57 protein-coding genes, 2 pseudogenes and 2 riboswitches are annotated in these 57,671 nt (G+C 36.1%); of the genes and pseudogenes, 48 read left to right on the top strand and 11 right to left on the bottom strand.

From position 1 onward, the window contains the following. Window positions 1-146 precede the first annotated feature (146 nt). The 9 genes from AC3WSK_RS14490 to AC3WSK_RS14450 all read left to right on the top strand — a co-directional run bounded on the left by AC3WSK_RS14490 (window position 147) and on the right by AC3WSK_RS14450 (window position 7,483). A complete protein-coding gene (locus tag AC3WSK_RS14490; RefSeq protein WP_427484459.1) occupies window positions 147-299 on the top strand; it encodes an RNA polymerase sigma factor in 153 nt (50 codons plus the stop codon). Continuing rightward, complete coding sequence (locus AC3WSK_RS14485; protein ID WP_492414161.1) at window positions 292-969, top strand: hypothetical protein; 678 nt, start codon at window positions 292-294, stop codon at window positions 967-969. Before AC3WSK_RS14490 ends, AC3WSK_RS14485 begins: the two co-directional genes overlap by 8 nt. After that, window positions 966-1,190: a hypothetical protein gene (locus AC3WSK_RS14480; protein WP_492414160.1), complete on the top strand. Its 225-nt coding sequence runs from the start codon at window positions 966-968 to the stop codon at window positions 1,188-1,190. The genes AC3WSK_RS14485 and AC3WSK_RS14480 overlap by 4 nt, the downstream gene beginning before the upstream one ends. A gap of 172 nt (window positions 1,191-1,362) precedes the next feature. Next, entirely contained in the window at window positions 1,363-1,899 is a 537-nt protein-coding gene (locus AC3WSK_RS14475) for a DUF1572 family protein (RefSeq protein ID WP_079560135.1), read from the top strand. Window positions 1,900-2,042: 143 nt separating this feature from the next. Then, window positions 2,043-2,237, top strand: a riboswitch (cobalamin riboswitch). 202 nt (window positions 2,238-2,439) lie between these two features. Beyond that, window positions 2,440-4,047, top strand: a complete 1,608-nt coding sequence (gene nikA, locus AC3WSK_RS14470; protein WP_492414159.1) for a nickel ABC transporter substrate-binding protein — start codon at window positions 2,440-2,442, stop codon at window positions 4,045-4,047. Window positions 4,048-4,095: 48 nt separating this feature from the next. Then, window positions 4,096-5,079: a nickel ABC transporter permease gene (gene nikB, locus AC3WSK_RS14465; protein WP_492414189.1), complete on the top strand. Its 984-nt coding sequence runs from the start codon at window positions 4,096-4,098 to the stop codon at window positions 5,077-5,079. After that, window positions 5,076-5,885 carry an ABC transporter permease subunit gene (locus AC3WSK_RS14460; protein WP_240518195.1) on the top strand — a complete coding sequence of 270 codons (810 nt, stop codon included), beginning with the start codon at window positions 5,076-5,078 and terminating at the stop codon, window positions 5,883-5,885. The genes nikB and AC3WSK_RS14460 overlap by 4 nt, the downstream gene beginning before the upstream one ends. Before the next feature lie 11 nt (window positions 5,886-5,896). Further along, window positions 5,897-6,673, top strand: coding sequence for an ABC transporter ATP-binding protein (locus AC3WSK_RS14455; protein WP_079560137.1), 777 nt, complete (start codon window positions 5,897-5,899; stop codon window positions 6,671-6,673). A 12-nt stretch (window positions 6,674-6,685) separates the two neighbouring features. Next, window positions 6,686-7,483, top strand: coding sequence for an ABC transporter ATP-binding protein (locus tag AC3WSK_RS14450; RefSeq protein WP_079560138.1), 798 nt, complete (start codon window positions 6,686-6,688; stop codon window positions 7,481-7,483). Between the two features lie 67 nt (window positions 7,484-7,550). Here the strand turns inward: AC3WSK_RS14450 and AC3WSK_RS14445 are convergent. Beyond that, window positions 7,551-8,105: pseudogene (locus tag AC3WSK_RS14445) on the bottom strand (delta-aminolevulinic acid dehydratase). Window positions 8,106-8,418: 313 nt separating this feature from the next. Between AC3WSK_RS14445 and AC3WSK_RS14440 the strand changes: the two are divergent. Beyond that, window positions 8,419-10,098 carry a methyl-accepting chemotaxis protein gene (locus AC3WSK_RS14440; RefSeq protein WP_427484467.1) on the top strand — a complete coding sequence of 560 codons (1,680 nt, stop codon included), beginning with the start codon at window positions 8,419-8,421 and terminating at the stop codon, window positions 10,096-10,098. 277 nt (window positions 10,099-10,375) lie between these two features. Further along, window positions 10,376-12,334, top strand: a complete 1,959-nt coding sequence (locus AC3WSK_RS14435; RefSeq protein ID WP_492414158.1) for a methyl-accepting chemotaxis protein — start codon at window positions 10,376-10,378, stop codon at window positions 12,332-12,334. 427 nt (window positions 12,335-12,761) lie between these two features. On the opposite strand, the pseudogene AC3WSK_RS14430 reads toward AC3WSK_RS14435, so the two are convergent. Then, window positions 12,762-12,956 (bottom strand): annotated as a pseudogene (locus AC3WSK_RS14430) (transposase); the annotation flags it as partial. Window positions 12,957-13,258: 302 nt separating this feature from the next. Here AC3WSK_RS14430 and AC3WSK_RS14425 point away from each other — a divergent pair. Next, window positions 13,259-15,220: a methyl-accepting chemotaxis protein gene (locus AC3WSK_RS14425; protein ID WP_079560141.1), complete on the top strand. Its 1,962-nt coding sequence runs from the start codon at window positions 13,259-13,261 to the stop codon at window positions 15,218-15,220. A 54-nt stretch (window positions 15,221-15,274) separates the two neighbouring features. On the opposite strand, the gene AC3WSK_RS14420 is transcribed toward AC3WSK_RS14425, so the two are convergent. After that, on the bottom strand, window positions 15,275-16,669 hold the full coding sequence (locus tag AC3WSK_RS14420; RefSeq protein WP_492414157.1) for an alanine/glycine:cation symporter family protein: 1,395 nt from the start codon (window positions 16,667-16,669) through the stop codon (window positions 15,275-15,277). A gap of 704 nt (window positions 16,670-17,373) precedes the next feature. Between AC3WSK_RS14420 and AC3WSK_RS14415 the strand changes: the two genes are divergently transcribed. The 15 genes from AC3WSK_RS14415 to AC3WSK_RS14345 all read left to right on the top strand — a co-directional run bounded on the left by AC3WSK_RS14415 (window position 17,374) and on the right by AC3WSK_RS14345 (window position 32,318). Further along, the gene (locus AC3WSK_RS14415; RefSeq protein WP_492414156.1) at window positions 17,374-18,072 is read left to right on the top strand and encodes an aspartate/glutamate racemase family protein; all 699 of its coding nucleotides are present in this window, start codon (window positions 17,374-17,376) and stop codon (window positions 18,070-18,072) included. A gap of 1 nt (window position 18,073) precedes the next feature. Then, window positions 18,074-19,111 (top strand): DmpA family aminopeptidase, encoded by a 1,038-nt coding sequence (locus tag AC3WSK_RS14410; RefSeq protein WP_427484471.1) that lies wholly within the window; start codon window positions 18,074-18,076, stop codon window positions 19,109-19,111. Continuing rightward, a complete protein-coding gene (locus tag AC3WSK_RS14405; protein ID WP_079560145.1) occupies window positions 19,092-20,057 on the top strand; it encodes a hypothetical protein in 966 nt (321 codons plus the stop codon). The genes AC3WSK_RS14410 and AC3WSK_RS14405 overlap by 20 nt, the downstream gene beginning before the upstream one ends. A gap of 512 nt (window positions 20,058-20,569) precedes the next feature. Beyond that, complete coding sequence (locus AC3WSK_RS14400; protein ID WP_427484473.1) at window positions 20,570-21,262, top strand: M15 family metallopeptidase; 693 nt, start codon at window positions 20,570-20,572, stop codon at window positions 21,260-21,262. Further along, window positions 21,259-22,053, top strand: a complete 795-nt coding sequence (locus tag AC3WSK_RS14395; RefSeq protein WP_079560146.1) for a M55 family metallopeptidase — start codon at window positions 21,259-21,261, stop codon at window positions 22,051-22,053. Before AC3WSK_RS14400 ends, AC3WSK_RS14395 begins: the two co-directional genes overlap by 4 nt. Before the next feature lie 23 nt (window positions 22,054-22,076). Further along, window positions 22,077-23,144 (top strand): dipeptide epimerase, encoded by a 1,068-nt coding sequence (locus tag AC3WSK_RS14390; RefSeq protein ID WP_492414155.1) that lies wholly within the window; start codon window positions 22,077-22,079, stop codon window positions 23,142-23,144. Between the two features lie 179 nt (window positions 23,145-23,323). Beyond that, a complete protein-coding gene (locus tag AC3WSK_RS14385) occupies window positions 23,324-25,147 on the top strand; it encodes a peptide ABC transporter substrate-binding protein (RefSeq protein ID WP_492414188.1) in 1,824 nt (607 codons plus the stop codon). A gap of 76 nt (window positions 25,148-25,223) precedes the next feature. Beyond that, window positions 25,224-26,294 carry an ABC transporter permease gene (locus tag AC3WSK_RS14380; RefSeq protein ID WP_427484475.1) on the top strand — a complete coding sequence of 357 codons (1,071 nt, stop codon included), beginning with the start codon at window positions 25,224-25,226 and terminating at the stop codon, window positions 26,292-26,294. Next, entirely contained in the window at window positions 26,294-27,268 is a 975-nt protein-coding gene (locus AC3WSK_RS14375) for an ABC transporter permease (protein WP_427484476.1), read from the top strand. Before AC3WSK_RS14380 ends, AC3WSK_RS14375 begins: the two co-directional genes overlap by 1 nt. Window positions 27,269-27,283: 15 nt before the next feature. Beyond that, window positions 27,284-28,339 (top strand): ABC transporter ATP-binding protein, encoded by a 1,056-nt coding sequence (locus AC3WSK_RS14370; protein WP_240518198.1) that lies wholly within the window; start codon window positions 27,284-27,286, stop codon window positions 28,337-28,339. Next, the gene (locus AC3WSK_RS14365) at window positions 28,329-29,276 is read left to right on the top strand and encodes an ATP-binding cassette domain-containing protein (RefSeq protein WP_427484477.1); all 948 of its coding nucleotides are present in this window, start codon (window positions 28,329-28,331) and stop codon (window positions 29,274-29,276) included. The genes AC3WSK_RS14370 and AC3WSK_RS14365 overlap by 11 nt, the downstream gene beginning before the upstream one ends. Then, window positions 29,273-30,205, top strand: coding sequence for a S66 peptidase family protein (locus AC3WSK_RS14360; RefSeq protein WP_492414154.1), 933 nt, complete (start codon window positions 29,273-29,275; stop codon window positions 30,203-30,205). The genes AC3WSK_RS14365 and AC3WSK_RS14360 overlap by 4 nt, the downstream gene beginning before the upstream one ends. Before the next feature lie 7 nt (window positions 30,206-30,212). Next, window positions 30,213-30,998 (top strand): serine hydrolase, encoded by a 786-nt coding sequence (locus AC3WSK_RS14355; protein WP_492414153.1) that lies wholly within the window; start codon window positions 30,213-30,215, stop codon window positions 30,996-30,998. Continuing rightward, window positions 30,995-31,810 (top strand): NlpC/P60 family protein, encoded by an 816-nt coding sequence (locus tag AC3WSK_RS14350; RefSeq protein WP_492414152.1) that lies wholly within the window; start codon window positions 30,995-30,997, stop codon window positions 31,808-31,810. Before AC3WSK_RS14355 ends, AC3WSK_RS14350 begins: the two co-directional genes overlap by 4 nt. Before the next feature lie 130 nt (window positions 31,811-31,940). Next, a complete protein-coding gene (locus AC3WSK_RS14345; RefSeq protein ID WP_079560155.1) occupies window positions 31,941-32,318 on the top strand; it encodes a hypothetical protein in 378 nt (125 codons plus the stop codon). Window positions 32,319-32,382: 64 nt separating this feature from the next. On the opposite strand, the gene AC3WSK_RS14340 is transcribed toward AC3WSK_RS14345, so the two are convergent. Next, on the bottom strand, window positions 32,383-33,108 hold the full coding sequence (locus AC3WSK_RS14340) for a glucosaminidase domain-containing protein (RefSeq protein ID WP_492414151.1): 726 nt from the start codon (window positions 33,106-33,108) through the stop codon (window positions 32,383-32,385). A gap of 711 nt (window positions 33,109-33,819) precedes the next feature. Between AC3WSK_RS14340 and AC3WSK_RS14335 the strand changes: the two genes are divergently transcribed. From AC3WSK_RS14335 to AC3WSK_RS14315, 5 genes are all read left to right on the top strand, one after another. After that, a complete protein-coding gene (locus AC3WSK_RS14335) occupies window positions 33,820-34,785 on the top strand; it encodes an ABC transporter ATP-binding protein (protein ID WP_492414150.1) in 966 nt (321 codons plus the stop codon). After that, complete coding sequence (gene opuFB / locus AC3WSK_RS14330) at window positions 34,778-36,292, top strand: osmoprotectant update ABC transporter permease/substrate-binding subunit OpuFB (RefSeq protein ID WP_492414149.1); 1,515 nt, start codon at window positions 34,778-34,780, stop codon at window positions 36,290-36,292. Before AC3WSK_RS14335 ends, opuFB begins: the two co-directional genes overlap by 8 nt. Before the next feature lie 283 nt (window positions 36,293-36,575). Further along, window positions 36,576-37,013: a hypothetical protein gene (locus tag AC3WSK_RS14325; RefSeq protein WP_427484482.1), complete on the top strand. Its 438-nt coding sequence runs from the start codon at window positions 36,576-36,578 to the stop codon at window positions 37,011-37,013. A 76-nt stretch (window positions 37,014-37,089) separates the two neighbouring features. Next, on the top strand, window positions 37,090-37,287 hold the full coding sequence (locus AC3WSK_RS14320; RefSeq protein WP_079560160.1) for a hypothetical protein: 198 nt from the start codon (window positions 37,090-37,092) through the stop codon (window positions 37,285-37,287). Window positions 37,288-37,743: 456 nt separating this feature from the next. After that, window positions 37,744-39,012 (top strand): DUF5068 domain-containing protein, encoded by a 1,269-nt coding sequence (locus tag AC3WSK_RS14315; RefSeq protein ID WP_492414148.1) that lies wholly within the window; start codon window positions 37,744-37,746, stop codon window positions 39,010-39,012. Window positions 39,013-39,049: 37 nt separating this feature from the next. On the opposite strand, the gene AC3WSK_RS14310 is transcribed toward AC3WSK_RS14315, so the two are convergent. After that, window positions 39,050-39,745, bottom strand: coding sequence for an SUKH-4 family immunity protein (locus AC3WSK_RS14310; RefSeq protein WP_492414147.1), 696 nt, complete (start codon window positions 39,743-39,745; stop codon window positions 39,050-39,052). A gap of 173 nt (window positions 39,746-39,918) precedes the next feature. Here AC3WSK_RS14310 and AC3WSK_RS14305 point away from each other — a divergent pair, with 173 nt between their 5' ends. The 7 genes from AC3WSK_RS14305 to AC3WSK_RS14275 all read left to right on the top strand — a co-directional run bounded on the left by AC3WSK_RS14305 (window position 39,919) and on the right by AC3WSK_RS14275 (window position 45,734). After that, window positions 39,919-40,557 (top strand): DUF2975 domain-containing protein, encoded by a 639-nt coding sequence (locus AC3WSK_RS14305; RefSeq protein ID WP_492414146.1) that lies wholly within the window; start codon window positions 39,919-39,921, stop codon window positions 40,555-40,557. An 11-nt stretch (window positions 40,558-40,568) separates the two neighbouring features. Next, window positions 40,569-40,781 carry a helix-turn-helix domain-containing protein gene (locus tag AC3WSK_RS14300; RefSeq protein ID WP_079560164.1) on the top strand — a complete coding sequence of 71 codons (213 nt, stop codon included), beginning with the start codon at window positions 40,569-40,571 and terminating at the stop codon, window positions 40,779-40,781. A 424-nt stretch (window positions 40,782-41,205) separates the two neighbouring features. Then, a complete protein-coding gene (locus AC3WSK_RS14295) occupies window positions 41,206-41,736 on the top strand; it encodes a TetR/AcrR family transcriptional regulator (RefSeq protein ID WP_492414145.1) in 531 nt (176 codons plus the stop codon). Window positions 41,737-41,741: 5 nt separating this feature from the next. Then, a complete protein-coding gene (locus AC3WSK_RS14290; RefSeq protein ID WP_079560166.1) occupies window positions 41,742-42,068 on the top strand; it encodes a DMT family transporter in 327 nt (108 codons plus the stop codon). Between the two features lie 14 nt (window positions 42,069-42,082). Next, the gene (locus tag AC3WSK_RS14285; protein ID WP_492414144.1) at window positions 42,083-42,415 is read left to right on the top strand and encodes a DMT family transporter; all 333 of its coding nucleotides are present in this window, start codon (window positions 42,083-42,085) and stop codon (window positions 42,413-42,415) included. A gap of 465 nt (window positions 42,416-42,880) precedes the next feature. Next, window positions 42,881-43,312, top strand: coding sequence for a hypothetical protein (locus AC3WSK_RS14280; RefSeq protein WP_079560168.1), 432 nt, complete (start codon window positions 42,881-42,883; stop codon window positions 43,310-43,312). Between the two features lie 121 nt (window positions 43,313-43,433). Next, window positions 43,434-45,734: a YheC/YheD family protein gene (locus AC3WSK_RS14275; protein WP_492414143.1), complete on the top strand. Its 2,301-nt coding sequence runs from the start codon at window positions 43,434-43,436 to the stop codon at window positions 45,732-45,734. A gap of 96 nt (window positions 45,735-45,830) precedes the next feature. Here the strand turns inward: AC3WSK_RS14275 and AC3WSK_RS14270 are convergent, their stop codons facing one another. Beyond that, window positions 45,831-47,036 (bottom strand): ATP-grasp domain-containing protein, encoded by a 1,206-nt coding sequence (locus tag AC3WSK_RS14270; RefSeq protein WP_170938906.1) that lies wholly within the window; start codon window positions 47,034-47,036, stop codon window positions 45,831-45,833. A 150-nt stretch (window positions 47,037-47,186) separates the two neighbouring features. On the opposite strand from AC3WSK_RS14270, the gene AC3WSK_RS14265 reads away from it, so the two are divergent. Further along, entirely contained in the window at window positions 47,187-48,581 is a 1,395-nt protein-coding gene (locus tag AC3WSK_RS14265; RefSeq protein ID WP_079560170.1) for a UDP-N-acetylmuramoyl-tripeptide--D-alanyl-D-alanine ligase, read from the top strand. Between the two features lie 139 nt (window positions 48,582-48,720). Then, on the top strand, window positions 48,721-50,106 hold the full coding sequence (locus AC3WSK_RS14260; protein ID WP_079560171.1) for a UDP-N-acetylmuramoyl-tripeptide--D-alanyl-D-alanine ligase: 1,386 nt from the start codon (window positions 48,721-48,723) through the stop codon (window positions 50,104-50,106). 60 nt (window positions 50,107-50,166) lie between these two features. Here AC3WSK_RS14260 and AC3WSK_RS14255 read toward each other — a convergent pair whose 3' ends face one another. The 5 genes from AC3WSK_RS14255 to AC3WSK_RS14235 all read right to left on the bottom strand — a co-directional run bounded on the left by AC3WSK_RS14255 (window position 50,167) and on the right by AC3WSK_RS14235 (window position 53,238). Next, window positions 50,167-51,099: a C40 family peptidase gene (locus AC3WSK_RS14255; protein WP_079560172.1), complete on the bottom strand. Its 933-nt coding sequence runs from the start codon at window positions 51,097-51,099 to the stop codon at window positions 50,167-50,169. 528 nt (window positions 51,100-51,627) lie between these two features. Next, window positions 51,628-51,990 (bottom strand): VOC family protein, encoded by a 363-nt coding sequence (locus tag AC3WSK_RS14250; protein WP_492414142.1) that lies wholly within the window; start codon window positions 51,988-51,990, stop codon window positions 51,628-51,630. A gap of 265 nt (window positions 51,991-52,255) precedes the next feature. Next, complete coding sequence (locus AC3WSK_RS14245; RefSeq protein ID WP_492414141.1) at window positions 52,256-52,648, bottom strand: DUF5367 domain-containing protein; 393 nt, start codon at window positions 52,646-52,648, stop codon at window positions 52,256-52,258. A 17-nt stretch (window positions 52,649-52,665) separates the two neighbouring features. Then, entirely contained in the window at window positions 52,666-52,806 is a 141-nt protein-coding gene (locus tag AC3WSK_RS14240; protein WP_240518200.1) for a hypothetical protein, read from the bottom strand. Window positions 52,807-52,884: 78 nt separating this feature from the next. Continuing rightward, complete coding sequence (locus AC3WSK_RS14235; protein ID WP_240518201.1) at window positions 52,885-53,238, bottom strand: TetR/AcrR family transcriptional regulator; 354 nt, start codon at window positions 53,236-53,238, stop codon at window positions 52,885-52,887. Window positions 53,239-53,465: 227 nt separating this feature from the next. On the opposite strand from AC3WSK_RS14235, the gene AC3WSK_RS14230 reads away from it, so the two are divergent. The 7 genes from AC3WSK_RS14230 to AC3WSK_RS14200 all read left to right on the top strand — a co-directional run bounded on the left by AC3WSK_RS14230 (window position 53,466) and on the right by AC3WSK_RS14200 (window position 57,557). Further along, the gene (locus AC3WSK_RS14230) at window positions 53,466-53,615 is read left to right on the top strand and encodes a hypothetical protein (RefSeq protein ID WP_094075068.1); all 150 of its coding nucleotides are present in this window, start codon (window positions 53,466-53,468) and stop codon (window positions 53,613-53,615) included. Between the two features lie 203 nt (window positions 53,616-53,818). Continuing rightward, window positions 53,819-54,008, top strand: a riboswitch (cobalamin riboswitch). A gap of 157 nt (window positions 54,009-54,165) precedes the next feature. Then, on the top strand, window positions 54,166-54,423 hold the full coding sequence (locus AC3WSK_RS14225) for a phage integrase N-terminal SAM-like domain-containing protein (protein WP_492414140.1): 258 nt from the start codon (window positions 54,166-54,168) through the stop codon (window positions 54,421-54,423). Between the two features lie 98 nt (window positions 54,424-54,521). Then, complete coding sequence (locus tag AC3WSK_RS14220) at window positions 54,522-54,782, top strand: tyrosine-type recombinase/integrase (RefSeq protein WP_492414139.1); 261 nt, start codon at window positions 54,522-54,524, stop codon at window positions 54,780-54,782. A 216-nt stretch (window positions 54,783-54,998) separates the two neighbouring features. Next, window positions 54,999-55,955, top strand: coding sequence for a polysaccharide deacetylase family protein (locus AC3WSK_RS14215; RefSeq protein ID WP_492535061.1), 957 nt, complete (start codon window positions 54,999-55,001; stop codon window positions 55,953-55,955). A 77-nt stretch (window positions 55,956-56,032) separates the two neighbouring features. After that, window positions 56,033-56,338, top strand: coding sequence for a polysaccharide deacetylase family protein (locus AC3WSK_RS14210; protein WP_492535059.1), 306 nt, complete (start codon window positions 56,033-56,035; stop codon window positions 56,336-56,338). 237 nt (window positions 56,339-56,575) lie between these two features. Next, window positions 56,576-56,947, top strand: coding sequence for a DUF5391 family protein (locus AC3WSK_RS14205; RefSeq protein WP_200749829.1), 372 nt, complete (start codon window positions 56,576-56,578; stop codon window positions 56,945-56,947). A gap of 115 nt (window positions 56,948-57,062) precedes the next feature. After that, the gene (locus AC3WSK_RS14200; protein WP_492414991.1) at window positions 57,063-57,557 is read left to right on the top strand and encodes a hypothetical protein; all 495 of its coding nucleotides are present in this window, start codon (window positions 57,063-57,065) and stop codon (window positions 57,555-57,557) included. Window positions 57,558-57,671: the final 114 nt, after the last annotated feature.

Below are 57,671 nucleotides of genomic sequence, written 5' to 3'. Positions count from 1 at the left end.
AGCTGGGCATATCGGAAAATTTCAGTTCAACACAAGCTTTTTTCTAAGCAAAAATCCGTTCTACAAGATACGCTTATTCAACAGGATGAACAAACGATTTTGATGAAGCCATTTTGAAATTACCGTTAAAGCTACGAGAACCCATTGTGTATTTTTATTTAGAGGGTATGACGATAAAAGAAATCGCTAAGCTACTCGAAATCCCTGAAGGTACAGTTAAATCACGTTTGAAAAAAGGGAAGGAATTATTAAAAATTGATCTTCATGATATTGAATGGGAGGTACTTTTCCATGGATAAGCATACAATGCATGTATTGAAGGATGTCTCAGCACATAAAGAAGCAATCATTCAAAAGGTTCAACAACAAATTCAGCAAGAGCCGTATCCATCAAAGCAACTTTGGCCGTATCGTGCATTAGCCGTCATGATGACATGCTCTATCTTACTATTTATTGCATGGCAAGCTTCGAAACCATTTGACCATTTAACGACAGAAATACTTCATGAAGAAGAAAAACAATCATTCACCGATTTATTTCAAATAGAAGTTGAAGGAACAGAGACAACGTTCAGTCAGTATCTTCAAATAGCAGATGAATTACATCACCGCGAAAATATAAAATTTTATGAACCGCTTCAAGGCTTCGAGGCAATGCAAGCAGTAGCGACTACTATGGGGGATGCTGTCCATCTAATAGACCCTAAAAATCTTCCGTTTAAATCAAATATACAGGAGGTCTATGCGGTAACATCAGAGATGCGAGACGGTAGCTTGCAAAAGCTATTTCAATTTACTTATAAAGAAAAGTCTCTTACTGGAGTGGATCGTCAATATATTAATTTTACGGTAACAAATGTGGATCATAATCCTTTAGTAAACTATAAATTTAAGGATAGTCAGGACTTTTCAGGGGAAATCAAGAATGTAGGTTTGAGTTTCATGAATCCTTTATATTTCGAGCGATGACACCAGATAAAGGTTTCGCGTATTCATACTATTATTATGATGCGGCAGGCAAGCGCATTTATCAAATTAGTACAAGAGCCAATGAGTTTTATACGTATTATAATGGCTATGTATATCAAATAGGTTATCAATTAAATGGTGATCAACAAGAAGCACAAGAAAAAATGGTTGCTATTGCAAGGGAATTTATCCCCCACATAAATTCAGCGAATGCAAAGTAGTTAGGTGGAAGATAAGCTGCCTGTAAAAGCTCGATTGGTGAAGGCTAACAATCAGTGGTGATAAAGAACACCCTGTGAATATAGGTTTATTTTTGACAACAATTAGTTACCAAAATAGCACATTGTATTCTGTTTATATTAAAATAGTGGAAAAGGGACGGGGGGTTCAACAATGACGGTAGCGCAAACGTATATAAATGTTGTTCAAAAAAGATTTAGAAGTGTCAAAGAGCTAGGCGATAAAACACTCGACCAACTAGAAGATGCCCAATTGCACTGGGCGTATAATGAAGATTCAAACAGTATTGCAGTGATTGTAAAACATATTAGTGGAAATATGATATCGAGATGGACGGACTTTTTAACGACAGATGGTGAGAAAGCAACGAGAAATCGAGATGATGAGTTTACGGATAGCCTTCAGACAAAAGAAGAGGTTATGAACGTATGGGAAAAGGGCTGGCAAGTATTTTTAGATGCGTTACAAGGTTTAACGGAAGCTGATTTACAAGGATTTGTAACGATAAGGGGAGAACGGCATTCTGTGATAGATGCGATCGAAAGACAAATGTCTCATTACTCTCAACATGTCGGTCAAATCGTTTACATCGCTAAGCAAATAAAGGGTTCTGAGTGGCAAACAATAAGTATTCCAAAGGGACAATCTCAGGCTTTTACAGAATCAATGTTAAAAAAACATCAACGATAGAAGTGTAGCCATCTCACTAGTGTGTGATGGCTTTTTTTGTGGAATAAATATTTATAACTATGTTTAAAAATCTCAAAACTTTATTATATTCAGAAAATAAAATTGACGTGTGTCTTTGCAGCGTGTTATGTTTAATACTAAATTTAATATGGTTCATTACAAGTTTGAGTGAAAAAAACTTTTTCACTTAATTTAAAGGAAAATGGGTGTAAATCCCATGCTGTCCCGCAGCTGTAAATGAGGAGTTTTGCTTCAAATACCACTGAGTAAGTACTTGGGAAGGTGAAGTAAAATGAAGATTCATAAGCCAGAATGCCTGCTTGTAGTAAGATTCATTGTAGATCTACGAAAGATAGGGAGATGGATGGAAGGCTTTTAATAATGAGTTTTTCTATCCTTATTCACGTGGAATAAGGATTTTTTTATGCATTTTTCTAATCATAGTCATGACGATTACTTTGAGTTTCAAGTTAGTAGTATGGTGGACAAACATACAGATATCAATTTTCTAACACCTAAGAAAAGACAGGAGCAATCATAATGATATTTTTTAAAAAATTATTACCTTTCATTCTAATACTGATGTTAACCATTTTAGCAGGCTGTTCAAGCTCGAGTGAAGGTAATGGAAGTAAAACTTCTAACGAAGAAAAAATGATAACAGTTGGCTGGCCGCTAGATATAGGGCCTTTAAATCCGCATACCTATTTACCAAACCAAATGACTGCACAAGCAATGGTGTATGAATCATTGGTAGAGTATAACGATGACGGAACAATATCGCCAAAATTAGCGGAGAGCTGGGAAATTTCTGACGATAAAACAGCGCACATATTTCATCTTAGACAAGATGTAAAATACTCAGATGGGACAGCCTTTAATGCTGATAATGTTATTCGAAATTTTAAAGCAGTTTTAGCAGATCGTGATACACACTCCTGGATGGGGATGGTGAATCATATTGTAGATGTTGTGAAAGAAGATGACTATACAATTCGTCTACAATTAGATGCGCCCTATTACCCTGTATTAAATGAACTGGCTTTTGTGCGACCATTCCGCTTCTTAGGGGATAACGGATTCCCTGAAGGAGATACAACTAATAAAGGTATTAATGCTCCGGTTGGAACAGGTCCATGGGTATTAACCGAATATAAAAAAGATCAATATGCACTCTTAAGCCGCAACGAACATTATTGGGGTGAAAAGCCACTAGTAGACAAAGTAAAAGTGAAAATTATACCTGATTCAGAATCTATTTCACTAGCATTTGAAAACGAAGAATTAGACTTAATTTATGGTCGAGGCATTATTAGCTTAGATAACTACACTTTCTTAAAAGATAGCGATCAATACAAAACGGCAGTATCTGAACCTTTATCTACACGTGCATTACTTTTTAATACTCAATCTGGTCCTTTAGCAGAATTAAAAGTACGTCAGGCTATTCAACACGCTGTTAATAAAGAACAAATGGTTGAAAGTATTACCCATGGAACAGAAAAAGTTGCCAATACACTGTTTTGGGACGCTATTCCATATGCCAATATTGATTTAAAACCAATACTATTTAATCCAGAAAAAGCCGAGCAGTTATTAGATGAAGCAGGTTGGACATTAAAAAGTGGTGATAAAATCCGTTCCAAAAATGGGCAACCTCTTCAATTAGATTTAATCTATATTGCAACAGATGCTATCCAAAAACCAATGGCAGAGTTAATGCAAGGGGAATTAGCAAAAATAGGCGTCCAATTAAACCTTGAAGGTGCTGATGTAATGGTAGGGCTCCAAAAATTAATGGATAATCAAGTAGATATTAATTTCTGGCGCACAAATGGTCCACCAACAGACCCACACAGCTTCGCAAATGAATCAGCAACACCGAATGCAAATGGCGTTTATGAAGCGAAATTAGGCCTAGATAACGCAGCACAAATTGATGGCAAAATACATCAACTATTAATTGGTACAAATGAAGCGGAACGTGTGCAATTGTATAAAGATATTTTAACAATGTTCCATGACCAAGCATTATTTTATCCAATTTCATATGAAACGAATAACGTTATTTACCATAAACATATGAAAGATTTTAATCCTAGTGCATCTGAATACGATATTCCTTATGCTCAAATGGATTTAAAGTAAGAGAATGAGAAGAGAGTGGGTCTACTATGGCTCCTCTCTTTTTGCACTATGAAGACTTGGGAAGTGATGAAAGAAATGTACGAATCAACTTGGCTTTTTTGTCTAAAACGAGTGATTACATTACCATTTGTTTTGCTAGGGGTTTCGATAATGACCTTTTTATTTATTCGTTTTGTTCCAGTAGATCCAGCGGAGGTCATACTTAGACTGTCAGGAGTCGCCCCGACAGCAGAAGCAATACAGGCGCTACGATCGGAATTAGGCACTGATCAACCTTTGTCTATTCAATATTTTATATGGCTAAAAGGTGTGTTGTACTTCGATTTTGGTACATCATTTGTGAGTAAATTACCCGTTGCTCAAGAAATATTAGAGAAACTACCGGCAACTTTTGAATTAGCCCTAGCTGCATTTGTATGTATTATTTGCTTTAGTATTCCTCTAGGTATTATAAGTGCTCTTTATAAAAATTCCGTATTTGATAAGATAGTTGGCTTATTATCTATTATCAGTGTATCCATCCCAACTTTTTGGTTAGGCTTTTTTCTTTTATACTTATTCAGTTTGAAGCTAGGCATTTTCCCGACAAATGGTAAAGGGACTATTTTACATATGATTTTACCAGCCGTGGCTTTGGCATTACCAACTACTGGATTGTTTGTTCAAGCAATTCGTACAAGTGTCATAGAAGAATTACAAAAATATTATGTTCAGTATGCATATTTAAGAGGTTTAAAAAAAACTGTTATTCTCAGTCGACATGTCTTCAAAAATGCAGCTATACCGTTGACGACGATGCTTGGCATGACACTTGGAAATTTATTAGGCGGGGCAGTTATTGTAGAGCAAGTATTTAGCTGGCCAGGGTTAGGTCGCTACTTAATAGAATCAATTATTAATAGGGATTATCCTGTTGTGCAATGTTATGTTCTAATAATTGCTATCATCTATGTTTTTGCTAATTTATGTACTGATATATTGCATCGAGTTCTTGACCCTCGGCTAAATGGAGAGGGGGGGAGAGTAGAGTGATTATATTACACAAAAATTTAAATGGTAAACAACTGACTAGTATAACACTTCTCACATTTATTGGGATATTGGGGCTTTTTGCGCCGTTTATCATGCCGCATGATCCTTTTTTGGTAGACGTCTCTAAAAAGTTTTTAGAACCTTCATGGGCATATCCTCTCGGCACAGATCATTTAGGGCGATGTATACTTTCACGTATACTGTTAGGCATTCGCTATTCTTTGGGATCAGCTTTATTTATTCAATTAGTAGCAACCTTTTTCGCTATTTGGATAGGGGCAATAGTGGCTTTTAAAAGGGGGATAATTGATTTTTTATTTATTCGAATCTGTGATATTTTATTAGCTTTCCCTACGCTTGTTCTTGCTTTTGGACTTATAGGTATTTTGGGTCCAAGCTTAAGAAATCTATTATTGGCACTTATTTTTACTCAAACTATTTATTATTCAAGAATTTTAAGAGGCTTATTTATAAGCGTTCACGCAAAAGAATTTATAAAAGCTGCTAAAATTAGTGGAACCTCAGGAGTTAAGCTAATCCAACGCCATTTCGTGCCAAATATTATGGCACCGATGCTGACTATTATTTCTTTAGATTTAGGAAAAGTCATTCTAGAAATTGCTGGCTTCTCATTTATTGGATTAGGTGTTCAAGCTCCTACTCCTGAGTGGGGAATGATGATAAGTGAAGGTAAACAGTATATTCGACAACATCCTGAACTTATGCTTTATCCAGGTGTAGCAATAATCATTGTAGTTCTATTATTTAACCTCATATCTCGTCATAACAAGCAAGTTAATCATTGAAAGGAATAGTTATGGAAAGAAAAATCTTATTACAAGTCAAAGATTTAAATGTACAAATAGGAGAACAGGAAATCCTATCTTCTATTAATTTAACTGCAAATAAAGGACGCATATTAGGTATTATCGGTGAAAGTGGTAGTGGTAAGTCGATGTTATGTCAAGCAATTATGCAATCTATTCCAGCTGAAGCAAAATCGACGGGTCAAATTTTATATCAAGATATTGATTTAACATCTGTAACAAAAGAAAGATTGCGAGATTACCGAGGAAGGCACATGTCGATGATTACACAAAATCCTTTGGCAGCTTTTGATAGTATTCAAACAATAGAAATGCATTTTAGGGAAACATTAAAAGCACATTACGTCTTACATAAAAAAGAAATAAGACAGATAGCTATTTCCTCTATGAATAAAGTAAATTTACCTAATCCGGAAAAACTTTTGCAATATTATCCTTTCCAATTAAGTGGAGGGATGTTACAACGTGTAATGATTGCTCTTTCGTTTGCGATGCAACCTAAATTATATATAGCCGATGAGCCTACAACAGCTCTTGATACAGTCAATCAAAAGAAAATATTATCATTGTTCAATCAAATTCGAAATGACACCGATGCAGCGATTATTATCGTCACACATGATCTTGGTGTTATTGCTGAACTTGCTGATGAAGTTGCTGTTATGTATAAGGGAGAACTTATCGAGCAGGCGAATGTCTTTGATTTTTTTGACGCGCCACAGCATTGGTATACAAAGAAACTTTTACAATCGAGAATCGATTTTTAGAGGAGGTAGTAAATGGCTCTATTAGAGGTGATGAATGTAGAGAAGTACTATCATCAGAGACAGTCATTTATACAAAAAAACCTAGAAATACCTGTATTACAACAAGTCACATTTTCACTTCAGGAAGGCGAATGCTTAGGAGTAGTCGGCCAAAGTGGCTCAGGAAAAAGTACTTTAGCTCGGATCATTTTGGGCATAGAGAATCCAACGAGTGGGATTGTACGATTTAATAATGTGAATCTATATCAAGCTAGCTCTAAAGAAAAGAAGGGGATTCGAAGAGATTTACAAGCTGTTTTTCAAAATAGCTTTAACTCCTTTAATCCAAAGCAAACTATTGCAGAGATAATAGAAGAACCACTTCTTAATTTCGAGAATTTTTCCAAAAGCGAAAGGCAACGTAAGGTCGAGGAGCTACTGAACTGTGTCGAGTTAGAAAGCAATATGGCAAATAAATATCCTTCACAGCTTAGTGGAGGTCAACAGCAACGCGTAAATATTGCGAGAGCAATTGCTATAAACCCAAAATTAATTGTGTTAGATGAGGCTATCAGTAGCCTTGATATGATATTGCAGAAAAATATATTGCAACTACTTCAATCACTACAAAAGCAACTGAAGTTATCTTATATTTTTATTTCTCATGATTTAAATGTAACACGCTTTATATCAGATAGAATACTAGTGATGCATAAAGGCCGACTTGTTGAGGAAATACACAAGGGCGATCCATTTAAACACCCCGCTTCACTCGAACTATTCAACGCTATTCTGCCTTTGCATCCCCGGGACAGACAAAAAACTTGTTAGCCTAAGGGATGATTTAAATAAATAAAAAATCGTAGCCAATTTTATAGCTACGATTTTTTGCTGTTAACTATGCAAAATAAAGCTGATACATCGAAGTCTCATCGTCAATAGATTTTGCGATTTCAAAGGCTTCTTGCTGTGTGCGCTCATTAGCAATGATTTCATACATAAATCTTATGAGAAACATTAAATTGTACTACCATCTATGTAATCATCCGGGGCCAAATAGGATTGACAACCGCTTTTTAAGAATGCAGTAGCTAGCTGCTTTTCACCTAAAGTACAGCCAGAGGCAATAACTTTCACATCTTTTAATGTACAGTAATTTAAGATCTCTTGTGGACCGAAATATTCACCTCTCGGTTCATTTAACTCATAAAAATCCTCACCTAGCTCTGTCATGCAAAAACGTCCTTCATCCCCATGGAAATTTAACATTAAATAATCTATTCGATCGTCTAAATCTTCCCCTGACAAAACATCAATTAAATCATTGAGTCTTCCAATTAAATGAAGAGTCACTCGTGCACCAAATGACTCAAGTAACAGAGCGTATTGCAAGCGATTCGATATCAGTTTCAGAGCCTACTACTAAACTAACGAATAAATTTGGTTTACTCATTTTCTACTATTCTCCTTTATTTTGGTTGCTGGTAGTTTACCTTAATTTTAGAAATTATTCCAACCAACGACGTGAACCCACAATGTGAAAGCTAGTTCGTAACCAACATCGTGTAATTGCTACCGCCATGTTTGCACTACGCCTTTTAATAGCCATAATAAATTTACAGAAGTCAATACCTTTGGAGATGTGTTTAAATTTTGTAAAAAATTAGTGTTGATTTATGATAAAAGACGCACTTCTTATGGGCTGAAAGATATGATTAGGCTATACTCAAGAGGATTAATGTTACTAGTAGAATAGAGGGAGTCGTATGAAATCAACGGTAGAACGAAAACTGCAATTTGCTTTTGGTATAGTTTTAGTATTTCTATTACTAATTACTAGTATTGCCATATACTTTTTAAATGATAATAAACATACACTTGCGGAAATCGAAAAAAATACGGAACTAATGAATTTGTATAATGATATTTCCTTTCAAACAGTTCGTGCAAATGCTGCCATTCGAGGGTATATGTTATATGGTAAAGAAGATATGCTCAACAATCATCAGGAAATACGAGAAACATTACATAAATCTATTCAGCGTATTGAAGAACTCGAACATAAAAATAAGGACTTTGAACAGTTTTTAAAGCAATTAGAAGCATGGGAAAAGCCTATAGATGAACAAATTGTACCGCTTTTTCAAAGTGGTGAAAAACAGCAAGCCCAGCAGTTGGCATTACCGGTTTTAGGGAAAGGCTCTCTAAAGCTTGTTGAGTTTGGGAAAACGATGGCAACTGCTCAGCAGGACGAAATGCAAGCGCGTATAGAGGCTACTAAGCAAAAAGGCGACAGAAGTGGCAAAGAGATTGCTGTACTAGCAATAGTCTCCTTACTTATAAGCATTATTATTGCGACAGTTTTTGGGCGAAGAGTAGCAAAAAATATTCAGCAAACAGTAGTAGAAATGGACAAATTCTCAACTGGCAATCTACAAACGCACCTGCAATTTAAAACAAAAGATGAGTTTGCCCAACTGGCAGCTTCATTTAATTCGATGTCAGAAAAGCTTCAACATACGATGAAGCAAGTTGGTAATTCGGCTGAACAGGTAGCAGCAACATCCGAGCAGCTCACAGCGAGTAGTATGGAAGTAACACAGGCAACAGAAGTTGTCTCAGAATCGATTCAAGATATTGCACATGGTATTGAAGAACAGGATACATTAACAGGTGATGTACGAAACTTATCCTCGCACATTTTGAAAAAGATGGATGATATATCAACGAATATTGATCATGTTAACAATGCAACTGTAGAAACTAAAAATATGGCTAGCATAGGGCGTTCCTCAGTTCGTAATGTCATTGAACAGATGAATGACATTACGAATAATACAGAAGAGCTAAGTACACGTGTTAAAGACTTAGATGAAAATACAGAAGCGATTGTCTCAGCAGTCAATGTTATTAAAAATATTGCTACCCAAACAAATCTATTGGCGATTAACGCCTCTATAGAAGCGGCGCGCAGTGGTGAGCATGGTAAGGGCTTTGCTGTAGTGGCAGAAGAGGTACGGAAGCTAGCAGATGAATCGAATCTAGCAGCGGTAGATATTGAAAAGGTTGTTTTGCAAATTACTGAAGATACAAGAATTATCGAGGAAGATATGATCAGTAGTAATGATTCAGTATTGGTTGGTCGTGAGAAAGTAAATGTGGCAAGAGATAATTTCATTCAAATTGACGATGCCATTAATGATGTGCAAGCTCAAACCGAATCAGTTACAGAGGCTATTCGAATAATCCATCAAGATATTGAAAAACTTGTAAAAGAAATTGACTACATTAGTGAAGTATCCATGAAATCGAGTAGCAATGTTCAAAGTGTTGCAGCATCCTCTGAGGAACAAAATGCGGCGATGGAAGAAGTAGCGGCTGCCTCTACACATTTGGCAAAAATGGCGATTGACTTGCAAGAATCCATTCAGACATTTAAGTACTAACACAAGAACCCCTATGAATCTCATAAAGGTTGATTCTTAGGGGTTCTATGTTTAGTGGATAGTGGCGGGGAGAGCTCGAATTATGTCGAGAAAATCAAAAAAATGAAATAAGGTCTTTGAAATTAAGTATTTCGTCCGATAAAAATAAAAGAAGGAAATTTATTCGATATGAGAAGGGGAGGTTGTGTGCTGGGGAATTCTTTGAATCTAAAAAGAAACCACGAAATGAGACAAAATACATTTTAAGAACTAGGAAAGACAAAAGGAGAGCTGTTGCATGAAACGATTATTTGGAAGCTTTAAAGGTAAGCTCTACACATTATTTGCTCTTATCTTACTAATACCAGTTATTTCTGTAGGTAGCTTATCGTATCTTTCAGCAAAAAATTCGATAAAAAAAGAAATACTTGTTAGTACGGATGAAAGTGTAGAAATTTTAAATACGTTAATTGATAAAACCATTAGTGAAAAAACAAATGACATCAATGTGTTTAGCGAAATAGATTCTTCTAAGTATGAACAGCAGGGGGCAGCGGTACAAACAAAATTTCAACAATACATAAAGCTACATCCGGATGTTCTGAGCATTTATCTTGGAACAAATGAGGGCGCATTATTTGTAGAACCAAAATCGAATAGCTCTGATTACAATCCTTTAGAAAGAGATTGGTATAAAGAAGCTACAGCTTTGAAGGGAGAAGTTTTAATTACGAATCCTTATAAAGATGTAGCTACTGGAGATATGGTCGTAACAGTTGCTCGTCAGGTACAAGATCAATCTGGGGTAGTGGCAATTGATATAAAATTGACAAACCTTCAAAAAATTTCGGACTCTATTAATATTGGAAAAAATGGATATTCTTCTATTTTTGATGAAAACAAGAGTGTCATTTCACACCCAACTATAGAACCCGGTAGCGAATTAAACGAAAGCTTCCTCGACAAAATGTATGACAGTAAATCTGGCACGTATGATTATGTCTTTGACGGTGATGACCGTATTATGTTCTTTACAACGAATGAACTGACAAACTGGAAAATTACAGGAACAATTTTTGCAAAGGAAATTGACGAATCAGCATCACCCATTTTGGAAAAAACGTTTCTTGTACTAATTGCTGCGATTGTAATCAGTTCGATTGTATTCTTTTTTGTTATGAAGGCAATTATCAAACCGATTAGATTACTAAAGGATAGTGCAGTAACCATTAGTAAAGGTGATTTAACAGAGAAAGTGATAATCACTTCTCATGACGAGATTGGACAGCTAGGACAAGCCTTTAACGATATGCAAGACAGTTTAAGAACTCTTATTCAAAAAATCGAACAAAATGCTGAAGAGGTAGCTTCGTCGGCAGAAGAGCTAACTGCCAATGCCACTCAAACGAGCATAGCGACAGAAAAGGTGGCCATTTCAATTCAAGATGTTGCGTCGAGCGCAGACACGCAAACGAAGAGTGCCAATAAAAATGCAGAATCGTTACAGGAACTTTCTAAGGCCATTCTTCATATCGCGGAAATCTCTTCTACTGTGACGGATCTTTCACAGCATGCAACGCTACAGGCAGACGAAGGTGGACAGGCAGTCCGAAATACAAAAGATCAAATGCAATCTATTCATGTATCGGTGACCGATTCCAACACGAAAATTCAATCGTTACATGAACGCTCTCAGCAAATTACGTCCATATTAGATGTAATTACAAGCATTGCAGACCAAACGAACTTACTTGCTCTCAATGCTGCGATTGAGGCAGCAAGAGCAGGGGAGCACGGAAAAGGCTTTGCAGTTGTTGCTGATGAAGTAAGAAAGCTGGCGGAGCAATCACAGAAATCTGCACAACAAATTTTCGAGTTAATCCATGGTATCCAGTTAGAAACAGAACAATCCGTAAACATCATGGCAAAAGTAACTGAGGATGTACAAAATGGGTTACATGTATCAGATGAAGCCATCACGAAGTTCCAAGTGATTATGTCAAGTATGGATGCGATTACTCCTAAAATGGAAGAGGTATCTTCTGCCTCAGAACAAATGTCAGCAAGTGTACAAGAGGTGACTGCTGTAACAGAAGATTTGGCATTCTCAGCAAAAGGAAATGCAGCTGCCTCAGAGGATGTTGCAGCGTCTACAGAGGAACAATTAGCTTCGATGGAAGAAATAAATGCTTCTGCACAAGCGCTTGCTCATATGGCAGACGAGTTAAAACAGCTCATTAGCCAATTTAAATATTAATAGACATACGAAAAAATGCCATTTCTCTTTTGAGGGATGGCATTTTTAAAAAAATATTGTGTCAATGAGTTTAAGGTTTCATTTTAAATAAAGTATGGCTCTTCGGCAAAATGAATGGGCGCTTTCTTGAGTCCTTAGTTAATAGTAAGAGGTTGTTTTTCCGATAAAACAGGATTTTGTTTCGATAAATCTTTAAAGTATTCATATAAAAACGAACTAAAGCGGCTTTCGCGATATTGTCTTGTAGCTATAGAAAATATTCGCAAAGATTCCCTTAAGTATTTTGTTTTTCAACACTAATAACCGAGAATGGGACTTAACTAATTGATAGAGAAGAAAAAGAGAAATCGAATAACATCGATTTCTCTTTTTTATTGATGGACCAAGTCATTCTATAATCTTTACCTTATATAATAATGGAAGTGTATTTCCGGAAATTTAATGGCATCAATACAAAGCCTAATTCGTTTTCAACCTTTTATTAACCACGGACAGAAACACGGACAGAAAATCGAATGAAACGAAAATTAGTCTTTAAGAATCCAAAAACAGGTTCTACATTGATTTTTCGTTGTCGATAGATGGCACCTGTTTTTTCTTCTGAAAGCTTATATTCTTTTTGTTCTTCCCGCTTTTATGTTTTGTGCGACAGCAACACAGTTTTATCTGTGCGAAAGCGAAGCGACAGCAACATGGTTTTATCTGTGCGAAAGCGAAGCGACAGCAACAATTATGCCAAGGCTAAATCAAAAAAATGAAAAAAGGGGTTTGAAATTAAGTATTTCGTCCGATAAAAACATTGGGTGATATTTCATCGTTAAAAGAAGGGAAGCGGCATTCTTTCCGAGCCTAAACCATCGAGTAGTAAAAGAAACACAAAAATACATAGCTCAAGAATTTTGAAGACTAAAGGAGAACTGTTGCATGAAAAAATTATTTAGAAGCTTTAAGGGTAAGCTCTACACATTATTTGCTCTTATCTTACTAATACCAGTTATTTCTGTAGGAAGCTTATCGTATCTTTCAGCAAAAAATTCGATAAAAGAAGAAATACTTTTTAGTGCGGATGAAAGTGTTAAAATTTTGAATACATTAATTGATAGTGCTATTAGCACAAAAATAAATGAAGTCGCTACCTTTAGCGAGGAAATAAATTCTTCTAAGTACGAACAGAAGGAAACTAAAATACTACCAAATTTTCAAGAATATATGAAGCTAAGTCCAGATGTTTTAAGCATTTATGTTGGAACAAATGACGGAGAAGTATTTGTAGAACCAAAATCGAATAGCGCTGATTATAATCCTTTGGAAAGGGATTGGTATAAAGAGGCTACGGCATTAAAAGGCGAAACTTTAATTACGAATCCTTACATAGATGCAGGGACTGGAGAAATGGTCGTAACAGTTGCTCAACAGCTAAAAGATCAATCTGGGGTAGTGGCAATTGATTTAAAATTGACAGACATTCAAAAACTTGCGAACTCTATAAAAATAGGGAAAAAGGGATATCCCTCTATTTTTGGTGAAAATAACTTGGTCATTTCACATCCTACATTAGAAGCAGGTAAGGAATTAAATGAGAGCTTCCTTAATCAAATGTATGACAGTAAATCTGGCACGTATGATTATGTCTTTGACGGTGATGACCGTATTATGTTCTTTACAACGAATGAACTGACAGATTGGAAAATCACAGGGACAATTTTTGCAAAGGAAATTGATGAATCAGCATCACCCATTTTGGAAAAAACGTTTCTTGTACTAATTGCTGCGATTGTAATCAGTTCGATTGTATTCTTTTTTGTTATGAAGGCAATTATAAAACCAATTGGATTACTAAAGGATAGTGCAGTAACTATTAGTAAAGGTGATTTAACAGAGAAAGTGACAATCACTTCTCATGACGAGATTGGACAGCTAGGACAAGCCTTTAACGATATGCAAGACAGTTTAAGAACCCTTATCCAAAAAATTGAACAAAATGCTGAAGAGGTAGCTTCGTCGGCAGAAGAGCTAACAGCCAATGCCACTCAAACAAGCACTGCGACTGAAAAGGTGGCCATTTCGATTCAAGATGTTGCGTCGAGCGCAGACACGCAAACGACGAGTGCTAATAAGAATGCAGAATCGTTACAGGAACTTTCTAAGGCCATTCTTCATATCGCGGAGATCTCTTCTACTGTGACGGATCTTTCACAGCATGCAACGCTACAGGCAGACGAAGGTGGACAGGCAGTCCGAAATACAAAAGATCAAATGCAATCTATTCATGTATCGGTGACCGATTCCAACACGAAAATTCAATCGTTACATGAACGCTCTCAGCAAATTACGTCCATTTTAGATGTGATTACAAGCATTGCTGATCAAACGAACTTACTTGCTCTCAATGCAGCTATTGAGGCAGCAAGAGCAGGAGAGCACGGAAAAGGCTTTGCAGTTGTTGCTGATGAAGTTAGAAAGCTTGCGGAGCAATCGCAGGAATCTGCAAAGCAAATTTTCGGCCTAATCAATGGTATTCAATTAGAAACAGAACAATCCGTAAACATCATGGCAAAGGTTACGGAGGATGTTCAAAATGGACTACAAGTATCGGATGAAGCCATCACTAAATTCCAAATGATTAAAACGAGCATGGATAAAATTACTCCTAAAATGGAAGAGGTATCTTCTGCCTCTGAACAAATGTCAGCAGGTGTACAAGAGGTGACTGCTGTAACGGAAGATTTGGCATTCTCAGCAAAAGGAAATGCAGCTGCCTCAGAGGATGTTGCAGCGTCTACAGAGGAACAATTAGCTTCGATGGAAGAAATTAATGCTTCTGCACAAGCGCTTGCTCATATGGCAGACGAGCTAAAGCAGCTAATTAGTCAATTTAAATATTAATTTAAACATAACAAAAAACGCCATTCCGTTTGAGGAATGGCGTTTTTGTATAGATTATCGATCTTCTTCCCAGCAATCAGTATTTTTCAATGTTGGGATTGATTTTGCATAAAATACAGGATTTTTGCCTGCATTGCGTTGCATTGTAAAGTCGTCTAACACTTGGAAGGCAATTTTACCAAGTAACAAGATGATCGTAATATTGATGATAGCCATTAGTCCCATGAATAGGTCTGCTAAGTTCCAAACAAGCTCTACTTGCGCAAGAGAACCAAACATCACCATAGCAAGAACTAAAATACGGTAGACAAACATCCAACCTTTATGAGCATTCATAAACTCAATATTAGATTCACCGTAATAGTAATTTCCAACGATCGAACTAAAGGCAAAGAAAATAATAGAAATTGCAATAAAGTAAGGAGCCCATCCACCTACATGTACAGCTAAGGAATTTTGTGTAAGAATAATTCCATTACTTTCACCAGTATTATATAGACCCGCTAAAATAATGATAAATGCTGTTGCAGAACAAATCATAATTGTATCAAAAAATACACCTAAACTTTGCACTAACCCTTGCTTCGCAGGATGTGAGGTATTAGCTGTAGCTGCGGCATTAGGGACACTACCCATACCGGCTTCATTAGAAAATAAGCCACGGCGTACACCTTGCATAATAGCAGCACCAATCGCACCACCAGCAGCTTCCTGAAGACCAAACGCTTCTGTGAAAATCAGTTTGAAAACGGCAGGTATTTCAGTCAGATTCGTTACAATAACAAATAGAGCTACAGCTAAATAGAAAACTGCCATCACGGGTACAAGTACTTGCGTAACTTTTACGATTCTATGTACGCCACCAAAAATAATCATGGCCGTTAACACAACTAGAATAATACCAATGATAGTAGGATTAATATTAAATGCCTCACCTACAGAAGTTGCAATCGTATTCGATTGTACCGCATTAAATATAAAGCCAAAGCTTAACGTTAAAAGAATACCAAAAATAACCCCTAATTTACGTTGGCCTAACGCTTTTTCCATATAATAGGCTGGTCCACCGCGGAACGTATCGCCATCCTTTACTTTGTACACCTGTGCAAGCGTACTTTCAATAAAGGCAGTCGCCATTCCTAAGATGGCAATAATCCACATCCAAAATACTGCTCCAGGTCCACCTACACCGATGGCTAATGCAACACCTGTAATATTCCCAGTACCTACACGTGAGGCTGCGCTAATCGTAAAGGCTTGGAACGGAGAAACACCTGAATCTCCCTCTCTTTTCTCCACTATTAAACGAAACATTTCAGGGAAAAGTCGAATTTGGACAAATTTTGTGCCAAATGAAAAATACAATCCAGCAGCTATTAACAATGTGATAATGCAATATGTCCATAAAATATTATTAGTATCACCTACAATATTCGATAACCATTCCATTTGCTTTCCTCCAATCTCAATACGCTTTAGTCTACACTGTTTTTTTGCAATATATCCACTTTTTGAAAATACAGAATTGTATTAATTTTTTTGTGCGACGCAATATTTTTACAATATTTGATATATATATCCCTAGATGTTGATTAGTATTACTTTTTTGTTTTCTGGGTTTCCATTTATTGTGTTATTGATTTTGAATGGTTTAATTGGCTTTTCATATTCTCTATTAACTTCTTTCAGTAGAGATCTCTACCTCTATAGGTGGTGAGAAGAATACGGATTTAATCTACTTTTCAATAGGTGTACAACATACGCTGAAATAGAGGAACTCAGTCTAAGAACGCCACGTCCTGTGGTAAGGCATAATTGATTTGAGTATAAAGATGCTAGTTACTTTTTTATTAGTATTAATATTGTTGTTACCTCTATCCCCATCCTATTAATTAGATAGTTACGCTCTTAAAAAGAAAAGCGGTAGAAATGGAGGAAGGAGAATACAAACAGCAAAATTTTTGAAAATTCCCTTATTTATTGTGGCTTTTTAGTATAATAATAAAATCATAGCCTTATTAACAAAAGTAGGGTATAGCATTTGTTGAAACCGAGTCGATTAGAGTGAAGACTGAGGCCGCAAAAAAGGCGCTAGTCGAGCGGAAATCAACATGATGTTTCGGGTAATCAGACAAATTAAAGGGGGAATTTGTATGAAAACTATTGGCATGATTGGTGGTATGAGCTGGGAGTCTTCTGCTGAGTATTACCGTCTTATAAATCAAGAGGTAAAGACACAATTAGGAGGCTTACATTCAGCCAAATGTATTTTGTATAGTGTAGATTTTCAAGAAATTGAGCATTACCAAGCTAAGGGAGATTGGGAGAAGGCTGGGCAAGTGTTGGGAGAAGCAGCTCAATCTCTAGAGAGTGCAGAGGCAGATTTTATTATCATTTGTACAAATACAATGCACAAAGTTATAGATATCGTTGCCGCAAAAATCCAAATACCGATTTTACATATAGCGGATGCGACAGCAAATCAAATAGAAAAAGCTAGTTTACAGAAAGTTGCCCTTCTTGGGACAAAGTACACGATGGAACAAGATTTCTATAAAGCTAGAGTAGAGGGATTTGGTATTGAAGTGATTGTTCCACTTGCTGACGAGCGTACTGAGGTCAATCGTATCATCTATGAGGAATTATGTTTGGGCCAAATTGAACAAACATCGAAGGAATATTATTTACATGTAATTGAAAACCTTGTGCAGTCGGGAGCACAAGGAATTATATTAGGCTGTACAGAGATTGGATTACTTATTAAACAGGAAGATCTGGAAGTACCAGTTTTTGATACAGCAATTCTTCATGCAATGGCTGCTGCAAATATGGCGATTCATAAGGGGGAGTAAAATGAAAGTACGAGATAGGGGAATCGTTATTGGAACAATACCCACTGGTGAGAAAAATTGTATTACCGATGTAGCTGGCGTGCATGTAGGTCATGTAACGCTCGATGAGAAGTTGAATCAAGACGGCGCTTATGCCTGTACAGGAGTAACAGCGATTTTACCGCATAATGGCAATTTATTTCAGCAAAAGGTTACTGCTGCAAGCTATGTGATAAATGGTTTTGGGAAAACGACAGGGCTCGTTCAAGTGAATGAACTAGGGGTTATTGAATCACCAATTATGCTAACGAATACATTTGGCGTTCCAGCTGTAACACAAGGAACGTTACAATTTATGCTAGATTCGAATAGTGAAATAGGTCATTCAACAGGAACAATTAATATCGTAGTCGGGGAATGTAACGATAGCTATTTAAACTCTATCCGAGAATGTCCTATCACACCGGAGCATGCTGTGGAAGCAATCCGCAACGCATCAAATGAAACAGCAAAGGAAGGGGCAGTTGGTGCAGGAAAAGGAATGATGTGCTTTGGCTATAAAGGTGGGATTGGCTCATCTTCCCGAACTGTGACGCATGAGTCAACGAACTATACGGTAGGATGTATGGTCCTTAGTAATTTCGGGCAAAGCTCAGAGTTTCAAGCACATCGATATATTGCTTCGAACGGTCAAAGTGAATCGACATTATCTCCGACAGATGGTTCCATTATCATCGTACTTGCCACGGATGCGCCGCTTAGTAGTCGTCAACTGACACGTGTCATTAAACGCTGTAGTATCGGATTAGGGCGTACAGGCAGTCATTTTTCACATGGTAGCGGAGATATAGTTATTGGCTTTACAACAGCCCATCATATCGCTCATCTATCAGATCAGCTCGTCGAAACACGTACACAACTACGTGAGGATCATCCTATTATGAATCAATTATTTGCAGCTGCTACAGAAGCAACAGAGGAAGCCATTTTAAATTCACTATCACAGGCACAGACTACAATTGGTCGACATGGACATAAAGTTGAAGCTTATCAATTCTAGCTTTATGAATGATGGAATGCCGTTAGATGAACAAGTGGAACATATTAATTTCAGCCCTTTGCTACCAAATGAGAAACAACTGCAAAAAATCTATAATTTTTCATTGCGTCCGGAAACAAAAGACAATCGCAGTTCTATTTACTTCTACGCAAAACTTCAAAATGGACTTATTCGAGTAAAACAATTTTTTTATGATTGGGCTTTCCCTTTTATTTATGCTGATACAAATTTGGTAAAACAGGGTAATCCTTTTATCATTAATAATAGAGTAGGCTTTATTGGAATTGATTATAAAAATAACAAGGCTTTAAGCTATTCTGTAGGATTTACAACGATAGAGATATCCGTTTTTGAAGGTGATGCCACTGACGAAGAGTTACTAGAATTTCTTGCGAATTTAATGGAAATAAACCGTGATTTATCAAAAAAATTTTTTGCTACTGTAAGTTATACAGCTAGATATGATCGAGGGAAATGGGGGGAAGATGAAGTAACGAGAGTAGAATGGTTTACTTCAGAAAGAATGAATTCTTTCTCCGAGACATTATTAGATTATAAGTTAGATTCGATTGGAATTGGTAAAGAAATAAATGAAGTCCAATTACTTTATCGACAGAAGGAAAATCTTACAGATGGATGTTGGATTTCAATAGCGCCGCAATCTCTTGAACAAGACTTACCAAAAACTGTAGGGAGAAATATCGGAATTCGTCAAAAATGGAGATTTAGATTATTGAAGATATCATATGAAAATAGAAAAATTGAAGTATATTACGGAGTTCAAGAAACTAAATATCCAGCAAGATGGTTCTGGTTTAACTTTGATAATAAAACTATTCAATGTCATATTCGTTCTTCTGTATATGAAACTTCATCTTTAGTGCGCGAAATATTAATAAAAATACTATTTACTTGGCCATTAGACCGTTTAGTAATTTCGAAATAATTAGAAGAGTTTACCTCCGTTTTGATTAATATCAAAATGGAGGTTTTTTTATAACTAATTACTAAGGCTCATCACAACAGGTGGATGTCATTTCATAAAACGTATGCCATTTATATAAGCTAATTTCCGTTCCATTGCATGCCCCCCAGGAAAGCGCCCAGTTAGAACGGAAATCAACCTCACGTTATGGTTGAGAAATCCTTGAAGAGGCTTAAATTGGTCATTTTTTATTATATTTCGGTAATCTTCTACCCTATCCACGAATAAAATTCCTAAAAAGGTGATAAAACATCACCTTTCGACTGCTCGCATCAATGATTTGGCGCATCTTGTTAAAAAAGCAGAGAATAGCTATAACTCTGTAAGATTTCTTTTTTTATCTAGTCAATAAATTTAAGGTGTGATACATTCGATAAAACTGAATTATCTAAAAATTTTATCGAAACCTGAAATTGGAGGTGTGAACTATACATGACCCCATCCTTCAACCCATTGAGGTAAATAAAACTTCAATGAGGGAATCAACACCAGCAATTTGTGAAAATGGCGAGCCAATCATTCGAATTGGAGAAGAACATTCAAGAATTTTTATTGAGCCAATGTACTATCATCAAAAAATACCAAATAGTTTACAAGCTTTTTATTTACGTCAAGGTGTATATGACCGATTAATAGAAGCGTTATTATTATTACCTGAAAATTTTAGTCTGATCTTATATGATGGCTATCGTCCATTCCAAGTGCAGCAATTTTTGTTTGCGAATTTTTCAAAGCAAATAGCCCAGCTTTTTCCCCATTTTTCTGAGCAAAAGGTTGTAAAAGAAACGCGTAAGTATGTTGCGTTTCCAAGCATTGATCAAGCTCATCTTGTTCCGCATTTAACAGGTGGAGCGATTGATCTAACACTAGGAGATTTAGAGGGGAATGCGTTAAATTTAGGTTCAGCATTTGATGAAATCAGTGAAAAGTCTGCAACACGCTATTTTGAACAACATCCAAAGGAAGATTGGGAAGCATGTGTTCATCGACGTCTTCTGTATAACTGTATGACCATGGTTGGGTTTACGAATTATTCAGAGGAATGGTGGCATTACGATCTTAACAATGTTTCATGGGCAAGACGTGTTGGTGCAAAAGAAGCTAGCTATGGAGCTGTGGAAGCAATGATCCAAGACAATAAAGTAAAGGAGTTTCGATTTCTATGAAGGTCTATATTAGTGCAGATATTGAAGGGATTACTGGTACAACAGCTTGGAGTGAGACGGAGCTAAACGCGCCAGATTATCAGTTTTTCCAAAAGCAAATGACAAGGGAAGTGGAAGCCGCTATAGAGGGGGCTATTCGTGGTGGAGCAACTGAAATATTACTAAAGGATGCCCATGATTCGGCACGTAATCTTGATATTTCTAATTTACCAGTAAATTGCAAGATTATACGAGGTTGGACGTATGACCCGATGTGTATGGTTGCAGGACTTGAAAAGAGCTTTGATCGCGCGATTTTTATTGGGTACCACAGTAAAGGGGGAAGTGCGCGTAATCCTTTGGCACATACGCTTTGTGTTTTTGCGGATGTAAAAATTAATGGGGAGTATGCGAGTGAATTTTTAATTAATACGTACGCGGCTGCTTTACATGGTGTTCCTGTTTCATTTGTTAGTGGAGATGTGGGGTTAACAGAGGAAATTCAATCAATCAATAATCATATCCTCACATTTGCTACAAAAGAAGGGATCGGAAATGCGACTATTAGTGTCAGCCCGCAGCTGACGATTAAAGAAACGAAACGACTTGTTGAGGACTCAATGAAAGTTCCTCGGGAAGATTTGAAAGTACCATTACCGGAGCGCTTTGTAGTGGAAATCATTTATCGTGATCATACGCGTGCATATCGAAACTCGTTCTATCCGAATGCTACGTTTAAACCACATAATACAGTGGAATTCGTAACGGATAATTTTTATGAGGTGCTTCGAATATTACAATTCTTAACATAAGCAACGTAAAGGTAGGTGAATGGATGAAAATAAAAAATATTATCGTAGGGAAAGTTAAAGCACCGCTTATAACACCGTTTAAAACAGCTTTAAGAACAGTGCACAGCATTCACAATATTGCCGTCTATGTTCACACTGATGATGGGCAAATAGGCATCGGTGAAGCTGCACCAACTGCAGCCATTACTGGTGAAACACTAGGGTCCATTTCGCACGCTATAGAGGAGTATATCAAGCCAGCCATTATCGGGATGGATATTGAAGAATTGACAGCAATTATGGAGCGAATAGACAGCAGTATTTATCAAAACACCAGTGCGAAAGCTGCCGTAGATATTGCGATTTATGATTTATTGGCGAAACACTATCATACACCGCTGTATAAATTACTAGGGGGCTACCGGAAAGAATTAATTACAGATATTACGATAAGTGTAAATGATTCTGAAGAAATGGTGAAGGACAGTATAGCTGCTGTTCAGCGAGGTTTTCAAATTTTAAAAATCAAGGTGGGGAAAGATCCAGAAGGTGATGTAAAGCGGGTTATTGCTATTCGTGATGCAGTTGGACACGCCATAACATTACGAGTGGACGCGAATCAGGGCTGGACACCGAAGCAGGCTGTACAAATTATTGGCGCACTTGAAGATGCAGGGACGAATGTTGAATTGGTTGAGCAGCCTGTTCATTGCCACGATCTAGTAGGAATGCAATTCGTGACGGCTAATACATTGACGAACATTTTGGCGGATGAAAGTGTTTTCTCTGCAAAAGATGCCTATACAATTATTGAAAAGCGAGCTGCCGATTTGATTAATATTAAGCTCATGAAAACGGGAGGCATATATCAAGCACAGAAAATTTGCCACATTGCGGAGGCAAACGACATACCATGCATGATTGGCTGTATGCTAGAGACAAAAATTAGCGTAAGTGCTGCTGCACATTTTGCCGCATCACAGAAAAATATCACGATGATAGATTTAGATGGACCTAGTTTATGTGTGAAAGATCCTATTGCCGGGGGTCCAATATTTGAAAATGATCGAATTAGGATGACGGATGCGGTTGGGGTAGGATTTTCAATGTAGCTTCATCAGTGGAAGTGTTTCACCCTCCACTGATGAACAAAACGGGCTTTTACGGGTAGTTAACCTCCCCACTTATATATCTTGAAGTGGGAGTCTTGTACTTGACGATTTCGCTTACGGTACATATAAATCGCTACCCGTTTATGCGAGATAAAAAGATTGCTAGGGGGATGCTTATGATGAAAAGGTATTGGTTGCTTTTCGCGTGTCTAGTTGTAATGCTTTGTGCAGCCTGTAGTGACGATTCTTCAAGTGAAAAAAAATCAGAGTATCGGGTTGTTTATTCTGGGGAAATAAAGACGCTAAATTACTTAAAGACCTCTGAAACGAATGAGTTTGCTGTAGCAGCGAACTTAGTGGATGGATTAATTGAGTATGATAAGTATGGTGTTGTGCAACCGGGCTTAGCGAAAGAATGGTCATCAAATGACGATGCTACTGTTTGGACGTTCAAGCTTCGTGACGATGCAAAATGGGTTACACATGACGGTAAAGAGTATGCGGATGTTGTTGCTCAAGATTTCGTAGATGGCTTGCATTATGTACTTGATGCAAAAAATGAATCATCGACAGCTTGGATTGCAACGGTCGTGAAAAATGGGGAGGCCTTCTATAACGGGGATATGACTGACTTTACGAAGGTAGGCATTAAGGCGATAGATAAGCAAACAGTGGAATATACTTTAGAAACGCCTACACCTTATTTCCTGTCTATGTTGAACTATGTCTGCTTCTTCCCAGTTAACGGTAAGTTTATAGAAGAAAAAGGTGATAGTTTTGGTACAACTCGTGAAAATTTCCTTTATAACGGATCGTTTATTTTAGATAAATTTGAACCGCAAAATGAGCGAGTACTTGTGAAAAATGATAAGTATTGGGATAAAGACAATGTACTGATTGATCGTATTCGCTATAAATACAATAAAGAAGCGGCTACAGTAGCACCAGAATTATTTTTACGAGGAGAAATCGATTCAGCGAGTATTCCAACTTCTATTATTGATGAGTGGTTTAAAGACGAAAAGAAAAAAACACAAATCCGTCAAACACAGAATAACTTCTATACGTACTTCTTTGCATTAAATTTTAATCCGCAGTTTGATGCAGAATACGAGCCTGAAAATTGGAAGAAAGCGGTCAATAATAAAGATTTCCGAAAATCATTGTTCCATGCGCTTGACCGCGAATCTGCGATGCTAACGTTAGAACCTTATAATCCAAAAGATTTACTGAGCAACACAATTACGCCTAAAAACTTTGTCAACGTAGAGGGAGCTGACTATACACAATTAGAACCATTAGCTAATCTAGCAAACAATGACTCCTTTAATAAAGAAAAGGCATTGGAATATAAAGAAAAAGCGAAAAAAGCGCTAGAAGGGAACGTAACTTTCCCCGTAAAAGTGTTAATGCCTTATAACTCTGGTAGTCCAGATTGGGCAAATCGTTCACAAGTCGTTGAACAGCAGATTGAAAAATTATTAGGTACTGATTATGTAGACGTTATTGTAGAGGCCGGACCATCAACAGGCTTTTTAGCAGAGGTTCGTAAACCTGGTAAATTTGCATTCCTTGAAGCTAACTGGGGTCCAGACTATGCTGATCCATCAACGTATACAGATCCATTCACTGCAGACGGTACTTATAATAAACCGGAGCTAGCTGAAGGTTATACAGAAGCAAACGGAAAAACAAAATATCAAAACTTAGTGGACGAAGCAAAAGCGACGATCGATACAGCAAAACGTTACGAGCTGTTTGCGAAAGCGGAAGCGTTCTTAATTGATGAGGCATTTGTCATTCCTTATTCAGTAGGAGGAAGTGGCTATGTTGCTTCTAAATTAAATCCATTCGAGGCTCAATATTCCCCATTTGGTGTGACTGCCGAGAAATTTAAAGGTCAGCGAGTTTTAGAAAAACCAATGAGTAACGAGGAGTTTAAAGAAGCTTTAGCGAAGTGGGAGCAAGAAAGAGCGGATGCGTTAGCTAATGCGGCGAAATAATTGAAAATTCAATTATTTAAAAACCTATCCCGATAATTGTTAGTTGAATCAATCGATCATTAGGGTAGGGTAGTTCATGTTGGAAAAACATGATGGCTCCATTCAAGATAAATATTCAAAAGTAGTGAGTATTGATGAAGGAGATACCGAAATAGAAAAGTCGGGATCTCCTTTAGTCTTTCTGAAAAAGGAGGATGAAGTGATGCTGGGGTATATAGGTAAACGTTTATTACAATCAGTTTTAACACTGTTTATTATTATTACGATTGTTTTTTCATTACTTCGTTTAATGCCTGAAGAAGGTTATTTAGGCGCAGCAGCGGATAAAATGTCACCTGCTCAACAAGAGATCTATTTAACGAATTTAGGTTTACGGGACCCATTACTTGTACAATTGGGGAATTTTTACACGAATTTGTTTCAAGGTGATTTAGGTAAATCGGTTACATATCGGACAGATGTACCAGTCGTCACAATTATTGCAGATAAGATCATGTATTCCTTGCTATTCGGTTTAGGTGCGGTTGCACTCTCTCTTTTAGTAGGGGTTCCGCTCGGAATATTGATGGCCCAGATGAAGGGACGCTGGCTGGACCGTTTGGGTACTGGCTATATTGTCATTGTTGTTGCAGTGCCAGCCGCCGTTTATTATTTAGTCATTCAAATGTATATTACAGAATTTTTACATTTGCCAATGCTTTTTGATGAGTATCAGCCCATTACTTGGATATTACCTCTTACTTCAATGGCACTAGCGCCGACTGCTTCCTATGCGATGTGGATGCGACGTTATATGGTGGATGAACTAAACAAGGATTATATTAAGCTAGCGAAGGCGAAAGGTGTTAAAGAACGTACATTAATGTTTAAACATGTACTACGAAATGCCTTTATTCCGATGGCACAATATTTACCCGCAACTATTCTTTTTACGATTACAGGCTCTATCTACATTGAATCTTTATATTCCATTCCTGGGATGGGGGGCTTACTCGTAGATGCTATACAGCGACAAGATAATACGGTTGTACAGGGCTTAGTGCTTGTTTTCTCTTCACTTGGCATTATCGGACTCATTTTAGGGGATATCGCTATGGCCCTTGTAGATCCGCGGATTAAATTAGGGAAAGGGGAGAGTGTACGTTAATGGGAATGTATTCAGAAGAAATAAACAATATTTCAAACAAATCACGTGAAACATTGTTCGAGTTTGCGGAAGTAGATGACCGTCAAGCTGAAGAAACAGCTTACTCTAATTACTCTTATTGGCGTTCAACTTGGAAATCCTTTTTGAAAAACCGCATCGCTGTTTTTTTATTAGTTGGCGTGCTTATTATCGTAACCTTTACGATTTTACAGCCGTATTTACCAGCGCAAAAATCACCGACTGAAATATATCTTGATGAGCAAACAGGTCTCCAAGCACGTAATATTGCGCCAGGCACTGAATTTTGGTTTGGAACAAACTCCATTGGCCAGGATTTATGGTCACGTATTTGGGCAGGGACAAGGACCTCGCTATTTATTGGCTGTGTCGTTGCTTTAGTAGAGGCTATCGTAGGTATTACGATTGGTACGCTTTGGGGTTTTTCGCGTAAATTAGAGCTACCTATTACGCAGCTTTACAACGTCGTTGATAATATACCGACGACTATCGTACTTATTTTAATGTCCTATATTTTGCGACCGAGTATTTCAACCATCATCATTGCTATGTGTATTACCGGCTGGGTAGAAATGGCGAGGTTTATACGCAATCAAATTGTTATTTTACGAGATCGTGAATATAACTTAGCGTCAAAATGTTTAGGAACACCTGATTACCGAATTATTGTGAAAAATCTATTACCCTATCTTATTTCTGTCATTATGCTACGAATGAGTTTAGCTATTCCATTTGCAATAGGCTCGGAAGTTTTTTTAACATACATCGGATTAGGGCTACCGATTAGTGAACCATCTTTAGGAAATTTAATCAATGAAGGCCGAGTGCTCATGATGTCTCCAGAATTAAGATATCAGCTCATTTTCCCAAGTATTGTATTAAGTATCATTACGATTGCATTTTATATTATAGGGAATTCATTTGCAGATGCAGCAGATCCGAAAAATCACGTATAAAGGGGGATGATGGAAGTGACACAAACTAATTCACCTATTTTAACCATTCAAAACCTTGTCATTAAATTTACACTTCGTGGCAGAGTGCTAATGGCTATTCGCAATATTTCCCTTGATTTATACAAAGGTGAAAGCCTTGCAATCGTTGGCGAATCAGGTTCAGGAAAATCCGTTCTCATGAAATCAATTATGGGCTTGCTCGATAAAAATGGCCACATTGATCAGGGGCAGATCCTCTACAATAATCAGGATTTAGCACAGTTTAGAACCGAGCGGGAGTGGCTAAGCATTCGTGGAAAAGAAGTGGCAATGGTGACACAGGATCCAATGACATCATTAAATCCGCTTAAAACGATCGGTAAGCAAATCGAGGAATGCGTTCATCTACATCAAAGCTTAAAGGGGAAAGCCGCATACGAAGAAACCTTAAAATTGTTAAAAGATGTAGGCATATATGATGTGGAAAAGCGCTATAAGCAATATCCTCACGAATTTTCCGGTGGTATGCGTCAACGAATCGTAATAGCGATTGCGCTAGCATGTAAGCCCAAAATATTAATTTGTGATGAACCAACAACTGCATTAGATGTAACAATCCAAGCACAAATTTTACAGCTGCTAAAAAATCTCCAACAAAAATATGGACTAACAACCGTTTATATAACCCATGATTTAGGCGTTGTCGCGAAAGTTGCCGACCGAATTGCAGTGATGTACGCAGGTGATATAGTTGAGGTGGGCAAGACGCATGAAATTTTCTTTAACGGCAAGCATCCTTATACTTGGGCGCTTATTTCTTCATTGCCGCAACTAGGCTCAAAAGGGCAGCAGCTTTATTCCATCAAGGGTACTCCACCGAATCTTTTTCAAGAAATTAAAGGAGATGCCTTTGCGCCTCGCAATCAATATGCGTTAAAGATTGATTTTGTGGAACGTCCTCCATTTTTTCAGGTGAGTGACACACATTATGCACGTACATGGCTATTGGATCCACTTGCTCCGAAAGTAGAGCCACCTGAAGCATTACAAGAATTTTTCGCAGAAGGGAGACGATACGCGCATGAGTCATAAAGACGTGTTAGTTGAGGTGAAAAATTTAAAGGTCGTTTTTGGTAAAGGCAAAAATAAATTTATAGCTATTGATGATGTCAGCTTCGATATTTTTAAAGGTGAAACGTTCGGTTTAGTAGGTGAATCAGGCTCAGGAAAAACAACAATCGGTCGAGCGATTATGCGGATCAATGAAGTCAGCGAAGGACAAATACTGTATCACGGTAAGAAGCTAAATGGCAAAATATCAAAAGAGTGGGATCGAGAAATTACACAGAAAATCCAAATGATTTTTCAAGATCCTATGGCATCGCTAAATGAACGAGCAAAGGTAGACTATATTATTTCCGAGGGACTTATTAATACAAAAAACATCAAAAATGAAGCCGATCGTCAACAGAAGGTACGCAATGCATTATTAAATGTTGGATTATTACCGGAGTTTTCTAGTCGTTTCCCACATGAATTTTCAGGAGGGCAGCGTCAGCGTATCGGAATTGCACGTGCACTAGTAATGGAGCCAGAGTTTATTATTGCAGACGAACCAATTTCAGCTTTAGATGTATCCATTCGTGCACAAGTATTAAATTTACTAGCAAACTTACAGCAGCAAAATGATTTAACCTATTTATTCATTGCGCATGACTTATCGGTAGTCCGATTTATTACAGACCGAACTGCAGTAATTTATAAAGGTAAAATTGTTGAGCTAGCAGAGACAGAAAAGCTGTTTACTAATCCAATTCATCCATATACAAGGGCATTATTATCGGCAGTACCTGAACCAAATCCTTATAAGGAGCGTGATAAAGTCGTAGAAATCTATGATCCGTCACAGCACCGCTATGACATTCAGCCACCGTCATTTTTCGAAATAGAGGAAGGCCATTTTGTATTGGCCAATGAAGAGGAATTGGAAAGATACCGTACTTCACTAAAGATGGAGGTAAGCAAATGATTCGTCCAAAGGCATTGAAAAAAGGTGACACTATTGGTTTGATAAGTGCTTCAGGTGCAACCCCACCAGAAAAATTTCTCCCCGCAGTTAAAAGTATTGAAAAACTAGGTTTTAAGGTAGTTCCTGGGGAAACGTGTCGGGCTAGGCATGGCTACTTAGCAGGCTCTGATGAGCTAAGAGCCTCTGAAGTTAATCAAATGTTTAGAGATCCAAATATTGATGGCATCTTCTGCATACGTGGAGGTTACGGAGCGACGAAAATTTTACCGTTTTTAGATTTCGATATGATCAAGGCAAACCCAAAAGTATTTGCTGGCTATAGCGATGTGACAGCATTACATATCGCTTTTAACCAAACATGTGGCTTTGTCACGTATCATACACCAATGCCATCTACAGAATTTATTCGGCTAGAGATGGATCCATATACATGGAATTCCTTTATCCAAAGTGTGACAGCAACAGAACGGACGGACTACTGCCTTGAAAATCCACCTGGACGTACAATGACAACGATTGTAGCTGGAAAAGCAACAGGACAGCTTATTGGTGGGAACTTAACATTAGTTACCGCATCTCTTGGAACTCCTTATGAAATTGATACAAAGGGCAAAATATTATTTTTAGAGGATGTAGACGAGAGTCAGCAACGTGTTGATCGGATGCTTACGCAGCTAAAATTAGCAGGCAAACTAGATGAGGTGGCAGGTATTTTACTAGGAGCTTGGACAAATTGTGGTCCTGAAAATCCAAAACATCCAGAGCATAGCCTATCCCTACAAACCATTTTCCAAGAAATTTTAGGTCCATTCCATAAACCCATTATTAAGGACATTACTTGTGGCCACATCTTACCAACGATGTCACTGCCACTAGGTCGTACGATCACAATGGATACGGAGAATCAGATGATAAAAGTGATAGAGTAGGTGAAATATGAAGCAAACGATAACAGAGATTCTTCAAAATGCTCCCTATAATGTGCATATGTTTGTGAAAGATTGTAAGACTGAGCAATTTTTCATTAGTGAAAAGCTAGAAGACACGTTTTCAAGTGGTAGCTTAATAAAGGTACCTATACTGCTTGCTGTTCTGAACTATTTAGAAAGTAACAACCATTCTTTAGAGCAAGAGATTGAGATAGCGCCAGAAGAGTGGGTTGATTTTAGTGTTATTAGTGAGCAGCGTCTAGAGCAAAGTACCATCTATGAGCTTTTAGTATGGATGATTATTACAAGTGATAATACAGCAACAAATGTATTAATCGATTTTCTAGGGATGGATGCACTCAATCATTATTTTCGTCAAATAGGGCTTAAGCAAACAATCATTCAACGGAAGATGATGGATTTTGAAAAGCTTGCAAAAGGCTTTGATAATACAACGTCGGCAAGTGATATGGCACTATTATTTTCACGAATTTATCGTAAGGACTTGTTATCATTAGCATTTAGTGAGCTAACAATCGATATTTTAAGTCGCCAACGAATACACGAATCATTAAGTCGTTATTTAGTAGATGATGTGAAACTTGCTCATAAAACAGGTGGTCTTGAAACGGTAGATCATGATGCAGGGATTGTGTACAGCAGATCGGGGGATTATCTCATAGGTGTTTTCGTAACAGAGGTTACGAATAATGATTATGCGAGGCAGCTAATCGGTCGTATTTCCAAAGTTGTTTACGAATACTTGGTGAAGCGGAAGGAGCGGATAGAATGAATGCCATTGTGACGTCCATGATCGCAAATTTACACGCAAAGCCAGATGAATCCTCAGAATTAGTGGATGAGGTACTATATGGGATGTCGGTAAAAATTATAGAAGACATAGATGAGAACTGGGCACGCATACAAACCGCTTATCGCTATGAAGGCTATTGCCAAAAAGCTAACTTAATAGTTGATAAAACAAAAACAGATACTTGGCGACAAGAAGCAAACCATTTTATTAACCAAAGCTTCGCCGATGTTTTGCAGCAGCCTCGAATTCAAAGTGCGAAAATGATAACGCTCGTTAAAGGTTCAATCATCTGTTCGATTACTATTGACGGGTTAGATCCTGAATGGGCAGTAGTGCAATTAGTGTCGGGGGAGACTGGCTATGTACGTAGGCAATGGTTACAAGAAAAAATTCCAGTAAACAGCTTATCTGAGCAACAAATACGAGAAAATGTGGTCCAAACAGCGCTTAGCTATTTAGCAGCACCCTATCGCTGGGGAGGGAAATCACCACTTGGTATTGATTGCTCAGGTTTATGTTCAATGGCGTATATGCTAAATGGTGTATATATATATCGCGATGCCAAAATTGTTGAAGGTTTTCCTATCAAGGAAATATCTTTAGGGAACATACAAAAGGGAGACTTAATATACTTCCCAGGTCATATGGCTTTATATATAGGGGAGCTTCTTTATGTACATTCCTCGCTAGGCGGGAATGAGGTTAATATTAATAGTCTTGACGAGCAGCATCAGCACTATCGGAGTGATTTGGCAAATTCTATTACTGCTATTGGGAGCTTATTTAAATAAAAGATTTAGAGAAGCTTGATTTGGCTTCTCTTTTTCAATTTTTGATAAGAATCGGGAAATTATTGATAGAGATAACCTATTTGCATTATGCTATAATGAAATCAAAATTTGAATGATCGGAGGTTATGAATTGAATCTAGAGTTAAAAGAGGTACTACGTTCCGTTTTAAAAGAAGAATTGACGCCGGTTCATAAACGACTAGACAGAATTGACTATCGGTTAGACGGAATGGATCAACGATTAGACGGAATTGACCAACAACTAGATGTAATGAACAAACGTATTGACGACATTGAACAACGCTTAGATAAAATTGAAAATGATGTGCGTGAACTAAAGAGTGATGTGCATGAACTTAAAATTGGACAAGCAGAGCTTCAGAAAAATATTGTCGAACATTTAGGTGAGTTTACTGAAAAAATTGCTCAGCAAGTAGAAGATAGAACTTACGCTTTAAACAAGCGTGTTTTTGACATAGAAACTGTGATTTACAGATTAATAAGTTAATAATAATAGACTTTAAAAGAAAGAAAAAATCTCCATGACAAAAAAATTACATGGAGATTTATTATTAATATTTATAAATATTTAATTGCTGACCAGCCTCAAGTGTATCAGATCGAAGCTGATTCCATTGTTTGATGGACGTAACTTTAACATTATGAGCTTCTGCAATATGCATAAGCGAGTCACCATCAGTTACGGTAATTGTCTTTTTATCTTTGACAGGGCTGTCATACTGTTGTAAATCATACTTTGCTATTAGTGCATTCAGTTTTTCATTGTATCGTGAATCTGTTGCGTAGGAGCCTGTTAAAAACTTCGTAGCATCTGTGTAGGACTTCGCATTGCTTTTAAAAATGCCTGCATAGAAATTTTTGTCCCAAGAAACCCCATTACGCATTAATTTTACATAATCTTGTAAAGATGCCTCATAGGAAGGATATTTGCGGAATTGAGCCATCACCGTAGTCATATTACCTTTCCCGTCATCCTCAGATGTTTCAAATGTCACGGAGTTATTTTGATAACTACCTTTCATACCAAATAAATTATTATTTGGAGCAGATCCAAGACCACTTTGTCCATGCTCACTTTCTAAAACGGCTTGCGCAATGATAATCGATGCATACAAGTCATTTTCGGCACCGAGTTTCCGTGCAATTTCAGCAATTGAACCAATAAACTCTTCTACACTAGGACGATTATCTACAACTACAGGCTCTTCAGTTTCATGCGTATTGAATAGTTGCGTCACCATAAAAAACGAAATACAAATAACAATAATAGTAATCATAAGTCCTTTGAAAAAATTAATTACGTATTTCATTGTTCATTGATGTTGATAGATTACAACATCTCCCTTCCTCCTTTCTTTTCAATAACGAGGTTCATATATTTCTAATTATTCCAGAGTCATTAATAGAAATAAAGTCATGTTTTGTTTTATAGAGTATATCATTCATAGAACGATAAAACCCTTCATTTAGTTCCTTAATTTCCAGCACTTTTTAGAAATGAAAGGAGATTGAATAGTAGTTATACGTCCTCAAAAATAGTATACGATTTTCTATGAAAATTATGAGACAAATAGAGTAAAGCGTCAAGATGACTAACGTTTTGATATAAAACAAAAAATTAAGTTTGAAATGACTTTAGATAGTGAAATATATATAGGAACACGTTGTATCTTAAAAAAGTGTTAGTTCTAGACCTACTATGCTTAACGTATATGAAATGAAGAAGACTATAATAGTAGTTTATTTCTATATTAAAACATTAAGTAAATAGACAATGTGTGTTCTCAAAAAAATCAAGGAATTCTTGCAAAGTGGATTAGCTGATTGGAGTGAAGCTGGGCCCTAGGAAAGCGGCTAGTCGGAACGGAAATCAACTCCATCATTGTAACAAGTGGGTCTACGTAGCAATTTTTAATGGCGATTAAAATTGATGTAACAACTGAGGGTATTCGTTTAACAGGTAGTGACGCTGAAAAGGAGCTTATACAATGATAGCATTTGAAAATGTTACAAAAAAATATGCAAATGACCAAGTCGCAGTGAAAGCTATTCATTTAGAGATCAAAAAGGGAGAATTTTTTGTTCTTATTGGACCTAGTGGCTGTGGAAAAACAACATTATTAAAAATGATTAATCGTTTAATTCATTTAACAGAAGGAACTATTCGAATTAATGGTAAAAGAATAAGTGATTACAACATTCATGAATTGCGATGGAATATCGGCTATGTCCTTCAACAAATTGCGCTTTTTCCTCATATGACGATTGAAGAAAATATAGCTGTTGTGCCTGAATTGAAAAAATGGAGTAAACCGCAAATCCAGCAACGAGTTCATGAGTTATTAGATATGGTTGGACTTGAACCAGATAAATATAGTCAGCGCAAACCAACAGAGCTTTCTGGTGGTGAGCAGCAAAGGGTCGGTGTTGTTCGTGCATTAGCAGCGGATCCCGAAATCATTTTAATGGATGAGCCTTTTAGTGCTTTAGATCCGATTAGCCGCACAAAATTACAGGATGATCTTCTTGAGCTTCAGCAAACAATACAAAAAACGATCGTCTTTGTTTCGCATGATATGCAAGAAGCCTTAAAACTAGGTGATCGAATATGCGTAATGAAGGATGGGGAGATTGTGCAGATTGGTACTCCGCAAGAAATCATACAAAATCCTGTTAATGATTTTGTTCGAGAATTTATTGGGGTAGAAGAGTATGGGGAGAATACTTTCAATATCCAAAATGTAATTGAACCTATTGCAGTTGAGAATATTCAAAGAAATCAAGAGAACACCATTTCCTTCAATGATTCTTTACAGACCATTCTTCAGAAATTAGCTCATTATGAATGTTTGGGTGTAGAAGAAAAAGGGGAAATGATAGGTGTTGTCACAAGAGCATCCATGCTTCAATATTTAGCACAGGATTCCTTAGAAAGAGGTACTTTAAATGGCTAATTTTTTTGAGGTGTTGAGCGAACGAAAAGACCAGCTATTGGCATCTTTATTAGAGCATATTCAAATTTCTTTCATTGCGCTATTCTTTGCCGTGTTGATTGCTATTCCTCTAGGGATCTATTTAACGAATAAAAAGAAAATAGCGGAAAGTATTATTGGTATTAGTGCAGTTTTACAAACGATTCCTTCATTAGCGTTATTAGGGTTATTGATTCCGTTGTTTGGCATCGGAAAGGTACCAGCAATTATTGCCTTAGTTGTTTATGCACTTCTTCCGATTTTACGTAATACGTTTACGGGGATTAACGAAGTAGATCCATCTTTAAAAGAGGCAGCGATGGCTATGGGGATGAATACGCGAAAGCGATTAGTGAAAGTAGAGTTGCCTCTTGCTATGCCGGTTATCATGGCGGGGATTAGAACAGCTATGGTATTAATCGTTGGAACAGCAACATTAGCAGCATTAATCGGAGCTGGGGGATTAGGAGATATCATTTTGCTTGGTATTGACAGAAACAATACAGCTCTAATTATTTTAGGGGCTGTTCCTGCCGCGATTTTAGCATTAGTGTTCGACTTCTTACTGAAAAAGCTAGAATCACTGTCGTTTAAAAAAACAATTTCAGCATTGAGTATGATTAGTGTTGTGGCATTAGTAATGATTGTCTTCCCACTACTAAACCTCAAAGAGAAAGAAGAGATTATCATTGCAGGGAAGCTTGGCGCTGAGCCAGAGATTCTAATTAATATGTATAAAATGCTAATCGAACATGAAACAGATTTAAAGGTGCAATTAAAACCTGGGCTTGGTAAGACTTCCTTTGTATTTAATGCTCTTAAATCTGGTAGCATTGATATCTATCCAGAATTTACTGGAACGGCAATTTCAGAGTTTTTAAAAGAGGAAGCTATCAATAATAATCAAGAGGATGTTTATCATCAGGCGCAAGAAGGAATGATGAATAAGTTTGATATGGTGATGCTTAGTCCGATGAAATATAACAATACGTATGCATTGGCAGTATCAAAGCAAATGGCTGAAACCTATCATTTGCAAACAATTTCTGACATTAAACCTATTCAAGAAAAGATAAAAGCCGGTTTCACATTGGAATTTAATGATCGAGAAGATGGTTATTTGGGCATTCAAAAAAATTATGGTATTTCACTTTCAAACATAACGACTATGGAGCCAAAGCTTAGATATCAGGCAATCGAATCAGGTAATATAGACTTATTAGATGCTTATTCAACGGATAGTGAAATACGTCAATATCATCTGAAAGTTTTGGAAGACGATCAGCAACTATTTCCACCTTATCAAGGAGCTCCATTACTAAGGAACGAAACGCTAGAGAAGTATCCTGAAATTGAAGCAGCTTTAAATAAGCTGGCAAATCAAATAACAGATGATGAGATGCGCGAAATGAATTATCGAGTAAATGTAGATGGCCAAAACATAGAAGACGTGGCACGTGAATATTTAATAAAAGCAGGACTGTTGTAAGACGAAATCACAAGTAGCTAGAAAAGAGATATATTTATCTTTTTTTTAGCTACTTTTTATTAGTTTTAGGCTGTTTTTGTAAAGATAGTGGCCAACCAAAATTATTGTCATAAGGTTATGGCATATTTTGGATTATTAGAAAGGTCGAATGAAATAGTATAATTAAGCGTAATGTTACTAGTTTTGTAATAGGTGCCAAGTTTGATTAAAAAATTATGCTTGGACATTTAGAAGATACTGTCCGAGTAATGATCGAATACATAGAGAAAAGAGAATTGAAAGAATGCGTATGATTTTTTGGACTATTGTAACAAGCGGGCTAACTTTGGCAATGGTCGGGTATATGATCCATTTATTGAAAACAAGAAAAGAAAATTTAGATTTTCCTAATCACATTTTTGTAGTGAGTTCAGTATTAGTTATTAGTTTAAGTTTAACGATTGTTCAATTATATGATTGGACATTTAAATGGTCCGGCAATGCACCAATGATAGAGGGACCGTGTACGGTTAAACATGGCGGAGGAAGAACTCCGCAAACAGAGATCGTTTTTGAAGAAAAGACACTTTCAGCAAGTTTGTGGAATCGAGATGCAACTGTTGGAGAATATGCACATTGCATAGCAACATATATGCTGCTCACTGAGGAATTAATTGAAATCCACCTTGATACTAAAGAAAAAACTGAGGCTGTTTCTAAAAGATTGTTGCTATTCAACTAGTTGAAGAAGTGATTATAAACTTTATTGGTCTGAGTTTAAGTTAAAAAACTTTAAAGCAAAAAAAGGTGGTTTAATGATGGGTGTATTATCCTTAATTACAGGGGTTGTTTGTATAGTGATTACGTTTCGTATTTACATACCGGAGATAATGAAAGCCGATTCTGTAAAGGAAAAGTGGATGGAGTTTTTTGATTTTGTTACAGATCCTTTCACAGGATCAAGTTTGTTTTATTTAGGTCTGCTACTAATGCTATATGGTTTAATAAGTATATAAAATTCAATTTGAATATTTTTTAACAGAGTTAATTCTTTATATTTTGTCGATTAATTCTGTTTTTTTATGTTTTAATAACAATAATCTATACGTTAGAAGCCTAGTTTTATCAGGAATTTCGAAAAGGGAAATGAGACTATATTCTTGGGTATATTATACTTATTTTCTAATAACTTTGAGTGATACAGCCTTTTTAGTACATTGATAATTATTATTCAAAGAAAATAACTTGAAAAAGTTCAAATTATGAAAATAATGGTAATTGAAAAATAAGATTGAATTATTCAATAAACAATATTTGGATGTTCGTTGCTTCGATAGTATAATTTCTTCCAGTGCAAGTTGTTTTGGAGCTAAATATGGATTAAAATGGGTATCGGCTCAAAAAAATAGCTTTTATTATTCGTTTTTACTGTTGAGCCAAAAAATCAATAAAGAAACAACTTGGAGGAAGAAATGAAAAAAAGTTTATTTTTAATGTCTTCGCTAATTTTATCGACTTCAATTATTCTTAGTGGTTGTGGGAAAGAAGGGGACGAAACAAAGAAAGACGATGAACCAAAGAAAGTACAGGAGGAAAAAGGACAAGAAAAAGATAAAGTCCAAAAGGAAGAACCTAAAAAAGATCAAGAATCAACAAAAGGTTCAGTTGACTTCGCTTCCTTAATTTCTTATATGGAGAAGGAAACACAAGGGAAAACTAAAGTTCTTTTTGAAAATAATGAATCACAAGTACATAAAATGGAGAATGTTTCAATTTCACTTGATGCATATTCAGTAGTAGAGTTAAAGGATTTCCACACAGACTTTAATATTCCATTTAACGAAGAAAATAACGGTGGTGTCATTTTAGCTAAATATACAGTGAAGAATGATATGGATAAAGATGTTTATTACATGCCTAGTTTAGACGTTACATTTACGGGTGCTAGTAAGTATTATACGAATGATAAGTATTTGATTCCGGAAGAAGATCAATTACCGAGAAAACTAAGCTTCGAAACGGATTATTTGATAAAAGCGGGTGAGGCGGTAACTGGGTATATCGCTTATCCATTCGGTGAAACAGATTTAGCAAAAATCTATGAATTGGGTACAGTATCAGTAATGATTCCAGTACCGCTTGCCGAAAAAGAAAAATATGATACTACTATTGGTACTGAAGGAAGATTTAATCTTGCTTTAAATACAGATGGCACGAAAAAAGTATCAAGTAATTCAACATTTTATCAAGATAAAGTAACAATGGACAATATGGGTGAAAAGAAGATTCTAAAGGAAAAAAGCGACATCAATGAAAGTAAAAAAATAGGTGATGTAAATGCTACTTTAGAAGGGTATCAGTTTACAAAATTTACACCTAATGAGGTGGAAGCTCCTCGTTTCTCGAATTTCACAAACGGTGTCACTTTATTAACAGTTAAATTTAAACTTGAAAATAAAGCTACTAGTGAAATTGGCTTATCTTCTATGTCCTCAAAATTAACAGTTAATGGTGGCATGCAATATTTATTAAGCGAAGGTATGCTATTAAACTATAAGCCTAATGACATTATTAAAGCTGGTGAAAATGGCGAGCTTTTACAAGTATTCGTATTAGATCAAGAGCAGTATGAAAAAATTTGGAAAGATAAAGCCTTTGACATTGAGTTGGGTCCGATCCGAAATAAAGGAGCAGAGGATACTTCTAAAGGTAAAAAAGAAACATTTACATTACCAAAATAAATGGCTGGAGCCCTCTCGTAAATTGAGAGGGCTTATTTTACCATCCGCTTAGACCTAATCCTTTGCGATGGGACGATTCAAGCATCACTAGTTTTTTCTCCCATTCATCACATTTCTTTTCCCAATAATGAGAAGGAAGTATAGACGGATCAAACTTCCGTAATGTAGTCCTTAATTGATGAGGGATAGCTAGTATTTCATCACTAAACTTCATTTCGTCTTTATCTCGAAAATTATTATAGTATTTCACAATTTTATTGACGCATCGTTTATATGCCGCTAAAGAATGACAAAAAGTCTCTATTGATGAATTTACATAAATGCGTTCTATGTTTTCAAAATTGCTGTAGTCAATTAAGAGAATTTCATCACTAACTTTACTGAGTACAAAATATTCATGATTGGCATGCTTTTTAATCAGATAGAAATCCTCAAACATTAAATACATCGGTAGTTTATTGATAATATCTGCATAGTACCAATCACCTTCAAGTTTCTTTAAAGGTTCCTCCTCACCAGATTGTTCTAATTTTGATGCTTCCGCTTTTAATTCCGCCTCTTTAAGGGAGGTATAGCTTCTCAAAAATCCTTTCGCAATCGATAAAAATTTATATTTTCTGCGGAACTTTTCAAAGTCGTCTTCAATATTCTCAACTAGAAAGTTAATTGTAGTTTGAGAGATTCCTATTTGATCCATTTGTAAGATCATTCTGTATGTAGGTAAAGATTCCAATTCTATTTCATCCCTTTCAAGTTGTAACTATTGCCTTTTGTCCTAGTATACCTAATTCAGTATGCGTGATGGTATTAAAATTAAACAATAATTTTTTAATGATAAACATTAATTAATTATTGAAAAGGGTATAGTGAGATGTATAATTAACAATAAGAGAGGGGATGCTTGGAATGGAACAAATAATCCAAAGTAAAGAATTTCTATTTTTAACAAAAGGGTTACGTTTAATTTTTACAATCATGATGGTTTTAATTATAATTGGACTTATTATGATAGGCGTATTATGTGCAGGGGTAATTTTTGTGCCGGAGAATAGTGTAAATAATTTTCTAGAACAAGGTAATATAACAGCTTTCATTCATTTAGAAGGGATTCAAATTGAATTAGCAGATAAGGTAATGGAAAATATTCAGTATACGAAAATGAGTGTCGTGAAATTACTATTGACTGCTACAATCTACATAGGATTATTATTATTCATCGTTGTTCAAGTAAGAAATCTATTGAGTAATTTAAGTAAAGGAATTATTTTTTCAGAAAAGAATAGTAGAAAAATAGAATGGATAGCTTATACTGTAGTTGTATTAAGCTTGACAGTAGATACATTTCGCACGTACATTGCTTATACAGTTACTGAACAAATACAATTAGGTGAGTTGTTAGTAGGTACAGGTTTGATAAAAGAGATAAGCTTTCAATTTCCCGGAATTAATTGGACTTTATTATTATGTGGTTTCGTCATTTGGACGATAGCACGTGTATTCCGATATGGTGCGTTTTTACAGGATGAATATGATGCAAGAGCTTAGGAAGTGAAAAAATGACGATAATTATTCGATTAGATCGAATGCTTGCTGATCGAAAAATGCAGCTAAGTGAGCTAGCAGAAAAAGTAGATGTGTCGATTGTCAATCTATCCAACTTAAAAACTGGAAAGGTTAGAGCTGTGCGGTTTTCTACGTTGAATGCAATATGTAAGGCATTGAACTGCCAGCCAGGAGATATTTTGGAGTATATAGACGATGAAGAATAACAGAGACCCGAAGCGTGAATGCTATTCGGGTCTCGATTTTTTTTACGGTAATTGACGATGTGAAATAAGAACTGTAAAATAAAAAAGACCGACCAGACGGTTTTTTCTTCAGTCAGTAGAAGACTCCTACCTGTGAAGGTGGCGAGATGAATGCTGACGAGGTTTCTATTCAGTGGGTGGTTTCTAAACCCCTACTGAATGAAGACAAAGCCTCCGGCGGATGTCACGGATTTTTAAAGGAATGAGAAAATGATGTTAGCCTAAAACCTTCGCAACCTGCGAAAACGGCTAACTGACCTGCATCGGTAAAAACGCCACGTCCTGTGGCATTACGAAATGACCGACATCGTGTCGGCCCTCGTGCAGGCCTGGGGACAATTCAAAATCCGGACGCAATTACGCCAAGGCGAAAAGGGGGGATTGTGTGTCATCAAAAGCAGATTTAAAACGAATACATATTATTCAAACGGCGATTCAATTTTTAAAGGATAATGATTTAAGTACTTTAACTTTAGAAAGGATAGCCGAAAGGGCGAACATTAGTAAAGGTGGTTTACTGTATCATTTTAATACGAAGGATGCCCTTCAAACTGCAATTGCTGAAACGATTTTAAACGAGGTTATACAATCCTTTGAACATCTAGCAAGTTTTGAGCAAGGGACAGGAAGGCTGTCGAGAGCATTTATTTTAACTTCTCAAAAAGATCTTGCGAATGGAGCATCTTTAAATATTGCGGTTCAAATATTGCATAATGACCATTCATCCATCTCAACCGTTTATGAATGTTTATTAGAAGAGTTGTTTCAGGATGGCTTAGAGGCCTCCGTTGTTCATTTGATTCGGTTAACGATTGATGGATTGTATTATTCAAAACTATTAAATATCGCACCGTTATCCGATAAGGCAACAGAAGCTGTCTTTGAACAATTAATGCACATGACAAGGAAGGACTAACATACATGAGTGCTTTAGGTTTTTTATTTATTTCAATTATCGCAGAAGTTTTTGCAAGTTCGATGCTGAAACTTACAAATGGCTTTAAACGATTATTCCCCTCAATTGGTGTAGTGGTTGGCTATGGAACAGCTTTTTATTTCTTTTCTCTAACATTACAATCTTTAGCAATTGGCACTGCCTATGCGATATGGGCAGGAATAGGAACGGCGCTAACGGCATTAATCGGTGTAATCTTTTATAAGGAATTATTTAATAAAAAAAAGCTGATGGGTATTCTATTTATTATTGTTGGTGTAGTTATCCTTAACCTTGCGGGTAGCGGACATTAAGGAGGAATTTGTAAATGAAGGGTTATCTTTTTTTAGCGTTATCTATTGTCAGTGAGGTATTTGCAACTACGATGCTTAAGTTTTCAGAGGCATTTACAATTATAAGTCCATCCATCGCTGTAGCCATAGGATATGGGATTTCGTTTTATTCTTTGTCCTTATGCTTAAAAACGCTGCCATTAAGCCTTGCATATGCCATTTGGTCAGGTATAGGTACAGCCTTAACAGTAATTGTCGGAATTGTTGTGTGGGGAGAAATGTTTAATTTATACTCAGCAATCGGAATTACACTAATTATTGGCGGTGTAATTCTGCTAAATCAGGGGGACCAACAAAGTGTTCAATAAAGTGAAACGTGGAGTTCACTATTAATAATTACTCATCATCAAACGAGCATTAACGGGCAGTTGAACTCCGACCTAACTTCTTTGTTGTTGTTTAGGGAGTCATACTGCCCGTTTATTCTTGCTTTAAAACCTTCTGCAATGAACTTCAAAATATCAATTCTCCAAATGAAAGGTTAACATAATCTAAATTCGGTTAACTATTTTCCCTCAGTTTTCAAGATAAAGAACTAATTTTATAGGTAAATCGAAAAAAGTCGTCATATTCATTGTCTTTACATATGATAAAGAGAAGATGTTGGATAAAGTGAAATGGGAGATTCTTATCCCCGCTGATTGTTCATAAACCAATCAGGCTATTACGGGCAGTAGAACTCCCACTTATATTTTTTACACTAAAACCTTAAATAGGTAGTCTTACTGTCCTGGACGAATGGGCACATGTAGACTTGGGAGGGGCTGGGGGAAATGAATAATGAAAATAAAAGAAACCATTTTCTATGTGAAGCGCTCTACGACATAAAAGCACTCCAAGATATGATAAAGGATTTTCATTCTAAATACTTTGGTCAACTGCTTGTGAAAATTGTGGGAAGTGATACAATTCCCTTTTTTTTAATTACACAAAACGGTACCCATTTAAGGTTAATGGATACGGTAAAGCAGTTTGAAACAGAGTTTTTTCGTATAGAGGCTATTGATAAAGAACTTTGTCGAGGAACTGTTTCGCTTTTGCGTGCTTATGATTATGAAGGGCATGATACGAATTTAATTGCAGAGGTTGTCAGATTAGAGCGAACGTCCACAGTAAAATCCATTGAATTAAGTAGTATTTCTGCGATTCAGTTACTGAAGCCAGACATGTTAAAAGGGAAATTTATCATTGAGCCCAAATGGTGATGAAATTTTTAACTTTTTGCAGCCTATTAAAATAACATGAAAATTAGAGCATCTGTCTATATGCACGTTGTATGACTGAATTTATTAAAGAGAGAATCGTATGAAGGGAAGAGATTAATGAATGACAATTATTGGAATGTTACATCATCGTCTAGATCCTCGAACAGTTATTAAGTCTTATGCGTTTGCAGCTGTCGCAAAAGCAGAAGGGGCTCAATTTTTTTACTTTACACCAAAAAGTGTTAACTTCGATGATCGTTCCATTAGAGGAAAAGTATATGAAAATGGTGATTGGCATGAAAGAACGATGCCTTTCCCAGATGTTATATACAATGCAGGGAGTCCAGAAAAATTATCCGTATCAAAGGACATTATTGAGAAATTGAAAAAGGAAATCCCTTTTACAACCTATTCTATAGGGAATAAGTGGAATGTAATGAAGCGGCTGAAGGAAGCTAAGGAGTTCGAAAAGTATTTAATTCCATCTGAAATTGTAGCAAATATTGATTTATTCCATAAATTTATCGCTTTTTATAGAAAAGTCGTATTTAAACCGACAGATGGCCGTAAGGGTAAAGGGATTTATTTTATTTCGAAAGTAGGAAGTACTAACTTTGAAGTAAAAAAGGATTCTGAAACGACTGTTTGTTCCAAGTCACAGCTAGATGAAATAATTAGAGGGCAGCTTTCTACAGGCACCTTTATCGTGCAACCCTATATTCAATCCACAACAAAAACAGGTCAAGTTTATGATTTTCGTCTTCATGTTCAAAAAAACGGTGAAGGTAAATGGGTTATAACGACGATTTATCCACGAATTGCACCAAATGGCTCTATTATACCTAATATAAACAATGGTGGATTTACGAATTATTTAGATCCTTTTCTAGAGCAGGAATTTAAAGAAGAGGCCTTTGATATTCGGCGTATGTTAGAGCATTTTTCCTTATCGCTAGCTCAACATTTAGATGAAATTCAGATGGTGCAATTTGGAGAAGTTATTGATGAAATTGGCATTGATATAGGCTTAGATGAACATCGGAAAATTTGGATGTATGAAGTAAACTGGCGACCAGGTTGCCCTCCTGCCTTTTATTTAGAATTAGACGTGGTGATCAATACGATAAGGTACGCCATGTACCTTGCTAACAACCAAAAGCAAATAAAAAGGGAAATTAAGAAACAGAAGAAAAATAAGGATATAAGCGAAGTTAAAAGTGAAAATACACAACAGACGACAAATAAGGCTATTGGCGAAGTTAAAAGTGAAAATACACAACAGACGACAAATAAGGCTATAAGCGAAGTTAAAAGTAAAATTACCCAACAGAAGACAAATAGGGCTTTACCGATTATTGCGATTACCGGCAGTGCTGGAAAAACGACATCAAAAGCATTTCTTGCCTCTATTTTATCGGAAAAATGGAATATTTTTGAGTCAAAAGATTATTGGAATACAACAGAGCATACGAAAAAACATAAAGAAGAAATTAACGATTCGCATGAGGCTGTTGTGTTAGAGTACGGGATGGCCTACCCAGGTATCATAACGAATCACTGTAGTATTATCCAACCGAATATTAGTATTATTACAAATATAGGTTTAGCTCATGTAGGCAACTTTGATGGAGATATTAAAGGCGTGGCCAAGGCAAAATCAGAATTAATACATGGCATGGATCAAAACGGTTTATTAATATTGAATAAGGACGATGACAACTCAAAATATTTAGAGACACAGCAATTTAAAGGAAAGGTATTAACAGTTGGTATTCATGGCACAGCGGACTATAATGCTTATGATATTCAATATAAAGATATCGGTATGACCTTTAAAATAAAGCTACAAGGACAGGAAATGGCTATGTATATCCCCATTTTAGGAGAGCATCATGTTTACAATGCGCTGAATGCGGTTGCAGTTGCAGATTATTTAGGATTTAGTCCAGCAGATATTCAAGCGGGGCTAAACTTTAAAAAACCACCTAGAAGATTAACGATTTATAACTGTTCAGATGATATTACGGTTATTGACGATACGGTTCACTCTCATCCACAGGGCGTACGTGCAGCTATTAATGTTCTTACAAATATAGCAAAGAAACGTAAAGTTGCTATTATTGGGCAAATGCGAGAACTAGGGGATTTGAGAGAAGAGGAATATCGTAAATTGGGTGAATATATTTATGAGCAAGACATAGATTTATTCATCACATATGGCTTTAGAACGGAGGAAATGGGAGCAGCCGCAAAGGCTATAGGGATGGATCCTTCTAAAATTTATCATTTCATTAATAAGGAAAGCTTGCATGCTCTTTTAGAGAAAGTTATAGAACCGTACGACACCATTTTAGTAAAGGGTGCTAGTAAAACGAATATGTTCGAAACGGTTAAATTTTTAGAGCAAACATTTAAAGAATAAATAAAAAAGCCCGAGTAATTGACCTTTTGAAAAGGGACAATTATTCGGGATATTTTTTGTAGCTAAACAATGAGAGCAGTTTCATGAATCTTAAATCTATGACACTTTTAGAATGAATTTTATTTCTTTTGCGGCATTTATTGCGTTATCTTTTGCTTCATCTAATGTCGCACCTTCCGCAATTACATAGGCATAACGATGTCCCATCGATAAAGGAGGGGTCAGAAATGTTCCTCTTCTCGGCTTCACATATACTTCCACAACTCCCGGTGAATTCGTTGCTCTATTTCTTCCAATAACTTTTTCTAAAATACCTTTACTTTCAACAATTACGTATTTTGTATAGACGAACTTTTTATGCCTAGGATTGATATTAGGGCATTCACCTAAAAATAATTTAAGTGTTTCTTCCACTAAATTAAATCCAAAAGCGGCAGAAATCATTGAATTCATTGCCCCCCCTGAAATTCGAGGATTAATCTCGATAAGCTTCCAGCCATTCTTTGTTAAACGGAGTTCTAAATGCAGTGCCCCATTTTCGATGTTAAACGCTTTAACAATAGATTGGAGCACCTCCTCAAGACCAGTTTGAATTTCTTTAGGAACTTTCACGAGAACCCCGTAACCAGTTATGATAAAACGTTTACCTTGAGTAATTTCTTGTTCAATAATGCCAATGACATGAGGTTGTCGCTTATAGACAAGTGCTTCTACTAAATATTGTGGGCCATCGATATATTCTTCAATCATTAGTGTTTCACGAGGATTTTTACTTCGTAGGTAGCTTAGGTGTTTATTCAGTTCGCTTGAGTCATTTGCTAACAAAACATCTTTGGAGCCTGTTGATTTTGGAGATTTTACAATGAGTGGAAATTTCAAGTTGTTAGGCACGGACTCATTAGGCTTGAGAAGGAAAAATGTAGGAGTATAAGGCTGGTTCTTTAAAAAATTTCTAGTCTTCTCTTTATCCTCCATCATTTCAATAGCTGTTGAAGATGTATAGTTTTCACAAAATTCATCACATAACATAGAGGCAATATGGACATAAGGATCGACAAAACTAACGATAGATTTTATTTCTAACCCAATTTTACTTAAATTGTTAATCTCATCTTTCATGTCTTCTATATTTGAAGTATCAATAAGAATCATTTTATGAATATCTGGGTAGGCTCTTCTCTGCTGCAATTGCTTTTCGTTGTTTGTAAAAAGTACAGTAAAATAACCTAATTTTTCTGCTGCTCTTGTTGCTTCACGACTTGACCCGGATTTGTTTGTGCCGATAAATATAATCGTTTTCAGGTATATCACTCCTTCTATTGGTACTTAGATACTTAATCAACTATATATATATGCGAAGAAATAGATTTCCTCTAGTTATGTATCTCGTCTACATCCAAGCAACTTTTAAGAAGTTACATATACTAGAAAATGAAAGGAGGGGAGATTGATATGAAGCCTCTTACAGTGCAGGATTTAAAAGCGATAACTGCAGGCGATTTAGTGCAAGGGTCGGAGGAAGTGTTGATTCAACATGGTGCATATCGACTAAAGCAAGTTAAAAGACCAAATACAGTCCTTTTTACGAGTAAGCCTATTGTCAACTGGGAAAAACTTGAGCCATTTTATCCTATAGTACTTGTAACCGATAGATTTTATAGAAAAAAAGAAGTACCTGAGCAAATAATCATCATTAAAGTAAGAGATACAGATGAGGCCTATTGGAAGTTTGTAGATTTTTATCGCAATCAATTTAATATCCCTATCGTAGCCATTACTGGTACTTCTGGTAAATCGACGACGAAGGAAATGATTAAACATATACTATCTGCCAATAAAAATGTAACATCTACGCCACTTAGTAGTAATTCTAGAACTGCTTCTTTGCAATACTTACTGAATATTGATGATCATACTGAAGCAGCCGTTTTTGAGACTGCTGTTGGTTCACCGGGAGACATCCGAATTGCAGGGGATTATTTTAAGCCGACTATTGGGATCATTACAAATATAGGAGCACATCATTTAAATTATTGTAAAACGTTGGAGGGATATATCCAAGCAAAGGGTGAAATGTTGGACATTATTAGCCCTACAGGCACATTAATCATTAATGCTGAGGATATCAACACAGGTAAAATAGATTTATCGAAGTTTCACGGCCGCATCATTAAAGTAGGCAAGCATACATCCTGTGATTTTCGAGCAAGTAATATTCGCTACCACAAAAATGGTATGCTGTTCAACGTTCATCACAAGAAGAAACTCTATGAAATCTATGTACCAGGTTTTGGCGAGCACCAAGTATATAATGCGCTTGCTGCGATTGCAGCTATTTATGAAATGGGCTTGCCGATTTCTTTAGCAGCTGAACAACTGCAATCATACCGAAAACTGAATAAGCAGCTTCAGGTGTTTAAGGGCATTAATAATTCCATATTAATAGATGATACATGGAATATTACGACTACTTCTTTGGAGGCAGGGTTAAAGGTTTTGAATGCGCTCGGAGAAGGGAAGAAAAAGATTGCCATTATTGGGACGATTACAGATTTAGGGTCTTGGGGATATATCATTCACGAGCAAGCGGGAGAAATAATTAGGCAAATTGGGGTTGATGTACTCATTACGATAGGGGAACATGCAAGTATTATGGCGGTTCATGCCATTGAGGCAGGACTGAGTTCACCTGTGTATATTTATAAAAATAGTACGCTGGCCTATAAATTATTAGAAGATATTGTAGATGAAAATACGATTATTTTCATTAAAGGAGATATGTATAGTAAAGAAATTTATAAGTTGGCAGATGATCTAAAAATAAAGAAATCATCTGCTTCCGAATAGATTTCACCTAAATAAATGTTATTTTTCATCATTTACTAGATATTGAGCATATATATAGCTGATTGCTAAAAGAAAGAAGGCTAGTTATATATAGCTCATTTATCAGAAATGTACTTTATAGAAAGGAGGCGAAGTTAACTTGCAACATATCAGTGTGCATGAGATAAGAAAACTATTGCAAGGAGAATTATTAAGCGGTTCTGAACGCTGGTCTGTTAAACATGCGATTTATTACAACCGACATGATCTTACACAAAATCATACCCTTATGTTTGTTAGTAAAAGAGATACCATCAACTGGCAAGAAATAGATCGAAAGGGGCCATCTCTAGTCATTTCGGATAAATCATCAGAAGAATTGAAAGATGCACTGAAGAATACAACTGTAATACGCGTTAGGAGTATTGTGCAGGCCTATTGGAAATTCATTGAATATTACAGAAATCTATTCGAAATACCAGTCGTTGCTTTAACCGGAACATGTGGGAAAACTACTACGAAAGAAATGATTAAACACATAACTAGTAAGGAATGGGATGTTCAAGCATCTGTAAGTAGTAAAAATGAGCCACGGCAATCCTTGCCATACTTGACTGGAATCAATCAGAAGACAAAAGCAGCCATATTTGAATTAGGTTTGGGCAATATCGGAAATATTAAACACCAGTGTATGATCTATCAACCGACGATTGGTATTATTACGAATATAGGTGTCCATCATTTAGACGGGTGTATAAATCTTGATGGGTATATAAAAGCAAAGGCAGAAATTTTAGAAGGAATAAAAAAAGATGGCACACTAATCATTAATGGTGATGATGAAAACACTAAAAAGATCCCCTTGCATAAATTTAAAGGGAAGTTGATTACTTTTGGCGTTCACGAAAAATCAGATTATCAAGCTAAGAATATCCAATTCACAAAAGGCGGTATGCAATTTGTACTAAAAGTGTCAAATGACCAGTTCAATGTATTTGTTCCAGGATACGGTGAACATCAAGTATATAATGCGTTAGCGGCTATAGCTGCTGTAAAGGAAATGGGGCTTTCCATTGAAATCGCAATTTCGCATTTAAAAACGTTTAAAGCGATGGCAAGACATTTAGAGTTTTCAACTGGCATCGGTGAAAGTACGATCGTAGATGATACTTGGACAAATAACCCAACTTCTGTTGAAGCGGCACTAAAGGTGTTAGATACGATAGGAAAAGGGAAAAAAATAATTCTTATTTTAGGTGACATTAAGAGATTAGGCAATTTCGAAGAAAAATATCATCGAGAGATTGGCACAATGGTCGCGAAAAGAACTATTGATACGCTTATTACTATTGGTAAAAGAGCAGAAAATATCGCGAACCAAGCGTTGAAGGAAGGTACGAAGGCGGACGTTCATATGTTTAAAGATGTTTCAGGAGTATTAGATGTACTAAAGACTAAGCTCGATAGTGAAACCATCGTACTTATTAAAGGACCAATGTCTAGCAAATCTATGATCGAATTTGCGAATCAGTTGAAAAATAAATAAAAAGAAAAAGAAGCTTCCTTAAGGAAAGCTTCTTTTTTCTACATACAATTTAGAGCGGTCTTAAAAAACACGTTTTGCTGTAATATAATGCTCTTTGTAATAATCAACCATTAGTACTCTTGTATTTATACCACTAGAACTTGGAATGATAATACGGTGATCACCTGCATAGATAGCTACTAGTGAAGGAGTTTTAGAGCCTACAACACTATTAAAGAACACTAAATCACCCTTTTTTAAATTGGAACGTGAAACGGTTGTGCCAGCATTCATCAGATCCTTTAAATTGGTTGTACCAAGTTTAACGCCACTCTTGCGATAAACAAAGTCTACAAATCCTGGCGCTGTAAAGCGAAGACTTGCTTCATTATTTGTAGAGCTGATCGTTACTTTATTTTTATAATTAAAGGCGTTTTCAACAATTTTATCGCCTTTAGTTGCAGGATTAGCTGAAAGTAGTGTAGGTAATACTCTACGAGCAGTTACATAATTATCTGTATAATATGGTTTACTATTTAAATCAGAGATAACGATATTTTGCTTAGGATCAGCCATGTGAATCATTTTATTGTTGCCAATATACATTCCTACATGATCAGGATCTGTTCCTGTTTTTTTACTCTTAAAGAAAAGTAAATCGCCTTTTTGTAATTGATTCTTTGCCACGTAAGTCCCTTGTTGCATCATATAATCTTCATTGTAAGTTCCAATATCTATACCATTTTTCTCGAAAATGTACATGATAAAAGTTGCACAAGAAAATTTATATGGATACGTAGCCTTGTATGTTGTATTACTATATGTTGCTTGACCAATTAAGCTTTTTCCAGTTTGAATTAATTGTTCCGCTTTCGCAGCAACAGCCTGAGAGTTATTTTGAGCATTAGTTGTTGCAGCCTCTACTTTTACTGGGTGAACAGTTGGTTGTACTATTCCCAATGTACTAAAACCTATCGATAATGCTAATGTTGTTGTTAAAAATTTTTTATTCATGATGTTAAGTTCCTCCTGAAGCTATTTGTTAAGTTTAATCCTGTTTTGGATTTTCTCTGGAATTAATCGTAGCATGAAAAAGTAAGGCTTCTTTGAGGTAATTGTTACCACGGTGGATGGGAATTCACTGTAAACACCTGATACAAAAGGCTTCATCGCCTTAATTTACAGTTTTATTACAAATGTTTCAGTTGGGTGAAGTAATTGTTAGAATCGAAAGGTCATAGGGTAGTAAAAGCCTTGACGGAGGGGGAAACGACGATACACTCAGCATGAAATACTTAGCGATATTCAGGTTTTCATTTTTTGCTTTTTAGACGGCGGATGTCGATAAAATTCAAAAGTTGGGGGATAAAACGCAAAAGTTAATCGATAAAATAAAACAATTGGCCAATAAAACGAAAAAGTGATCCGATAAAATTCAAAAGTTAGATGACATTTGTTAAAACGACTGTCATGAGATATTCACCATCATATTTTTGAAAACATGCCAGTTGAATAGAAATTAACTTCTATTCAACTGTTGATTTAAATTTCCTGAATCATTTCTACTCTATTACCGAATGGATCTCTAAATTCAAAGCGTTCAAAATGAGGAATAGGAACTGAGTCGAAAATTTCAATATGATGTTCGATTAATATCTTTTTCCACTCACCTATATTTTTAACTTGATAGGCGATATGAGCTTTAGTCGTTAATCTATCAAAGCCATCTTCTGTTCCTACATGTACCTCTTTATTGCCGACCTGTAACCAAAACCCACCTCGTCCTTTAAGCGAATCAGGCTTTTCAAGTTCTTTTAGTCCTAATACTTGACAGTAAAAATGTTTCCCTTTTTCTTCTTCACCTTTTGGAATTGTTATTTGAACGTGATGTAGGCCTATAACCATTTGTTCTCCTCCTTTAATTCTAATCAATACTTACTTCTAGGATAATGATGGAAAACCCTTTAACTTCTTTCAGCGGGTGTCTAAACACTCGCTGAAATAGAGGAACTCAGACTAAGAACTTCACATCCTGCGAAAAACGCCTGAGTGGCCGACATCGTGTCGGCCCTCGTGTTGTTGCTGTCGCTGCGCTTTCGCACAAAAAACATCTGCAGGCCCAAGTACAAAGTGGATTCCGGACGCAATTAAGCCGAGGCATAATTGATTTTCATGAATGAATAGTATTCTTCCTCACGAATGAAGCCTTTGTAACACCTGTAATAAGTATTAGGGAATAGGCCCATAGAAGCCATGAGGCGAAATAACGATCTACATCAGCTGATAAATTCGGAAAAATATTATCGAAAACTAATAATACGACTGCATCAATGAGCATGCCCGGTAATACGATACAAATAGCAGCCAGTAATCGCTCAGTACCCTTTATCTTTTTCAAAGAATAAATAGGTATTATCGCTATCAAAATGAGTGGAATAGCTAAAATGAAAGCGGCTATCATGAATAATGGTTTTTCAAGGATAAAAAAGTAATTCCCCATTAATCGGAATACAGCACTTGCTACAAGCCAAATTGCAAACCCAAAACATAAAAAGAATGGCATTGTGGTTCCTCCTCAAATTATTTCCCTAGACGATACAGTGTCTCTAGGATTTTTTCTAACTGTTGATAGAATGCATCTACGTCGAAATCGTCCCGCATCATCACTTGTACGGCTAAACCGTCAATAAGGGCATTGAGAAAAATGCTCCACGTTTCCACTGTGACACCTTCAATTGGTGATGTATCCCACATTTTTTTTAAAATGTTACATAAATGTTCATTTTCAGTCGCTAAAATTTATCCAATTTGCTGCCTAATAGCTGGGTTAGTAAAGCCAAAGACGATTAAGGTGAAAAATAATTTATGATAAAAGGCTTCGTTTTCATATCGACTTTTTGCAGAGAAAAGTGCAGATTGAATCATTTGTTGATCAATCGTCAAAATTTTATTCCAAGAATTTCTACATATATCTTGGACAATTTCTAGAATTATTTGCTCTTTTGATTTGAAATGATAATAAATAGTTCCTTGTGTCACCCCGGCTCGCTTAGCAACAGCCTTTAATGTAAATTTTTCAATCCCTTTTACCACTAAACTTTGCTTGGCAGCCGTTAATAAATCAGACTTTTCGATTCCAGTAGGTTTCGCCATTGGTTTACACCTCTCTAGTTATTAGTTAGTTGGATAACTAACTATGAAATAATAAAATATTCCTTGATTTACAAGTTTATTTTAACAATGGAGGATACACATTGGATAAAAGATAGAAGGACTTAATAACACAAGACGCTATGGTATAATAATAAAAACGGAATAATAAGATAGAGGTACAAAGTTGAATAGTTTCTCTCTAAAGACAAGCAAAGTAGGTGAACAAAGTGGGGAAATATCAATTGGATACCAAAGGTAAGGTAGCTGTGCAAAAATATCATGAGAAACAGAAGCCTGCCAAATTTGATAAAAAGCAGCAACTTGAAAAAATACGTGCGGAGTATTTGAAAAAGAAGCAAAAACAAACAGATCAATAAGAGTAGTAAAGGAGCGAGATGAACGATGTGTTTATCTCGTTCTTATTTTGAGGGCATAGCAAGTATCCGATACCTCTGTATAGTTGTGAAAACGTCGTAAGCTATCTTGTGAATGAGGATGCCCCTGTTTCTGATAAATTAGTGTTGTCTACACTGATATAAAGGTGTCAATGTACACAAACCACTACGGTATAATAATAAAAACGGAATAATAAGATAGAGGTACAAATCATATTTTGATTTGTTTAAAAGGGAAGATCGGTGCAAATCCGACGCTGTCCCGCAACTGTAAATGGGAGCACGTTTCAAAAGATCACTGTTACAACTTGTAATGGGAAGGTGAAAAGTGTGATGAACATAAGCCAGGAGACCTGCCTTTATCTAGTACAACCAAAAAACCTACGAGGAATGAATTTTCTGTAGGGAATAGTGCTATGTTATAAACGTTGATATATCAAGGGTTTAACGTATATATTAAATTGAAATAAGATTGTATGCATGTAGTGAACACTTTACTTAGATTTTATATCTATTTTAAGGTGGTTTTTTTTTGTTAATTAAGTTCGCTATTCAAGATTTTTTAGATGAAAGAGAAATGATGAATCTAAGTGAAGAAACTTTAAAAGGCTATAGGATATTTTTTAGAGAGTTTCAAACATGGTTAAGGGAGAATGATATCCTAGACACTTCTGATGTGTCTCCGAATACGATAAAAAGTTATTTAGTATATTGTAAGAAGGAGAAAGGAAATGCACCTAGTACAATTAATAATAAGTTGAAAAACCTAAAAGCATTTTCAATCATTTAACTGAAAATGAATATATTCAAAAGAATCCTTGCTATAAAATAACAAAACAAAAAACAGATGAACGAATAGAAGTCTTTACAGATACTCATATAAGACAGATGCTACGATATTATAGACGTTTAAAGCGTAAAGACCACGAATATACAGCGTACAGAAATACAGCAATTATTATAACCTTGCTTGGTACAGGAATTAGAATAGGTGAATTACGCAACTTAAGATGGTCAGATGTGATGGAGAATCAATTAGTGGTTTTTGGTAAAAATCGCAAACAAGAAACTGTTCCATTAACACTGAATGGAATAGTACAGGTCCTCCTTCATGGTGGCCAAAACCTTATTATAGGGCACAACCTATAACAGGTGAAGTATGGTCAAATTTCTGGAAGCAAGTAACAGAAATTTACACCGAAGCACGGACAACTACAGAAATGCAAACACAATCAACATTCGATGGATGGGATTTTGATACGGTATGGACAATAGATGAAGGTAGAGATTATCCTAGATTTAAATTAAAGATTACACAAATAAAATGCAAACGGATGCCATTAACAAACTACAGAGGGTGATAATATGACAAAATTTAATCAAGAAAAGTTAATCCGTGATGCATTGGGAAGCCCTATACTTAGTCAGTATTGGGATGATGTGAAGCAAACTTTTATAATACCAGGTGGTGAAGGTGTTGATTTTACAAAAAAGAAGCTGATTCGTGATGCAGTTGGCGCAGTCATACCGCAATATTGGGATGGTAAAAAGGGTGGATTTGCAGCTATTACATCGGAAAATCAGCAGTCTAAAGAAACCATTAACCAGGGAAGATTAATGACAGACTTCTCAAGATGGCAATTGTGGTATGGAGTAGTTTCACAAGATACAGAACATGTTAAAGTTGGACAGTCGTCTGTCAAAGTAACTACAAATGATGCCAATACTACATCAGCGAGTAGAATAAGATCAGTACAATTTAACTTATCAAAAACCAAAACAATGATGATACGATTCTACGTAGAAGATGTGAACAAGCTTTCTAATATTGAATTGAGGTTATCTTCAGTTGATAATATGGCCAGCTATTTTTCTTGGAAAACAACAAAATGGAAAATGATTAGTGGATGGAATGAGGTTATGATACCTCTTTCTAAATTGAATGTTGTAGGTAATGAAAGTCTTAATAATTCGATTACAACATTACAAATTAGTGTTACTGGCAATCATACATTTGTTGTATTTGATGGAATCTACACCAATAGGATTTCAAAAGGAAATGTATTGCTTCACTTTGATGATGGTTTTATTTCTCAATATACGAACGCTTTTCCCCTCATGTTGGCTAGAGGATTCGTTGGATCAGTCGGTGTCATTAGCAGCTCAGTAGGTATAACGGGATATATGAATTTAGCACAATTAAAAGAGATATATAATTATGGGTGGGATTTGTTTAATCACACTGTTACACATCAAGATTTATCAACATTGTCAATACATCGTATTCAGGAAGAATTGGACGTTTTTGCAGGCAATGGTTAATTTCAAATGGATTTTCCAGAACTGCTGATTTTGTAGCGTATCCTTATGGCGGTTATAATAATGACGTTTTAGAGGTCATGAAAAACTATAAATTAGGAAGGTCAATAAGAGAAGAATATGAAATTCTTCCACCAATTCAACCACATCTGCTTAAAACGGTCATTCTATATAACAATGTAGAAGAAATCACATTTAGAAATGCGATTGATTATGTAATAGAAACAGGGGCATCGGTTATTTTCCTACTTCATAAAGTAGAAGATGTAAATACAGATGAAATGAATTATCCGACAGAAAAGTTTAAAAACATGCTTGATTATCTATATTCAAAGCAGGAAGAACTAAATGTACTGTCATGGAGTGAGTATGCAAATATGTTTTAAGTGAAACGCGAGCATAAGCTAGCGTTATTTTTTATGTGACAAATCATCATCAAAAAGTTATTGAGGCTTTTTTTATATAAAAAGCATATCATTAATGATATAGGAGGTCTTTAAATAAGGCTGTTTTCGTAAACTTTGTTGTTTTGGTTAAATAGTGTTATTCAACAATCGGGCCAGATTGTTGAGGTGCATATGTAAAGTGAACTTACCAAAAATTATTCTTATGGAGGTTGTAGAATGAGAAATGGTGTTATCTTAATGACCATAATTTCGGGGCTACTTTTCTGTTTTATAATGATTGCAGCTTCGCTAACTCCCTTTCCGGATCCTGGTGGATTCAATTCTTTAGGTATGTGGCTGAATATTATAATGTTTCTTGTCTTTTATATTCTGTCTTTAATTTTGTATTGGGTAGGAGTTAAAGGAATGAAATATGTTATGGCAGTTTTTTGCGGAGTAGGGTTACTTATATCACTTTCAATAATTGTACTGGCATTTGTAATGGGAACGGTTACTTATAATGTTTCTGATTTTCTATATGTGATCGTTCTTTGCGTTATGTCACTAATTGCCAATATCGTTTGGTATATTGTTGCATTTAAAAAGTAGCAGATTTATAACGTTCTGTTTTATAGGGATGCAATGTATTAAACAATCGGGCGCGATTGTTGTATAGCCCAACTTTTCTTTATAGCAACAATCTTTGAGAAAACAGCCTTAAATAATGACTATAATTAATGATATGAACTACAAGTTAAAAGAAGCTAAATACTATTTAAATGACATGAGAATTAAACAATCTACTGGCACAAAGGAAGAATTTACTTATGCTTTTAGTTCATTTTTAACAAGCATTAGAAGTGTCACACAATACGCTTTTGATTATAAACAACAAGCGTATGATACATTAATCTCTAGCCTTAAATTCAAGGGTGTGTTTACAGATTTAAGAAATGAGAATATACATGCAAAACCTGTAGGAACTTCAAATGCTGGTCAGAGTTCTATACCTATAGTTCTGACAGTATCGAATGGAGAAAGTGAAGTAGATTCTTTAGAAAAAGATGAAAAAGAAAGTAGTCCTTTGAATGAATATTATTACATTTTTGAAGGACAATTTGATACGCTTGAATTTAGGGATAAGACTCTTATTGAATTAGCAAGCTTATATATTAATGAAGTAGAAAAATTTATTAGTGACTATGAGCAATTGATTTAAATCATAACATCTTTATAAAGAAAGCCTTCCACAGAAAATGAAGTGACCCCTAAAAGTTAGACACGGTTATTTCATTAGGCAGCTTGAGTAAAATGAGTTCGGTATTGAACCGGA

Source organism: Lysinibacillus sp. EB271-A1-10B (assembly GCF_058791335.1).
The sequence above is the reverse complement of the archived record's forward strand: the minus strand, read 5'-3'. Positions and strand labels throughout refer to the sequence as shown.

Bases quoted from the DNA above. Each gene is read 5' to 3' on its own strand.
- AC3WSK_RS14425 (WP_079560141.1), top strand. From the start codon at position 13,259: ATGAAAAAATTATTTAGAAGCTTTAAGGGTAAGCTCTACACATTATTT.
- AC3WSK_RS14340 (WP_492414151.1), bottom strand. From the start codon at position 33,108: ATGATTACTATTATTGTTATTTGTATTTCGTTTTTTATGGTGACGCAA.
- AC3WSK_RS14410 (WP_427484471.1), top strand. From the start codon at position 18,074: ATGAAAGTACGAGATAGGGGAATCGTTATTGGAACAATACCCACTGGT.
- AC3WSK_RS14375 (WP_427484476.1), top strand. From the start codon at position 26,294: ATGGGAATGTATTCAGAAGAAATAAACAATATTTCAAACAAATCACGT.
- AC3WSK_RS14235 (WP_240518201.1), bottom strand. From the start codon at position 53,238: ATGGCGAAACCTACTGGAATCGAAAAGTCTGATTTATTAACGGCTGCC.
- AC3WSK_RS14305 (WP_492414146.1), top strand. From the start codon at position 39,919: ATGGAACAAATAATCCAAAGTAAAGAATTTCTATTTTTAACAAAAGGG.
- AC3WSK_RS14480 (WP_492414160.1), top strand. From the start codon at position 966: ATGACACCAGATAAAGGTTTCGCGTATTCATACTATTATTATGATGCG.
- AC3WSK_RS14320 (WP_079560160.1), top strand. From the start codon at position 37,090: ATGGGTGTATTATCCTTAATTACAGGGGTTGTTTGTATAGTGATTACG.
- AC3WSK_RS14385 (WP_492414188.1), top strand. From the start codon at position 23,324: ATGAAAAGGTATTGGTTGCTTTTCGCGTGTCTAGTTGTAATGCTTTGT.
- AC3WSK_RS14335 (WP_492414150.1), top strand. From the start codon at position 33,820: ATGATAGCATTTGAAAATGTTACAAAAAAATATGCAAATGACCAAGTC.
- AC3WSK_RS14210 (WP_492535059.1), top strand. From the start codon at position 56,033: ATGAAAAACTATAAATTAGGAAGGTCAATAAGAGAAGAATATGAAATT.
- AC3WSK_RS14255 (WP_079560172.1), bottom strand. From the start codon at position 51,099: ATGAATAAAAAATTTTTAACAACAACATTAGCATTATCGATAGGTTTT.
- AC3WSK_RS14325 (WP_427484482.1), top strand. From the start codon at position 36,576: ATGCGTATGATTTTTTGGACTATTGTAACAAGCGGGCTAACTTTGGCA.
- AC3WSK_RS14365 (WP_427484477.1), top strand. From the start codon at position 28,329: ATGAGTCATAAAGACGTGTTAGTTGAGGTGAAAAATTTAAAGGTCGTT.
- AC3WSK_RS14200 (WP_492414991.1), top strand. From the start codon at position 57,063: ATGACTATAATTAATGATATGAACTACAAGTTAAAAGAAGCTAAATAC.
- AC3WSK_RS14400 (WP_427484473.1), top strand. From the start codon at position 20,570: ATGAGGGAATCAACACCAGCAATTTGTGAAAATGGCGAGCCAATCATT.
- AC3WSK_RS14350 (WP_492414152.1), top strand. From the start codon at position 30,995: ATGAATGCCATTGTGACGTCCATGATCGCAAATTTACACGCAAAGCCA.
- AC3WSK_RS14415 (WP_492414156.1), top strand. From the start codon at position 17,374: ATGAAAACTATTGGCATGATTGGTGGTATGAGCTGGGAGTCTTCTGCT.
- AC3WSK_RS14250 (WP_492414142.1), bottom strand. From the start codon at position 51,990: ATGGTTATAGGCCTACATCACGTTCAAATAACAATTCCAAAAGGTGAA.
- AC3WSK_RS14455 (WP_079560137.1), top strand. From the start codon at position 5,897: ATGGAAAGAAAAATCTTATTACAAGTCAAAGATTTAAATGTACAAATA.
- AC3WSK_RS14355 (WP_492414153.1), top strand. From the start codon at position 30,213: ATGAAGCAAACGATAACAGAGATTCTTCAAAATGCTCCCTATAATGTG.
- AC3WSK_RS14285 (WP_492414144.1), top strand. From the start codon at position 42,083: ATGAAGGGTTATCTTTTTTTAGCGTTATCTATTGTCAGTGAGGTATTT.
- opuFB (WP_492414149.1), top strand. From the start codon at position 34,778: ATGGCTAATTTTTTTGAGGTGTTGAGCGAACGAAAAGACCAGCTATTG.
- AC3WSK_RS14205 (WP_200749829.1), top strand. From the start codon at position 56,576: ATGAGAAATGGTGTTATCTTAATGACCATAATTTCGGGGCTACTTTTC.
- AC3WSK_RS14360 (WP_492414154.1), top strand. From the start codon at position 29,273: ATGATTCGTCCAAAGGCATTGAAAAAAGGTGACACTATTGGTTTGATA.
- AC3WSK_RS14215 (WP_492535061.1), top strand. From the start codon at position 54,999: ATGACAAAATTTAATCAAGAAAAGTTAATCCGTGATGCATTGGGAAGC.
- AC3WSK_RS14315 (WP_492414148.1), top strand. From the start codon at position 37,744: ATGAAAAAAAGTTTATTTTTAATGTCTTCGCTAATTTTATCGACTTCA.
- AC3WSK_RS14280 (WP_079560168.1), top strand. From the start codon at position 42,881: ATGAATAATGAAAATAAAAGAAACCATTTTCTATGTGAAGCGCTCTAC.
- AC3WSK_RS14435 (WP_492414158.1), top strand. From the start codon at position 10,376: ATGAAACGATTATTTGGAAGCTTTAAAGGTAAGCTCTACACATTATTT.
- AC3WSK_RS14265 (WP_079560170.1), top strand. From the start codon at position 47,187: ATGAAGCCTCTTACAGTGCAGGATTTAAAAGCGATAACTGCAGGCGAT.
- AC3WSK_RS14485 (WP_492414161.1), top strand. From the start codon at position 292: ATGGATAAGCATACAATGCATGTATTGAAGGATGTCTCAGCACATAAA.
- nikB (WP_492414189.1), top strand. From the start codon at position 4,096: ATGAAGACTTGGGAAGTGATGAAAGAAATGTACGAATCAACTTGGCTT.
- AC3WSK_RS14380 (WP_427484475.1), top strand. From the start codon at position 25,224: ATGTTGGAAAAACATGATGGCTCCATTCAAGATAAATATTCAAAAGTA.
- AC3WSK_RS14395 (WP_079560146.1), top strand. From the start codon at position 21,259: ATGAAGGTCTATATTAGTGCAGATATTGAAGGGATTACTGGTACAACA.
- nikA (WP_492414159.1), top strand. From the start codon at position 2,440: ATGATATTTTTTAAAAAATTATTACCTTTCATTCTAATACTGATGTTA.
- AC3WSK_RS14300 (WP_079560164.1), top strand. From the start codon at position 40,569: ATGACGATAATTATTCGATTAGATCGAATGCTTGCTGATCGAAAAATG.
- AC3WSK_RS14450 (WP_079560138.1), top strand. From the start codon at position 6,686: ATGGCTCTATTAGAGGTGATGAATGTAGAGAAGTACTATCATCAGAGA.
- AC3WSK_RS14290 (WP_079560166.1), top strand. From the start codon at position 41,742: ATGAGTGCTTTAGGTTTTTTATTTATTTCAATTATCGCAGAAGTTTTT.
- AC3WSK_RS14475 (WP_079560135.1), top strand. From the start codon at position 1,363: ATGACGGTAGCGCAAACGTATATAAATGTTGTTCAAAAAAGATTTAGA.
- AC3WSK_RS14245 (WP_492414141.1), bottom strand. From the start codon at position 52,648: ATGCCATTCTTTTTATGTTTTGGGTTTGCAATTTGGCTTGTAGCAAGT.
- AC3WSK_RS14420 (WP_492414157.1), bottom strand. From the start codon at position 16,669: ATGGAATGGTTATCGAATATTGTAGGTGATACTAATAATATTTTATGG.
- AC3WSK_RS14220 (WP_492414139.1), top strand. From the start codon at position 54,522: ATGCTACGATATTATAGACGTTTAAAGCGTAAAGACCACGAATATACA.
- AC3WSK_RS14275 (WP_492414143.1), top strand. From the start codon at position 43,434: ATGACAATTATTGGAATGTTACATCATCGTCTAGATCCTCGAACAGTT.
- AC3WSK_RS14440 (WP_427484467.1), top strand. From the start codon at position 8,419: ATGAAATCAACGGTAGAACGAAAACTGCAATTTGCTTTTGGTATAGTT.
- AC3WSK_RS14390 (WP_492414155.1), top strand. From the start codon at position 22,077: ATGAAAATAAAAAATATTATCGTAGGGAAAGTTAAAGCACCGCTTATA.